The sequence below is a fragment of the Neomesorhizobium albiziae genome, assembly GCF_900114255.1.
Classification (GTDB): domain Bacteria; phylum Pseudomonadota; class Alphaproteobacteria; order Rhizobiales; family Rhizobiaceae; genus Neomesorhizobium; species Neomesorhizobium albiziae.
Window position 1 is genome coordinate 114,266 of the sequence record NZ_FOSL01000007.1, and the last position, 57,061, is coordinate 171,326.

52 protein-coding genes (2 of these 52 cut by a window edge) are annotated in these 57,061 nt (G+C 63.3%); 36 read left to right on the top strand and 16 right to left on the bottom strand.

What is annotated here, in order from left to right; translation table 11 throughout:
- The 13 genes from F3H98_RS13700 to F3H98_RS13760 all read left to right on the top strand — a co-directional run.
- A protein-coding gene (locus F3H98_RS13700; protein WP_149760709.1) for a hypothetical protein crosses the window boundary here: on the top strand, positions 1-139 show its 3' end. It extends 395 nt beyond the left edge of the window; only the last 139 of its 534 coding nucleotides appear in the window; the start codon falls outside the window, past its left edge; its stop codon occupies positions 137-139.
- Between the two features lie 238 nt (positions 140-377).
- Entirely contained in the window at positions 378-3,851 is a 3,474-nt protein-coding gene (locus F3H98_RS13705) for an indolepyruvate ferredoxin oxidoreductase family protein (protein WP_149760710.1), read from the top strand.
- Positions 3,852-3,945: 94 nt separating this feature from the next.
- Positions 3,946-6,255, top strand: coding sequence for a putative bifunctional diguanylate cyclase/phosphodiesterase (locus tag F3H98_RS13710; RefSeq protein ID WP_149760824.1), 2,310 nt, complete (start codon positions 3,946-3,948; stop codon positions 6,253-6,255).
- A gap of 147 nt (positions 6,256-6,402) precedes the next feature.
- Positions 6,403-7,164: an N-acyl amino acid synthase FeeM domain-containing protein gene (locus F3H98_RS13715; RefSeq protein ID WP_244621718.1), complete on the top strand. Its 762-nt coding sequence runs from the start codon at positions 6,403-6,405 to the stop codon at positions 7,162-7,164.
- Between the two features lie 197 nt (positions 7,165-7,361).
- On the top strand, positions 7,362-8,036 hold the full coding sequence (locus F3H98_RS13720) for a Crp/Fnr family transcriptional regulator (RefSeq protein WP_149760712.1): 675 nt from the start codon (positions 7,362-7,364) through the stop codon (positions 8,034-8,036).
- A 375-nt stretch (positions 8,037-8,411) separates the two neighbouring features.
- Positions 8,412-10,400, top strand: a complete 1,989-nt coding sequence (locus tag F3H98_RS13725) for an AMP-dependent synthetase/ligase (protein ID WP_149760825.1) — start codon at positions 8,412-8,414, stop codon at positions 10,398-10,400.
- A complete protein-coding gene (locus tag F3H98_RS13730; protein WP_149760713.1) occupies positions 10,397-11,221 on the top strand; it encodes an ABC transporter ATP-binding protein in 825 nt (274 codons plus the stop codon). Before F3H98_RS13725 ends, F3H98_RS13730 begins: the two co-directional genes overlap by 4 nt.
- An 11-nt stretch (positions 11,222-11,232) precedes the next feature.
- Positions 11,233-11,382: a DUF3096 domain-containing protein gene (locus F3H98_RS13735; protein ID WP_149760714.1), complete on the top strand. Its 150-nt coding sequence runs from the start codon at positions 11,233-11,235 to the stop codon at positions 11,380-11,382.
- Between the two features lie 48 nt (positions 11,383-11,430).
- A complete protein-coding gene (locus F3H98_RS13740; RefSeq protein WP_149760715.1) occupies positions 11,431-12,390 on the top strand; it encodes a branched-chain amino acid ABC transporter permease in 960 nt (319 codons plus the stop codon).
- Between the two features lie 3 nt (positions 12,391-12,393).
- Entirely contained in the window at positions 12,394-12,990 is a 597-nt protein-coding gene (locus tag F3H98_RS13745; RefSeq protein WP_149760716.1) for an endonuclease domain-containing protein, read from the top strand.
- A gap of 3 nt (positions 12,991-12,993) precedes the next feature.
- Entirely contained in the window at positions 12,994-14,070 is a 1,077-nt protein-coding gene (locus F3H98_RS13750) for a branched-chain amino acid ABC transporter permease (RefSeq protein ID WP_149760717.1), read from the top strand.
- A gap of 45 nt (positions 14,071-14,115) precedes the next feature.
- Entirely contained in the window at positions 14,116-15,420 is a 1,305-nt protein-coding gene (locus F3H98_RS13755) for an ABC transporter substrate-binding protein (RefSeq protein WP_149760718.1), read from the top strand.
- Positions 15,421-15,562: 142 nt separating this feature from the next.
- The gene (locus tag F3H98_RS13760) at positions 15,563-16,396 is read left to right on the top strand and encodes an ABC transporter ATP-binding protein (RefSeq protein ID WP_149760719.1); all 834 of its coding nucleotides are present in this window, start codon (positions 15,563-15,565) and stop codon (positions 16,394-16,396) included.
- 6 nt (positions 16,397-16,402) lie between these two features.
- On the opposite strand, the gene F3H98_RS13765 is transcribed toward F3H98_RS13760, so the two are convergent.
- Complete coding sequence (locus tag F3H98_RS13765; protein ID WP_149760720.1) at positions 16,403-17,212, bottom strand: alpha/beta fold hydrolase; 810 nt, start codon at positions 17,210-17,212, stop codon at positions 16,403-16,405.
- Between the two features lie 274 nt (positions 17,213-17,486).
- Here F3H98_RS13765 and F3H98_RS13770 point away from each other — a divergent pair, with 274 nt between their 5' ends.
- The 4 genes from F3H98_RS13770 to F3H98_RS13785 all read left to right on the top strand — a co-directional run bounded on the left by F3H98_RS13770 (position 17,487) and on the right by F3H98_RS13785 (position 20,971).
- Positions 17,487-17,735 carry an aa3-type cytochrome c oxidase subunit IV gene (locus F3H98_RS13770; protein WP_149760721.1) on the top strand — a complete coding sequence of 83 codons (249 nt, stop codon included), beginning with the start codon at positions 17,487-17,489 and terminating at the stop codon, positions 17,733-17,735.
- Positions 17,736-17,803: 68 nt separating this feature from the next.
- Positions 17,804-19,144 carry a Re/Si-specific NAD(P)(+) transhydrogenase subunit alpha gene (locus F3H98_RS13775; protein WP_149760722.1) on the top strand — a complete coding sequence of 447 codons (1,341 nt, stop codon included), beginning with the start codon at positions 17,804-17,806 and terminating at the stop codon, positions 19,142-19,144.
- The gene (locus tag F3H98_RS13780; RefSeq protein ID WP_149760723.1) at positions 19,144-19,572 is read left to right on the top strand and encodes a proton-translocating transhydrogenase family protein; all 429 of its coding nucleotides are present in this window, start codon (positions 19,144-19,146) and stop codon (positions 19,570-19,572) included. The genes F3H98_RS13775 and F3H98_RS13780 overlap by 1 nt, the downstream gene beginning before the upstream one ends.
- A 1-nt stretch (position 19,573) precedes the next feature.
- Entirely contained in the window at positions 19,574-20,971 is a 1,398-nt protein-coding gene (locus tag F3H98_RS13785; RefSeq protein WP_149760724.1) for an NAD(P)(+) transhydrogenase (Re/Si-specific) subunit beta, read from the top strand.
- Positions 20,972-21,008: 37 nt separating this feature from the next.
- Here F3H98_RS13785 and F3H98_RS13790 read toward each other — a convergent pair whose 3' ends face one another.
- A complete protein-coding gene (locus F3H98_RS13790; protein WP_149760826.1) occupies positions 21,009-21,938 on the bottom strand; it encodes a LysR substrate-binding domain-containing protein in 930 nt (309 codons plus the stop codon).
- Between the two features lie 105 nt (positions 21,939-22,043).
- On the opposite strand from F3H98_RS13790, the gene F3H98_RS13795 reads away from it, so the two are divergent.
- A complete protein-coding gene (locus tag F3H98_RS13795) occupies positions 22,044-22,772 on the top strand; it encodes a glutathione S-transferase family protein (protein ID WP_149760725.1) in 729 nt (242 codons plus the stop codon).
- A 175-nt stretch (positions 22,773-22,947) separates the two neighbouring features.
- Here F3H98_RS13795 and F3H98_RS13800 read toward each other — a convergent pair whose 3' ends face one another.
- From F3H98_RS13800 to F3H98_RS13820, 5 genes are all read right to left on the bottom strand, one after another.
- Entirely contained in the window at positions 22,948-23,427 is a 480-nt protein-coding gene (locus F3H98_RS13800) for a DUF992 domain-containing protein (RefSeq protein ID WP_149760726.1), read from the bottom strand.
- A gap of 190 nt (positions 23,428-23,617) precedes the next feature.
- Entirely contained in the window at positions 23,618-24,466 is an 849-nt protein-coding gene (locus tag F3H98_RS13805) for a tetratricopeptide repeat protein (RefSeq protein WP_149760727.1), read from the bottom strand.
- 126 nt (positions 24,467-24,592) lie between these two features.
- Positions 24,593-24,841: a 30S ribosomal protein S21 gene (gene rpsU, locus F3H98_RS13810; RefSeq protein ID WP_149760728.1), complete on the bottom strand. Its 249-nt coding sequence runs from the start codon at positions 24,839-24,841 to the stop codon at positions 24,593-24,595.
- Positions 24,842-25,008: 167 nt separating this feature from the next.
- Entirely contained in the window at positions 25,009-26,367 is a 1,359-nt protein-coding gene (locus tag F3H98_RS13815; RefSeq protein ID WP_149760729.1) for a PepSY-associated TM helix domain-containing protein, read from the bottom strand.
- 78 nt (positions 26,368-26,445) lie between these two features.
- On the bottom strand, positions 26,446-26,862 hold the full coding sequence (locus F3H98_RS13820; protein WP_149760730.1) for a hypothetical protein: 417 nt from the start codon (positions 26,860-26,862) through the stop codon (positions 26,446-26,448).
- A 126-nt stretch (positions 26,863-26,988) separates the two neighbouring features.
- On the opposite strand from F3H98_RS13820, the gene F3H98_RS13825 reads away from it, so the two are divergent.
- The gene (locus tag F3H98_RS13825; RefSeq protein ID WP_149760731.1) at positions 26,989-28,173 is read left to right on the top strand and encodes a glycoside hydrolase family 5 protein; all 1,185 of its coding nucleotides are present in this window, start codon (positions 26,989-26,991) and stop codon (positions 28,171-28,173) included.
- Positions 28,174-28,203: 30 nt separating this feature from the next.
- On the opposite strand, the gene F3H98_RS13830 is transcribed toward F3H98_RS13825, so the two are convergent.
- Positions 28,204-29,703 (bottom strand): helicase HerA domain-containing protein, encoded by a 1,500-nt coding sequence (locus tag F3H98_RS13830; protein WP_149760732.1) that lies wholly within the window; start codon positions 29,701-29,703, stop codon positions 28,204-28,206.
- Between the two features lie 158 nt (positions 29,704-29,861).
- Positions 29,862-30,620 (bottom strand): SDR family oxidoreductase, encoded by a 759-nt coding sequence (locus tag F3H98_RS13835; RefSeq protein WP_149760827.1) that lies wholly within the window; start codon positions 30,618-30,620, stop codon positions 29,862-29,864.
- Between the two features lie 249 nt (positions 30,621-30,869).
- Here F3H98_RS13835 and F3H98_RS13840 point away from each other — a divergent pair, with 249 nt between their 5' ends.
- The 5 genes from F3H98_RS13840 (at position 30,870) to F3H98_RS13860 (ending at position 36,532) form a co-directional block, all read left to right on the top strand.
- The gene (locus F3H98_RS13840; protein ID WP_149760733.1) at positions 30,870-32,123 is read left to right on the top strand and encodes a sarcosine oxidase subunit beta; all 1,254 of its coding nucleotides are present in this window, start codon (positions 30,870-30,872) and stop codon (positions 32,121-32,123) included.
- Positions 32,124-32,143: 20 nt separating this feature from the next.
- On the top strand, positions 32,144-32,533 hold the full coding sequence (locus F3H98_RS13845) for a sarcosine oxidase subunit delta (protein WP_149760734.1): 390 nt from the start codon (positions 32,144-32,146) through the stop codon (positions 32,531-32,533).
- Positions 32,533-35,526, top strand: a complete 2,994-nt coding sequence (locus F3H98_RS13850) for a sarcosine oxidase subunit alpha (RefSeq protein WP_149760735.1) — start codon at positions 32,533-32,535, stop codon at positions 35,524-35,526. The genes F3H98_RS13845 and F3H98_RS13850 overlap by 1 nt, the downstream gene beginning before the upstream one ends.
- Complete coding sequence (locus F3H98_RS13855) at positions 35,519-36,103, top strand: sarcosine oxidase subunit gamma (protein WP_149760736.1); 585 nt, start codon at positions 35,519-35,521, stop codon at positions 36,101-36,103. Before F3H98_RS13850 ends, F3H98_RS13855 begins: the two co-directional genes overlap by 8 nt.
- 189 nt (positions 36,104-36,292) lie before the next feature.
- Positions 36,293-36,532: a hypothetical protein gene (locus tag F3H98_RS13860; RefSeq protein ID WP_149760737.1), complete on the top strand. Its 240-nt coding sequence runs from the start codon at positions 36,293-36,295 to the stop codon at positions 36,530-36,532.
- 31 nt (positions 36,533-36,563) lie between these two features.
- Here the strand turns inward: F3H98_RS13860 and F3H98_RS13865 are convergent, their stop codons facing one another.
- The 4 genes from F3H98_RS13865 to F3H98_RS13880 are packed head-to-tail and all read right to left on the bottom strand — an operon-like array spanning position 36,564 to position 39,691.
- Complete coding sequence (locus F3H98_RS13865) at positions 36,564-37,340, bottom strand: SDR family NAD(P)-dependent oxidoreductase (protein ID WP_149760738.1); 777 nt, start codon at positions 37,338-37,340, stop codon at positions 36,564-36,566.
- 1 nt (position 37,341) lies between these two features.
- Positions 37,342-38,376, bottom strand: a complete 1,035-nt coding sequence (locus F3H98_RS13870) for a phosphotransferase family protein (protein ID WP_149760739.1) — start codon at positions 38,374-38,376, stop codon at positions 37,342-37,344.
- On the bottom strand, positions 38,373-38,852 hold the full coding sequence (locus F3H98_RS13875) for a MaoC family dehydratase (RefSeq protein ID WP_149760740.1): 480 nt from the start codon (positions 38,850-38,852) through the stop codon (positions 38,373-38,375). The genes F3H98_RS13870 and F3H98_RS13875 overlap by 4 nt, the downstream gene beginning before the upstream one ends.
- A gap of 23 nt (positions 38,853-38,875) precedes the next feature.
- Positions 38,876-39,691: an SDR family oxidoreductase gene (locus F3H98_RS13880; protein WP_149760741.1), complete on the bottom strand. Its 816-nt coding sequence runs from the start codon at positions 39,689-39,691 to the stop codon at positions 38,876-38,878.
- Between the two features lie 147 nt (positions 39,692-39,838).
- Here F3H98_RS13880 and F3H98_RS13885 point away from each other — a divergent pair, with 147 nt between their 5' ends.
- The 10 genes from F3H98_RS13885 (at position 39,839) to F3H98_RS13930 (ending at position 50,654) form a co-directional block, all read left to right on the top strand.
- Entirely contained in the window at positions 39,839-40,477 is a 639-nt protein-coding gene (locus F3H98_RS13885) for a TetR/AcrR family transcriptional regulator (protein ID WP_188130422.1), read from the top strand.
- Positions 40,474-41,712 carry an acyl-CoA dehydrogenase family protein gene (locus F3H98_RS13890; RefSeq protein WP_149760743.1) on the top strand — a complete coding sequence of 413 codons (1,239 nt, stop codon included), beginning with the start codon at positions 40,474-40,476 and terminating at the stop codon, positions 41,710-41,712. Before F3H98_RS13885 ends, F3H98_RS13890 begins: the two co-directional genes overlap by 4 nt.
- 7 nt (positions 41,713-41,719) lie before the next feature.
- Entirely contained in the window at positions 41,720-42,688 is a 969-nt protein-coding gene (locus F3H98_RS13895; protein ID WP_149760744.1) for an NADPH:quinone oxidoreductase family protein, read from the top strand.
- A 15-nt stretch (positions 42,689-42,703) separates the two neighbouring features.
- On the top strand, positions 42,704-43,744 hold the full coding sequence (locus F3H98_RS13900; protein ID WP_149760745.1) for a zinc-binding dehydrogenase: 1,041 nt from the start codon (positions 42,704-42,706) through the stop codon (positions 43,742-43,744).
- Between the two features lie 93 nt (positions 43,745-43,837).
- Positions 43,838-44,707 (top strand): branched-chain amino acid ABC transporter permease, encoded by an 870-nt coding sequence (locus F3H98_RS13905; RefSeq protein WP_244621723.1) that lies wholly within the window; start codon positions 43,838-43,840, stop codon positions 44,705-44,707.
- A 7-nt stretch (positions 44,708-44,714) separates the two neighbouring features.
- Positions 44,715-45,815, top strand: coding sequence for a branched-chain amino acid ABC transporter permease (locus F3H98_RS13910; RefSeq protein ID WP_149760747.1), 1,101 nt, complete (start codon positions 44,715-44,717; stop codon positions 45,813-45,815).
- Complete coding sequence (locus F3H98_RS13915; protein WP_149760748.1) at positions 45,812-46,597, top strand: ABC transporter ATP-binding protein; 786 nt, start codon at positions 45,812-45,814, stop codon at positions 46,595-46,597. The genes F3H98_RS13910 and F3H98_RS13915 overlap by 4 nt, the downstream gene beginning before the upstream one ends.
- Positions 46,594-47,406, top strand: a complete 813-nt coding sequence (locus tag F3H98_RS13920; protein ID WP_149760749.1) for an ABC transporter ATP-binding protein — start codon at positions 46,594-46,596, stop codon at positions 47,404-47,406. Before F3H98_RS13915 ends, F3H98_RS13920 begins: the two co-directional genes overlap by 4 nt.
- Before the next feature lie 154 nt (positions 47,407-47,560).
- On the top strand, positions 47,561-49,456 hold the full coding sequence (locus tag F3H98_RS13925) for an AMP-dependent synthetase/ligase (RefSeq protein WP_149760750.1): 1,896 nt from the start codon (positions 47,561-47,563) through the stop codon (positions 49,454-49,456).
- A gap of 34 nt (positions 49,457-49,490) precedes the next feature.
- Positions 49,491-50,654 carry an ABC transporter substrate-binding protein gene (locus F3H98_RS13930; protein ID WP_149760751.1) on the top strand — a complete coding sequence of 388 codons (1,164 nt, stop codon included), beginning with the start codon at positions 49,491-49,493 and terminating at the stop codon, positions 50,652-50,654.
- Between the two features lie 144 nt (positions 50,655-50,798).
- On the opposite strand, the gene F3H98_RS13935 is transcribed toward F3H98_RS13930, so the two are convergent.
- The 3 genes from F3H98_RS13935 to F3H98_RS13945 form a co-directional block, all read right to left on the bottom strand.
- The gene (locus tag F3H98_RS13935) at positions 50,799-53,930 is read right to left on the bottom strand and encodes an efflux RND transporter permease subunit (RefSeq protein ID WP_149760752.1); all 3,132 of its coding nucleotides are present in this window, start codon (positions 53,928-53,930) and stop codon (positions 50,799-50,801) included.
- A 10-nt stretch (positions 53,931-53,940) separates the two neighbouring features.
- Positions 53,941-55,101, bottom strand: a complete 1,161-nt coding sequence (locus F3H98_RS13940) for an efflux RND transporter periplasmic adaptor subunit (RefSeq protein ID WP_149760753.1) — start codon at positions 55,099-55,101, stop codon at positions 53,941-53,943.
- A 234-nt stretch (positions 55,102-55,335) separates the two neighbouring features.
- Positions 55,336-56,247 (bottom strand): LysR substrate-binding domain-containing protein, encoded by a 912-nt coding sequence (locus F3H98_RS13945; RefSeq protein ID WP_342211611.1) that lies wholly within the window; start codon positions 56,245-56,247, stop codon positions 55,336-55,338.
- An 86-nt stretch (positions 56,248-56,333) separates the two neighbouring features.
- Between F3H98_RS13945 and F3H98_RS31080 the strand changes: the two genes are divergently transcribed.
- Together F3H98_RS31080 and F3H98_RS13950 are read left to right on the top strand one after the other, a co-directional pair.
- On the top strand, positions 56,334-56,498 hold the full coding sequence (locus tag F3H98_RS31080) for a hypothetical protein (RefSeq protein ID WP_188130423.1): 165 nt from the start codon (positions 56,334-56,336) through the stop codon (positions 56,496-56,498).
- Positions 56,499-56,728: 230 nt separating this feature from the next.
- Positions 56,729-57,061 carry the 5' portion of a glutathione S-transferase family protein gene (locus F3H98_RS13950; RefSeq protein ID WP_149760754.1) on the top strand. It continues 321 nt past the right edge of the window, so only the first 333 of its 654 coding nucleotides appear in the window; the start codon lies at positions 56,729-56,731; its stop codon lies off the right edge, out of view.

Below are 57,061 nucleotides of genomic sequence, written 5' to 3' on the forward strand. Positions count from 1 at the left end.
GTCGTCCGAGGACCAGTCGCTGCTGCCGGACAGGCCGCTGGTGGTGGGGCCGCTCTATACGCCGAATCCGGAACTTGCCGGGCGGCCAAGCGGCAAGCTGGACGTCACCAACGAAGCCGGTTGTCCCGACGGCGTTTAGCCCCTTTCAATGAAAAGCACCTAGCGCGGTCATGTCTGGGTAACTAATTTGCGTAAACCAGGCACGTGACGCCACATTCGTTCGTCGTGATGGTAGTTGCTCGATTCGCTGTTGCTCTTTGCCACGGCGGGGCGATTTCGTTTGACGGAACTGGCGAAGGGCGGAAAGACTGTCGTCCGAGACGCCCACGTTGGCCGTACCCCGAATCGGCGCGGCTTTCGCAGGAGGAAATATCCCGATGACGCTGCACAAGGTTGCGCTTGACGACAAGTTCGACCTGTCGAAGGAACGCATCTTCCTTTCCGGCTCTCAGGCAATCATCCGCATGCTGCTGATGCAGCGCGAGCGCGACCGCCGCAATGGGCTGAACACCGCGGGTTTCGTTTCCGGCTATCGCGGCTCGCCGCTCGGCGGCCTGGACCTCCAGCTCTGGAAAGCCAAGGACAAGCTCGCTGAGGCCGACATCGTCTTCCAGCCGGGCCTGAATGAAGAACTGGCGGCGACCGCCTGCTGGGGTTCGCAGCAGACCGAGCTTCTGGGCGAAGGCAAGCACGACGGCGTCTTCGCGCTCTGGTATGGCAAGGGCCCCGGCGTCGACCGCTCCGGCGACGTTTTCCGCCACGCCAACCTTGCCGGCTCGTCCAGGCACGGCGGCGCGCTCGCGCTGATGGGCGACGACCACATGGCGGAATCCTCGACCGTCGCACATGCGACAGAGTTCCTGTTCGTGGACACGATGATCCCCATCCTCAATCCGGCGGGCGTGCAGGAGCTGATCGACTACGGCCTTTACGGTTATGCGCTGTCGCGTTTCGCCGGCACCTGGGCGGCGATCAAATGCGTCAAGGACAACATCGAATCGACGGCATCGGTCGACGTTTCGCTCGAGCGGCTGGGCATCGTGCTTCCCGAATTCGACATGCCGCCGGGCGGCCTCAACATCCGCCACGAGATCGACCAGCTCGGCCAGGAGGCGCGCCTCCACGAATACAAGCGCACGGCCGCGTCCGCTTTCATTGCCGCCAACAGACTGAACAAGATCGTATATTCCGGCGGCCGCAAGCCGAAGATCGGCATCATGACGGTGGGCAAGAGCTATCTCGATGTGCGGCAGGCGCTCGACGATCTCGGCATCGACGAGGCGCAAGCCAACAGGATGGGGCTTCGGCTCTTCAAGGTCGCTTGTCCGTGGCCACTCGATCTCGAACATATCGCCGAGTTCGTGCAAGGGCTCGAGATGATCCTGGTGGTCGAGGAAAAACGCTCGCTGATCGAAGTGCAGGTCCGCGAGAGCCTTTACGGTACGGCCCGGCAGCCGCTGGTGCTGGGCAAGAGGGACGAGCGCGGCGCCTGGCTGTTCCCGGCCAAGGGCGCACTCGACCCCAACGAGATTGCAATTGCCGTCGGCGAGCGGATCCTGAAGGTGATCGGGCCATCGGAAGAGATCGGCGCGCGGGTCCGGCAATTGCGGCAGTACCAGGCGATGCTGGCCGATACCAAGGATGTGGCGAATCGCACGCCCTACTTCTGTTCCGGTTGCCCGCACAATTCGTCGACCAAGGTGCCGGAAGGATCGATCGCCGGCGCCGGAATCGGGTGTCATTTCATGGCGTTGTGGATGGACCGGTCGACCGTCGGCTTCACGGCGATGGGAGGCGAGGGCGCGCAGTGGATCGGTCAGGCGCCGTTTTCAAAGCGCGAGCATCTTTTCCAGAATCTCGGCGACGGTACCTACAATCATTCCGGCACGCTGGCGCTCAGGGCCGCACTCGCCGCCGGCACCAACGTAACCTACAAGATCCTCTACAACGATGCGGTCGCAATGACCGGTGGACAGCCGCACGAGGGCAACCTCAGCGTCGACATGATCGCTCGGCAGGTGCGCGCCGAGGGCGTCGAGAAGATTGCCGTCGTCACCGACGAACCCGGCAAATACGACGCGAAGTTCACGTTTCCACCTGACATCAGCTTCCATCACCGCGACGACCTGGATCTCGTGCAACGTGAATTGCGCGAGGTGAAGGGCGTCTCGGTTCTGCTCTACGACCAGACCTGCGCCGCCGAAAAACGCCGCCGCCGCAAGCGCGGCACGTTTCCCGATCCCGACAAGCGCGTCATCATCAACGAACTGGTCTGCGAAGGGTGCGGCGATTGCGGCGTGCAGTCGAACTGCGTCTCGATCCAGCCGGTGGAGACCGAGTTCGGCCGCAAGCGCAGGATAGACCAGTCGAGCTGCAACAAGGATTTTTCCTGCGTCAACGGGTTTTGCCCGTCCTTCGTCACTGTACATGGCGCCAAGATCCGCAAGGCCGAAGGCATCGCCGGCAAGGCCGATCCGCTCGACGGGGTGCCGGAGCCGAAACAGTTTCCGCTGGACAATGGCTGGGCCTCCATCATAGACGGCGTCGGCGGCACCGGTGTCGTCACGGTCGGCGCCATCCTCGGCATGGCGGCACATCTCGAGGGCAAGGGCTGCGGCATGATCGACATGGCCGGCCTTGCCCAGAAGGGCGGCGCGGTGTTCAGCCATGTCCGCATCGCCAACACGCCGGAGGAAATCCACGCGATCCGGGTTTCGGCCGGCAAGGCCGACCTGATCCTCGGTTGCGATCTCGTCGTTTCGGGCGCCAAGAAGGTGCTGGCGGCGGTGCGGGAGGGGCAGACGATCTTCGTCGCAAACACCGCCGAGATCATGCCTGGCGATTTTGCGCGCTCGGCCGATTTCTCGCTGCCGGCGGAACGCCTTAAAAAGGCGATCCGGGCAGCCGCCGGCGATGACAAGGCGCATTTCTTCGATGCCACCCGCACCGCGGCCGCGCTCTTCGGCAATTCGCTTGGCGCCAACATGTTTATGCTGGGTTTTGCCCATCAGCATGGCGGCCTGCCGCTTTCCGGCGAGGCGGTCGAGAAGGCGATCGAGCTGAATGGCGAGGCGGTGGCGATGAACATCGCCGCTTTCCGCTGGGGCCGCCGGGCCTCACACGAGCCGGAATTCGTACGCGGACTTGTGAACCAGTCGGACGAGCCGTCCGGCAGCGGGCTGGCGCAGACGCTCGACCAAATCATTGCCCGGCGCGTCGAGTTCCTCACCGCCTATCAGAACGCCGCCTATGCCGAGCGCTACCGCAACCGCGTGGCCGCCGTGCGCGCAGCCGAAGCCAAGGCCGTGCCCGGCCAGACTGCGATCACCGAAGCAGCGGCCCGCAATCTGTTCAAGCTGATGGCGATCAAGGACGAATACGAGGTTGCTCGGCTCTACACAGACGGATCGTTCCAGAAGCAACTAGCGGCGCAATTCCAGGCATATGACCGCCTCGAATTCCACCTGGCGCCGCCTATCCTCGGTCGCCGCGGTTCCGACGGGAAGCCGCGCAAATCGAACTTCGGGCCCTGGATGATGACCGGGTTTCGCGTGCTTGCCGGGCTGAAGCGCCTGCGCGGGTCGCCGCTTGACATCCTTGGCTATTCCGCGGAACGGCGCATGGAGCGCCGTCTGCTTGCCGACTATGAAGGCGACCTCGACCTGATCGTGCGCACGCTTTCCGCTGGCAAGGCAGAGGCCGCCGCTGCTCTGGCGTCGGTTCCCACGCTGATCCGCGGCTACGGGCATGTGAAGCGTACCAATGCCGAAAAGGCCGCAGGCGAGCGCGACCGGCTGCTTAAGCGGCTGCAAGACGAACTTCCGGCGCCGATTCTGGCGGCAGCCGAATAAATCGGCACTGCGCGAGCCCGACTCCAGCCTCGCGCAACTAAGCCTTTCTTAATTGCGGTATGCGATGACAGGTCGTCGCGCGGTCCCGCAGGAAATGTCGAAGAACAAACCGGACGAGATACCAAGAGACATTTACGTCGGTTTCGTCAGGTCGTTGTTCCGCGACCCCGGAATCCTGCTGATCGGCGCGCTTTGCCATGGGCTGATCGGCCTGCTCTGCTATTTCCGGTCCGGCGAACTGCCCTATCTCATCCTCGCCGTTCTCATGCTTTGCGCGGGCATGTTCCGCTTCCGGGCGATCAGGAGGGTCGATCCCCACGGGATAGCCGAATTCGAATCGGCGCTCCAATGGGAGCGCTACTACATCGCGGCCGGCACCGTGCAAGGCTCGATCGTCGGCCTTTTTGCGTTGTTTGCGGTCTACTGGGCGCCTGACGAATTCAGCGAGATCGCGGCGGTCGCCGTCGTGATGGGCGGCGCCATCACCATTGCGGGGCGCAACTACGGCTCCAAGAAGATGGTCACCATCCTGACGCTGACGGCGGTGGGGCCGATCGCGCTCGGGCTGATGCTGAAGGGCGACGTCTACCATTTCGTGCTCGGCCTCTTCATCGTTCCCTTCATGGTCATCATTCTGAAGATGGCCGAACTTGTCCGTACCGTCCTGTTCACCGCGATCACCGAGGAAAAGAAGGCCAGCGAGCTTGCCCAGCGCTTCAATCGTGCGCTGAACACAATGTCGCACGGCCTCGCCATGCTCGGTCCGGATGGAAGGGTTCTGGTGGCCAACGCCGAAGCGGCAACCCTGTTGTCCATGTCTTCGCCGGACGCGCTTCTGGGCCGCTCGATCCGCTCCCTACTGATGCGCGGCGTCGCCGGCGGCATGCTGGCGGCCAAGGATTGCCGTTACGTCGAGGCGCAGCTCAGCAGGGCCTTGCGCGAAGGACGCGACAGGAAAGTCCTGGTCAGCTTCTCGAACGGCCAGCATTACGAGTTTTCGGCGCGCGGCGGCAGCCAGGATCTCGGCGTCATCACGTTCGAGGACGTCACGCGGCGGGTGCAGACCGAGGAAAAAATCCGCAATATGGCGCGCTATGACAGCCTGACCGGGCTCGCCAACCGCGCCTATTTCCACGAAGTGGTGGCGGAATCCATGGAAACCGGCGATCGCAACCGGCTGTGCGGGCTGGCGGTCTTCGATCTCGACGATTTCAAGAGCGTCAACGACACGCTCGGCCATCCCGTAGGCGACGGGCTGATCTATGCAGTGGCGGAAAGACTGTCAGCACTTGCCGGTGAGCACACGCGCGTCAGCCGCTTCGGTGGCGACGAATTCATGATTTTCTTCGACCGGGTGGAGGGGGAAGGCCATCTTGCCGCGATGCTCGACGACATCTTCGCCAACATGCAGGGCGAGGTGGATGTCGCGGGACATGCATTGCGTATCCAGATGAGTGCCGGTGCGGTTCTTTCGCGCGTCGGCGATACGGATGTCGACGCCATGATCGTGAAAGCCGACCTGGCGCTCTACAAGGCGAAAGAGCTCGGCAAGAACGGCTGGCGACTTTTCGAGGCGGCCATGGATGCCGCCTTTCGCAACCGGCAGGTAATGAAGGCCGATCTGCGCAGTGCCGTGGAGGCAGGCAATTTGCGTGTCGTTTACCAGCCCATCGTGGCGATGGATTCGATGCGGATCGCCAGCTGCGAAGCGCTGTGCCGTTGGGACCACCCCGACCTTGGCCCGATCTCGCCCGCGATCTTCATACCGCTGGCCGAGGAGATGGGCATCATCTCGGAGATCAGCAGCTTCATGTTGCAGGCTGCCTGTTTCGAATGCGCGAAATGGCCGGAGCAGACGGGCGTTTCAATCAACCTGTCCGCAAAGGATTTCCGCAACCGCGAGATCATCGGCAAGGTGCGCAACGCTCTTGCCGCATCGAAGCTGGCTCCCAACCGGCTCGAAATCGAGGTGACCGAAACCGCCTTGCTCGACGACAAGTCGCTGACCCGGCAATCGATCGAGGAACTCAAGGCAATGGGCGTGCGCATCGCGCTCGACGATTTCGGCACCGGTTATTCCAGCTTGAGCTATCTGCACAAACTGCCGCTCGACAAGGTCAAGATCGACCGTAGCTTCCTCAACGACGTCACCCAGAGCCCGCGTTCGCTCGAACTGCTGAGGGGCGTTGTAAACCTGTCGCGCTCACTGGGATTGACAGTCACGGTCGAGGGTGTCGAAACATTCGAGCAGTTGAAAATCCTGGCGCTGGAGGTCAAGCCCGACCTCGTGCAGGGTTTCCTTTTCGGCGCCGCACTCAGCGCTTCGGGCATCGAGACGATGTCGAATACGGTCTGGCCGTTCGCGCAGGACATCAAATCGGCCAGGCGGGCCGTGCGTCGTTGAAGCAGTGATTTCCAGGCATGCACGGGGCGCCTCGATTAACCTTAACGATGAGTAAACGGTCGACGTCGTATTCTCACCTTTACATATGGCGGCCTTGGGCTACGCTTCGGGCGCGGTGGTAGACGGGGGCGTTGTATGAGTGGGCAGTTGACGACGCGCCGCGATGCGGTCGACACGGAAGCGTCTTCAGTCGGGGTATCGAGTTTCGCGAAAAGCGTTAACGCGCTGCTCGAGCGCACGGAGTACCGGCGCTGCGACAGCGGCGAGGACATGGAGGCCGTCTACCGGCTTCGCTACAAGGCTTACCGGGCCCACGGGCTGGTCATCGAAAAGCACGATCAGCTTATCTCCGACAAGCTGGACGAAGCGCCGAACTGCTACCGGTTCGGCATCTATATCGACGGCAGGCTGATCAGCACGGTGCGTTTGCACCACATTACCAAAGCGGAGCCGTTCGGGCCGATCATGGCCGTGTTCGACGATCTGCTGCAGCCGCGTCTCGAGCGCGGGGAAACCTTCATCAACCCCAGCCAGTTCACCGCCGATCCCGACTGGACCACAACCTACCGGGCGCTCCCTTACCTGACGCTGCGGCTGGCGGTGATCGCCAATGCCTACTTCAAGAGCAGCAATTGCGTTTGCATGATCCGCGACGAGCACACCGCTTTCTACCAGCGCATCTTCGGATCGGTCCAGGTCGATACTCCACGTCCTTATCCGCCGTTCACGGTGCCGGTGATGCTCTACGATTCGGATTGTTCGATAAATCTGGAAAGCACGCTCCAGCGGTTCCCGTTCTTCCGCTCGACGCCGGTCGAGCAACGCATGCTGTTTGCCAAGCCCGGCCACGGAGAACTGGCTCCGCTCACCATCCTGCCCAGCCCGAAATACGTTCGCGAAGCCGCCTGATCTCTTACAGCGCGTCGCGCCGAATGGGATTCGGCGGCCGCGCTGTAGCTTCTTGCTTGTGCATGTCGTTTCTCCCGAAACCGAGGACACTTTCGGGCGACATGCACTAGCGCCGGCTTGCTGCTTGTCACGGCGCAATCGCGCCGTCATAACCTTCGGAAGCGTGGCCGTTTCGGTCGTGATTTCCTCGAGGGAGCATGTACGCAAGGAACGAACTCGCCCGAACAGCAATATGGTCTCGCGAATTGAGCGACGACGAGATCGAGCGCGCGAGCCGGGGCTTGTCCGAGCGGCAGTTCGCCAAGGGCAGCTATGTCTGCCATCGCGGCGACAAGCTGGATTACTGGACCGGTGTCGTGACCGGGCTGGTGAAGATCTCGGCCATCTCGCGCAGCGGCAAGGCAATGACCTTCGCCGGCGCCGGCGCAGGGGGCTGGTTCGGCGAAGGCTCGGTGCTCAAGGACGAGCCACGCAAGTATGATCTCGTCGCGCTGCGCGACACGCGGCTGGCGATGATGCAGCGCTCCACCTTCATGTGGCTTTACGAGAACAGCACGGCCTTCAACCGGTTCCTCGTTCGCCAGCTCAACGAACGCATGGGGCAGTTCATCGCCACCATAGAATATGACCGCATCCTCGATCCCAAGGCCCGCGTGGCCCGCAATCTTTCGTGGTTCTTCAATCCCGTCCTCTATCCCGATACCGGATCGGAAATCGAGATATCCCAGGAGGAACTGGGCCTGCTTGCCGGCGTGTCGCGGCAAGTGGCCAACCGCAGTCTGCAGGAGCTCGAGGAAGAAGGGGTGCTGCGCGCCGACCATGGCCGCATCACGGTGATCGACCTCAAGGCCTTGAGCGACTACGAAGGTTAGCCGGGATTTGTGGAGGGAGCAGGCAGGATCCCGCGATCACATAAGACAATTGCCCTTGCTGTCTGTCAATGCCGGTGTTGATCGCACGCCGAATTTGCGGATAGCTTTACCCAACAACAAGGAGCAGCCCGGCTCGGCCGGACAAGCTCCGAAGGTGGCGAACGCTCCGCCGCAAATGTGGGAGGCATTTGATTTGTCGCAGCTTCTGGCGTTGCGCGCCGTTTTGTGCAGGACAGCTTCCGGAGCCGGGTCGGTCGCCGGCGGCCTCCGGGCATCTTTCGATCCTTCATACAATGTCGGGCTTGCGCGCTGGCGTAACGCGGTCAATATGCCTGGACCAACGGCCCAAAGGGCGGAACCGGGAGGGACATGACCATGGTTGCTACGGCTACAGCCGCCGGCATGGTGCTCGACACGTTCCCGAAATATCTGCTTTTGAACGCCGAGCGTTTCGGCCGCCTGCCGGCGATGCGCCACAAGGACTACGGCATCTGGCAGAGCTGGACCTGGGCCGAGCAAAAGGTGCAAGTGCGATCATTGGCGCTCGGCCTTCAGGCGCTTGGGGTCAAGCATGGCGACAAGATCGCCATCGTTGGAACCAACCGCCCGCGCCTTTACTGGGGTTTTGCCGCGGCGCAATCGCTGGGCGCCATCCCGGTGCCGGTCTATGCCGACGCGGTGGCCGAGGAAATGGCCTATGTGCTCGATAATGCCGAAGTGCGCTTTGCCATCGTCCAGGATCAGGAGCAGGTCGACAAGATCCAGTCCTTTGCCGACAAAATCCCGGCGCTGAAGGAGATCATCTACGACGAGCCACGCGGCCTGCGCGACTATGGTCACGAACGTCTGCACGATTTCTCCGCCATACAGGCCAGTGGCGAGACCCTGCTTGAAGCCGATGCCGGCCTGGCGGCGCGTTGGGAGGAAAACATTCGCCAGGCCAGCGGCGACGACATTTCCGTCATGCTCTATACGTCCGGCACGACCGGCCGTTCGAAAGGCGTGATGATCAAGGCGTCGAATGCGGTCAACGCCGCGGCCGACACCGTGGCTTTCGACAGGCTTTCGCAACGTGACAGCGTGCTTGCCTATCTGCCGCTCGCCTGGGTTGGCGATCACTATCTCAACTACGCGCAGGGCTACGTTTCCGGCTTCTGCATGTGTTGTCCGGAAAGCCATGAGACGGTTGCCCATGATCTTCGCGAGATCGGGCCGACCTTCTATTTCGCGCCGCCGCGCATTTTCGAAGGACTGTTGACCAGCGTGACGATCCGCATGGAGGACGCCGGCCGGCTGAAGCGGTGGATGTTCGACTATTACCTCCGCGTGGCCAGGAAATACGGCCAGGCTATCCTCGAAGGCGGGTCGGTGCCGTTGCTCGGCAGGCTCAACTACGCGCTCGGGGAAATGCTGGTTTACGGCCCGCTGAAAAACGTGCTCGGCCTGTCCAACATCCGCGTCGCCTATACCGCCGGCGAGGCGATCGGCGAGGATCTGTTTTCCTTCTTCCGCTCGCTCGGCATCAACCTGAAGCAGCTCTATGGGCAGACTGAAGCATTCCTCTATGTCACCGTACAGAAGGATGGCGCGGTGCGCTCGGATGCGGTCGGCCCGGCGGCGCCCAATGTCGACATCCGCATTTCCAACGACGGCGAGGTCCAGTTCCGTTCACCCGGCATGTTCTCCGGCTATTTCAAGCAGGATGACAAGACGCGCGAGGCGCTGACCAAGGACGGCTATGTCAAAACCGGCGACGCGGGGTTCTTCGACAAGGATGGCCAACTCAAGATCATCGACCGCGCCAAGGATGTCGGAAAGCTGGAGTCCGGCGCACTGTTCGCGCCGAAATACATCGAGAACACGCTGAAGTTCTTTCCCAACGTCAAGGAGGCGGTGGCTTTCGGCGACGGCCGCGGCTTCTGCGCCGCCTTCATCAACATCGACCTGCAGGCGGTCGGCAACTGGGCCGAGCGCAACAACATCGCCTATGCCTCCTATCAGGAACTGGCCGGGCACCCGGAGGTCTACAAGCTCATCGCCAAACATGTCGACGAGACCAACCTCAGGCTGTCGCGCGAGCCGCTGATGGCCGGGGCGCAGATCAGGCGGTTCCTCGTGCTGCACAAGGAACTCGACGCCGACGACGGCGAACTGACGCGCACGCTGAAGGTGCGGCGGTCCTTCGTCGGCGAACGCTACAGCGACCTAATCGAGGCGCTCTATGACGGCTCGACGGAGAAATACACCGAGACCGAAATGACCTTCGAGGACGGCCGAAAGGGCAAGATCCGCGCCACCGTCAGGATCGAGGACGCCAGGGTTTATGACGCGAAGGTCGAAAAATTCCGCGAGGCCGCAGAATGAACGTCAGGCCCGATCCCGCGCAGCTCGGGGCGCCCGACGACGGCATCGCCAAGGGCGACCTGTTGCTGGACGTGAAAAACGTTTCGCTGTCCTTCGGCGGCGTCAAGGCGATAACGGATATCTCCTTCGATGTGCGAAAGGGCGAGATTCGCGCCATCATCGGTCCCAACGGCGCCGGCAAGACCTCGATGCTCAACGTCATCAACGGTTTCTACACGCCGCAGCGGGGCAGCATCGTTTTCCGCGGCGAAGAGCGGCGCGCGATGAAGCCGCACCACGCGGTGCGGCAAGGCATTGCCCGTACCTTCCAGAACGTTGCCCTGTTCAAGGGCATGTCGACGCTCGACAACATCATGGCGGGGCGGTCGGTGAAGATGAAACGCGGTCTCGGCTGGCAGATGCTGTGGCACGGGCCGGCGCTGGCGGAGGAGATCGAACACCGCGAAAAGGTCGAGGAAATCATCGACTTTCTGGAGATACAGCATATCCGCAAGACGCCGGTCGGCAAATTGCCCTACGGCCTGCAGAAGCGGGTCGAACTTGGCCGGGCGCTTGCCATGGAGCCGTCGCTGCTTTTGCTCGACGAACCGATGGCCGGCATGAACCTCGAAGAAAAAGAAGACATGAGCCGGTTCATCATCGATGTGAACCAGCAGCGCGGCACCACGATCGCGCTGATCGAGCACGATATGGGCGTGGTGATGGACCTTTCCGACCGCGTCGTCGTTCTCGACTACGGCAAGAAGATTGCCGATGGCGCGCCCGACGCCGTCAAGACCAACCAGCAGGTGATCGACGCCTATCTCGGCGTGGCGCATTGAAAGGACATGAGATGACCATCTCCACCCTCGCCATCACCCCGTTGATTTCGCTGATCGCCGGCGTCCTGATCCTCGTGATGCCGCGGCTGCTCAACTACATCGTCGCCCTTTACCTGATCGTGGTCGGCCTGCTCGGCCTGTTTCCGCAACTGGCAGGCTGAGGCCGTGATGATATCCGGCGCGCTGACCGCCCATAAGGACTGACATTCATGGATTTTCTGAACTCTATCCTCGTCAAACCTTTCGCCGACATGTTCGGCGCACCGGATTTCCTGCTGCAGGTGCTGTGGGAAGGCCTGGTTTCGGGCGTGCTCTACGCGCTGATCGCGCTGGGTTTCGTGCTGATCTACAAGTCGTCGCGAATCTTCAACTTCGCGCAGGGCATCATGGTGGTGTTCGCGGCGCTGACGCTGGTCGGCCTTCACGAAAAGGGCGTGCCCGCGCTGCTTGCCGTACCGCTGACGCTGGTGGTGATGTTTATCCTCGCCGTCGCCATCGAGCGGGTCGTTTTGCGCCCGCTGGTCAATCAGCCCGACATCATCCTCTTCATGGCCACCATCGGCATCACGCTGTTCCTGGTCGGCTTCGGCGAGATCATCTTCGGCGGCGAAAACAAGGTGATGATCACCGAGCAGCTCTATATTCCGACCGGCAGTTTCGAGTTCGAGCCGTTTGGCGGCTTCGTGTCCATTGAACAGAAGGACCTGACCGCCGTCGTCGGCGCGATTGTGCTGGTTGCCGGGCTGCTCGTCTTCCTCAACAAGTCGAAGATGGGCCGCGCCATCCGGGCACTGGGCGACGACCACCAGGCGGCGCTGTCGGTCGGCATCTCGCTGTCCACCATCTGGGTGCTGGTCTGGTTCATCGCCGGCGTGATCGCGCTCGCCACCGGCATTGTCTGGGGCGCACGCGCCGGCGTGTCGTTTGCGCTCGAAGTGATCGCCTTCAAGGCGCTGCCTGTGCTGATGCTCGGAGGTCTGGAGAGCGTGCTCGGCGCCATCATCGGCGGCCTGGCGATCGGTATCCTGGAGAAGCTGTTCGAAATCTATTGGGGCCAACCGCTGCTCGGCGGCAATACCGAAACCTGGTTCGCCTTCGTCTTCGCGCTGATGGTGCTTCTGTTCCGTCCGCAGGGGCTGTTCGGCGAAAAGATCATCGAGCGGGTGTGAGAAATGTCTCGCGACCAAAATAAAAAAGGCACCCCATCCGGCCGCTTCGCGGCCACCCTCCCCATCGAGGGGAGGGAGGATGCCAAGGCCGCGACGGCTGCCTCACAAAGGTCGGAGGCAGTCAAGAGGCGTGCCAGATCGTTACGGCAAAACCTGACCGGCCCTGAAGCAAAACTCTGGTCGCACCTGAAGCGCATCAAGACCATCGATACTCATTTCCGCAAACAGGTGCCGATCGGCCCCTACATCGCGGACTTCGCTTGCCTGAGGTCACGACTGGTTATCGAGGTAGATGGCGATCAGCATGGCTGGGAAACAGCCAAGCGCAGAGACAACCACCGAACCCGGTTTTTGCAATCTCAAGGTTTCACAGTGGTTCGATTCTGGAACCATGAGGTGCTCAGAGAAATCGAAAGCGTGCTCGAGACTATCTACGCCAGATTGCATGGTGGGGTGAGTGCCGCTCCTCTCCCGGCCTCCAAAAAACGTTACGCCGGAAGGATCGCTCCCTCCTCCCCCTCGATGGGGGAGGTGCCGAGCGCTAGCGAGGCGGAGGGGGTGACAAACCTTTCGCAAACTGTGCCGGGGATTGGGATCTAAGGAATGCTCTATCGTACCGCCGGCCAGTTCAAGACCTCCTACCATGCCGACCACGCGCTGTTTCCGGTCAGGCAGGACGCCATCCTTCTCGGCTTCATCCTGCTCCTGGCCTTCGTGGTGGTCCCGCTGACCGCCAGCGAGTTCACCTTCCGCGCGCTGCTCATCCCCGTGCTGATCTATGCGCTGGCCGCCCTCGGGCTGAACATCCTGACCGGCTATGCCGGCCAGCTCTCGCTCGGCACCGGCGCTTTCATGGGGGTCGGCGCCTACGCCTGCTACAAGCTGGTCACCATCTTTCCCGAAATGAACATCGTGGTCGCCATCGCGCTGTCCGGCTTCTTCTCGGCGGCGGTGGGGGTTGCCTTCGGCCTGCCGTCGCTGAGGATCAAGGGTTTTTACCTGGCGATCGCCACGCTTGCCGCGCAGTTCTTCCTGGTCTGGCTGTTCGAGAAATGGGCGTGGCTCTACAATTACAGCTCGTCCGGCGCCATCCAGGTGCACAACATCGACATGTTCGGCATTACGGTTGCCGGTCCCAACGCGACGGCGGTCACCCAATACTATTTCGTGCTTTGCTTCGTCGCTGTGATCACTTGGTTCGCCATCAACATCACGCGCGGACGGATCGGGCGCATCTGGAAATCGGTGCGCGACATGGACATCGCCGCCGAACTCGTCGGCATCAACCTGATGAAGGCGAAGCTGTCGGCGTTTGCGGTGTCGTCCTACATCGTCGGCATTTCGGGCGCGCTGTTTGTCTTCCTGTGGCGCGGTGCGGCCGAGCCGGTGCTGTTCGACATCCCGCTGTCGTTCCGGGTGCTGTTCATCGCCATCATCGGCGGCCTGGGATCGATCCTCGGCAATTATCTCGGCGCCATCCTCATCGTGGCGCTGCCGGTGATCATCAGCGCGCTGCCGTCGGCGCTTGGCATCCCGATCGCTTCGGCGACGGTCGAACACCTCAACACGATGATCGTCGGCGCTCTGATCATCGTCTTCCTGATCGTCGAGCCGCATGGACTGGCGCGGTTCTGGGCGATCATCCGGGAAAAGCTGATCATGTGGCCTTTCCCGCATTGAAGCTGTGAAAGTTAGAAAAGACCAAACAAAGTGGAGGAAACGGGCATGAAAAATCTGAAAACCAAGCTGCTTGCGGCGCTGCTGCTCGGCACGGCGCTGGCGCCGGCCGCATGGGCGCAGGATGCAATCAACCTGACCAACCTGTCCTACCGCACGGGACCGTTTGCGGCGACCGGAACGCCACTCATGAACGGCCAGCGCGACTATATCCTGATGCTCAACGAGCGCGACGGCGGCGTCAACGGTGTCAAACTCAACTACGACGAATGCGAAACCGGCTACAACACCGAAAAGGGCGCCGAGTGCTACGAGAAGACCAAGGCGACGAGCATCGTCACGCAGCCCTGGTCGACCGGCATCACCTTGCAGGTTCTGCCGAAATCCAATGTCGACAAGATACCGATCCTGGCGCCGGGTTATGGCTTCTCGCCGATGACGGACGGCAAGATCTTCCAGTGGGCATTCAACCCGCCGGCCTCCTATTGGGATGGCGCCTCAATGATTATAAAGGCCATTTCCGACGGCAATCCGGACAATCTCAAGGGCAAGAAGATCGCGCTGCTCCATCTCGATGCGCCTTACGGCAAGGAGCCGATCCCGCTGCTGCAGGCCTATGCCGAGAAGCATGGCTTCACGCTGCTGCCTATCCCCGTCGGCGTGAAGGAAATGCAGAACCAGTCCGCGCAGTGGCTGCAGATACGGCGCGAAAGGCCGGACTTCGTTTTGATGTGGGGCTGGGGCGCCATGAATGCCGGCGCGGTCGCCGAAGCGGTGAAGACCAAGTTCCCGATGGACAAGTTCGTCGGCATCTGGTGGTCGGGCCACGACGGCGACATGAAAACCGCCGGCGAGGCCGCCAAGGGCTATCGCTCGATCTCCTGGAGCCTGCCGGATTCAAACGCCAAGGTCATGCAGGACATCAAGACGCACGTCGTCGACAAGGGCAATTCGCTCATTGGCGAAGGCGAGTTCGACTGGGTCTTCTACCAGCGCGGCGTGCTGATCTCGATGTTCGCCGTCGAAGGCATCAAGGCGGCGCAGGCGCATTTCGACACCAAGGTGGTGAACGCCGAACAGCTGCGCTGGGGCCTGGAGAACCTGAAAATCGACGAAGCAAAGCTCGCCGAGATCGGCATGACGGGCATGGTCGGGACGTTCTCGACCGCCTGCAACAACCATGCCGGCCATGCCGGCGGCTGGATGATGCAGTGGGACGGCGCCAAGTTCGTCAAGGTTTCGGACCGTCTCGAAGCAGACCAGGCGATGATTGCGCCGCTGGTCGAGGCCGAGGCCAAGAAGTATGCCGAGGCCAATGCGCCCTGGCCGACCAACGAAGAGTGCAAGATGTAGGACTAGCGCTCCTCTCCCCGTTCACGGGGAGAGGATGCCGGCAGGCAGGTGAGGGGCTGCGCCGGACAATAAGGTTCAACATGCCCCTCACCCTTACCCTCTCCCGTAAACGGGGAGAGGGAGACGTCTTCGTCGAGGCCAAATGAACAACGCAGACCCTGCTCCTGCCCCAGCAACCCCGATCCTCTCGGTGAACAACATCGAGGTGATCTACGATCATGTCATCCTGGTGCTCAAGGGCGTGTCGCTCACGGTTCCGGCGGGCGGCATCACCGCGCTGCTCGGCGCCAACGGGGCGGGCAAGACCACCACACTCAAGGCCATCTCCAACCTGCTGCACGCCGAGCGCGGCGAGGTCACCAAGGGCAACATCATCTTCGAAGGCAACGAGGTGCAATCGCTGTCACCCAACGAACTGGTGCGGCGCGGCTGCATCCAGGTCATGGAAGGCCGCCACTGCTTCGGCCATCTTTCGGTCGAGGACAACCTGATGACCGGCGCCTTCACGCGGCGCGACGGCAATGCCGCCATCCGCGACGACCTCGAACTCGTCTACCAGTATTTTCCACGCCTCAAGATCAGGCGGGCGAGCCAGGCCGGCTACACCTCCGGCGGCGAGCAGCAGATGACGGCGATCGGCCGGGCGCTGATGTCGAAACCCAAGATGATCCTTCTCGACGAGCCGTCGATGGGGCTGGCGCCGCAGCTGGTCGAGGAAATCTTCGAGATCGTGAAAAAGCTGAACGAGGAGCAGGGCGTTTCCTTCCTGCTGGCCGAACAGAACACCAATGTCGCCCTGCGTTTCGCCAAATACGGCTATATCCTGGAATCCGGGCGCATCGTGCTCGACGGTGAGGCCAAGGCGCTGCGCGAAAACGAGGACGTCAAGGAGTTCTACCTCGGCGTCGGCGGCGAAGGCCGCAAATCCTTCAAGGACGTGAAGCACTACAAGCGGCGGAAGCGCTGGCTGGCCTGATCCCGGTCAGGCGAAAAACCGCAAGGCCGCCGAGACGACCGCTTCAGGCGCATCTTCCTGCATCAGGTGGCCTGAGCCGGGCACCAGCGTGAACTCGCAATCCGGCAGCAGCGCAGCAAGTTCCCTGCCGCGCTCCGGCAGTATCCAGCCGTCTTGCTCGCCCCACAGCAGTTTCACGGGACAGCGCAATTCGTTGTAGCGGGCCTGTACCTCGTCGGTATGGCGCAGATCCATCTGCGCGATCTGCCGGTAGAATGCCGGCTGGCCGACTGCACCTGTCCACTGTTCGATGTAAGGTTCGAACTCGGCATCGGTGAGCGGCCGCGACACCGCTCCGGCTATGTAGGCCTTCAGGATCGCGCGCTGGATGTAATCGGGCACTCCGGCAAAGGCGGCTTCGTTCTTGCGCACATGCTGCACAAAGGGAGAGCCCCACGGCCGGACCGCCACCGGGTCGATCAGCAGCAGGCGTTCGTAATCGCAGCCGTTGATGAGATGGGCGCGCAGAACCGTCGCGCCGCCGAAATCATGCGCAAGCACATTCGGCTGCTTCAGCCCCCAGAACGCCAGCATTGCGCTGAACACCTCGTTCTGGATTCCCAGCGAGACATCCTGGCCTTCGCCCTTGGACGAGGAGCCGTAGCCCAGGAGATCGTAGAAATAGACGGTGTGGCGATGCGCGAGTTCTGGCGCAATGCGATGCCAGACATGCGAGGAAAACGGCGTTCCATGGACCAGGACCAGCGGAGAGCCGATGCCGACCGTGTCCCACGCGATTTCGCTTCCCCGCCAGTCGAAACGCCTGCCCGGCTTCATCGCATGCTCCTGCACCCGGCTGTACGAGGCAGGAGGGTAGTCGTAGGGCCCGGTTTTCCACAACGCCAAAAACTGAAAACTGTTTCAACAACACTGAAGGAGAAGACGCAAAGCTGCGCCGAGGATGCTCTGGAACAGCCCCGCAACACGAGGAAAACGATTACATCGGAACGGCGCGACGCATTGGCCAGCCGGCCTTCCGCGACAATCCTCCCATTGCCCTCAGCCGTACTTTTCGCTATGTGCGCAATGAGCGATCCGAGAGGCGGTTTTTATGGCTGACAATACACCGACAGGCCCGGTCGAACTGGGCGCCGATATGGACCACAGCGAGCACGAGAAGACCTATTCGCTGTTCATATCGTTGACGAAATATACCTCGCTGGTCTGCGTGGCCCTGCTCATCGCCATGGCGTTTGCTTTCTTCACGACGGCCGGCTTCTTCTCGGGTCTCATCCTGTTTCTGGTGATTTGCGCCGTCGGTGCCTTCCTGCTTCGCGACGTGCCCACCCACATCACCTAAGCAACTCATTTCTCCCGCGGACGCGGGTCCCCGCGTCCGGTCAACGTTCCAGACAAGAGGACCACGCGGTGGGACAGATAGTCTTCGTACCGAAGGAAGTTGATGCGAACGAGCCGCGCGTTGCGGCTTCGCCGGATACGGTGAAGCGGCTGACCGGGCTTGGCCTGGACGTGATCGTCGAGGCTGGTGCCGGCACGCTGTCGCGCATTCCCGACGAAGAGTTCGCCAAGGCGGGCGCGACGATCGGCAAGGCCGGCGATGCGGCCAGGGCCGATGTCGTGCTCAAGGTGCGGCGGCCGGGCGATGACGAGCTGAAGGGCTACAAGTCCGGTGCTGCGGTGATCGCCACCATGGACCCCTACGGCAACGAAGTGGCGGTCGCGGCAATGGCGAAGGCCGGCGTCACCGCGTTCGCCATGGAATTCATGCCGCGCATCACCCGCGCGCAGGTCATGGACGTTCTCTCCTCGCAGGCCAACCTCGCCGGCTACCAGGCTGTCGTCGATGCCGCCGCCGAATATGACCGCGCCTTGCCGATGATGATGACGGCCGCCGGCACGGTTCCGGCGGCAAAGGTGTTCATCATGGGCGTCGGCGTTGCCGGCCTGCAGGCGATCGCCACCGCGCGCCGCATGGGTGCGGTGGTGACGGCCACCGACGTTCGCCCGGCAGCCAAGGAGCAGGTCGCTTCGCTCGGCGCGAAATTCCTCGCCGTCGAGGACGAAGAGTTCAAGGCGGCCGAAACCGCCGGCGGCTATGCCAAGGAAATGTCCAAGGAATATCAGGCCAAGCAGGCAGCACTGACGGCCGATCACATCGCCAAGCAGGATATCGTCATCACCACTGCGCTCATTCCGGGACGCCCTGCGCCGCGGCTGGTTTCGGCAGCGATGGTTGCCTCGATGAAACCCGGCTCGGTGATCATCGATCTCGCCGTCGAGCGCGGCGGCAATGTCGAAGGCGCTGTGGCCGGCAAGGTGGTGACGTCAGCCAACGGCGTGAAGATCGTCGGCCACCTCAACGTGCCCGGCCGCGTCGCCGCGTCGGCCTCGCTGCTTTATGCGCGAAACCTCTTCGCCTTTCTGGAAACCATGGTCGACAAGGCGTCGAAGCAGCTTGCGATCAATCGCGACGACGAGCTGGTCAAGGCGACGATGCTGACCGACGCCGGCAAGGTCGTGCATGCGAACTTCGCCAATGCGGCCGCAACGGCGACACCGGCCGCGGCCGCGGTAACGTCGGCTCCCTACAAGCATGTCGAGAAGCCCGAGCCGGCGGCAAAAGCGCCAAAGGCCGCGAAGCCAAAGGCCGCGCCGAAATCGGACGCTAAGGCGCCATACAAACATGTCGAAAAACCCGAGCCGACTGCCGGGAAACCAGCCGCGCCGAAATCCAAGGGGGATGCGTGATGGAAAAGACCGCACTCGACCAGGCACTCGACCAGCTCGATAAGGCCGTTGCCGCCGTCCGCCTCGGGATTGCCGATCTGTCCCAGGCAGAGCGCGCCGCCGACGCTGCGGGGGGTGCTGCGCACGCCGTATCGGGCGGGGCGATCGATCCCTTCGTCTTCCGCTTCGCCATCTTCGTGCTGGCGATCTTCGTCGGCTATTACGTCGTCTGGTCGGTGACGCCGGCGCTGCACACGCCGCTGATGGCGGTCACCAACGCGATCTCTTCGGTCATCGTGGTCGGCGCGCTGCTGGCGGTGGGCATCGCGGCTTCGGGCCTCGCCACCGGCTTCGGCTTCATCGCCCTGGTGCTGGTGTCGGTAAACATCTTCGGCGGCTTCCTCGTCACCCAGCGCATGCTGGCCATGTACAAGAAGAAGGAAAAGTGACGTGAACGCCAACTTCGCTTCCTTCCTCTACCTCGTTTCGGGCATCCTGTTCATCCTGGCGTTGCGCGGCCTGTCGCATCCGACGACCAGCCGCCAGGGCAATACCTACGGCATGATCGGCATGGCGATCGCCATCCTGACGACGCTGGCGCTTGCCACGCCGTCATGGGGCGGCTTCGCGCTGATCGTGCTGGGCCTGGCTATCGGCGGCAGCGTTGGCGCGGTGACGGCGCGGCGCATCGCCATGACCTCGATGCCGCAGCTGGTTGCTGCCTTCCACAGCCTGGTCGGCCTTGCCGCCGTCATGGTGGCCGCGGCTGCCATGTACGCGCCGGAAAGCTTCGGCATCGGCACGGTCAACGATATCCACGGCCAGGCGCTGGTCGAAATGAGCCTTGGCGTGGCCATCGGCGCCATCACCTTCACCGGTTCGGTCATCGCCTTCCTGAAGCTCGACGGGCGCATGTCCGGCAAGCCGATAATGCTGCCGATGCGCCATGCCCTGAACATCGCGCTTGCCGCCTTGCTGGTCGTGCTGATCATTCTGCTGGTAACGAGCGAAAGCACCGTAATCTTCTGGCTGATCGTGGTGGTGTCGCTGGTGCTCGGCGTGCTTCTGATCATCCCGATCGGCGGCGCCGACATGCCGGTCGTGGTGTCGATGCTCAACTCCTATTCGGGATGGGCGGCCGCGGCACTGGGCTTCACGCTGGGCAACCTGGCGCTCATCATCACCGGCGCCCTGGTCGGCTCGTCCGGCGCGATCCTGTCCTACATCATGTGCAAGGGCATGAACCGCTCGTTCATCTCCGTCATCCTCGGCGGCTTCGGCGGCGAAACCGCGGCGGCGGCCGATGACGGCATCGAACGCACCGTCAAGCAGGGCTCGGCTGACGACGCAGCCTATCTCATGATGAACGCGCAGAAGGTCATCATCGTGCCGGGCTACGGTATGGCGGTGGCGCAGGCGCAGCACGCAGTCCGCGAAATGGCCGACAAGCTGAAGGCCGCGGGCGTCGAGGTGAAATACGCCATCCACCCGGTCGCCGGCCGCATGCCCGGCCACATGAACGTGCTGCTCGCCGAGGCCAACGTGCCCTACGACGAGGTGTTCGAACTGGAAGACATCAACTCGGAATTCGCGCAGGCCGACGTCGCCTATGTCATCGGCGCCAACGACGTCACCAACCCGTCGGCGCGCGACGACAAGAGCTCGCCCATCTACGGAATGCCGATCCTCGACGTCGACAAGGCGCGCACCTGCCTGTTCGTCAAGCGTTCGCTGGGCTCCGGCTACGCCGGCATCGACAACACGCTGTTCTACAAGGACGGCACCATGATGCTGCTTGGCGACGCCAAGAAGATGACCGAGGAAATCGTCAAGGCGATGGATCACTAGCCAAGGAAATCGATAGGGCCCGGCCGAAAGCCGGGCCTTAATTCTTGGTGGATGCTGCTTCTTCCGTGCGCCTCGACGCGGATTCCGCAAGCCCCGCAACCAGCGCATCCGCCACGACCTTTACCGAGGGGAGTTGGCCGCGACGATGGGGCTGGAGCAGCGTCGTGGTGACGCCGCCGGCCGTCCAGCCGGGCAATACGCGCACCAGTTCTCCGGCCTCGATCGGCAGCCTGAACAACTCACTCGGCACGCAGGCGATGCCCAGGCCAGCTTTGGCCGCCTGCAGCAGCAATTCGGACTCGTCGGCAAAGTATCGGGGTGAGGGCGCGGCGACGACGCGTGCTCCGTCCCCGTTTTCAAGGGACCAGGTGGATTCGGACGGCGAGATCACAATTCCGTCGTGACCGGAGAGGTCTTCAGGATCCGCGGGTGAACCGGCGCGCTTCAGATAGTCCGGCGACGCCACCAGCCAGTTCGGCTCGAAACCGATGTGGCGCTGCACAAGGTCCGAATCGGGCAACTGGGCGCGGTGCGCCCGCACGGCGATGTCGAAGCCTTCCTGCACGATATCGACGAAGCGGTCGGTGGCGTGAACGACAATGCGGATTTTGGGATAGTCGATCGCCAGCCTCGGCAGCAGCGGCGCGAGCTTGTGCTGCGCGATCGGCACGGCCGCGGTGATGCGCACCATTCCATTGGGTTCGGCCAGCCGGCCCGAGATCACATTCTGCACCGATTCCGCTTCGATCAGCATCGCGGCTGCGTGGCGGTAAATGTCCGCGCCTATCTCGGTCATCACGAAGTTGCGCGAATTGCGCTGGATCAGCCGCGTGCCGGTATCCTTCTCCAATTCCAGCAGACGCTTGCTCAATGTCGATTTCGGTATGCCGAGCGCGCGGCCCGCCGCCGCCAGCCCTCCATGCTCGACCATCTGCACGAAATAATAGAGGTCATTCAGGTTCAGCATCATCGTTCCGATTTGTGGACGTTATGTATATGTTCAGCCTCCTACACACGCAACGTCCAAGATGACATCTGATGGTGGTCAACACGTCCAACATTGGAGCACATCATGGAACCGGTTCTCTTCTACGGAAATCACGCCGCCAGTTCGTTCGGATCGATCGTCGCCCTGGAGTGGCTCGGCCAGCCCTACCGGCTGACGCGACTCAACCTGCCTTTCGACGCGCGAGGCGAAATCTTCACCCAGGTGAACCCTGTGCAGAAGGTGCCGGCTTTGCTGACGGCAAGCGGCACGCCGCTCAGCGAGAGCTCCGCCATCCTCCAGCACCTCGCGGCCCGCGACCCCAACCGGTCACTGACTTTCGAGCCGGGTTCGCGGGAGCAGGATCACCTGAACCAGGTGCTGGGCTTCCTGCATTCCGATTTCTCGTCGTCGTTCCTTGCAGGCTTCGAAGCCTTCGATATGGATCTGACCGGCGAGAAAAACCCGCCGATGCAGGCGCTGCTGCGGAAAATGGGCAAGAAGCACGTCGCCAAGGCGCATGCCGATCTGGAAAAGATGATGGGCGACAATGAATGGCTTGCCGGCAGCAAGCGTACTCTCGCCGACGCCTATTTCATGGGCTTGGCGCGCTGGGCGCCGTTCCTCGCGGAAATGGGCGCTGAGATGGTCGACCAGCGCGACTATCCGAAACTCCACCGGCACTACAACAAGCTGAAAGCCGACCCGGCGGTGATCTTCGCCCATGCCATCGAAGACGAGAAACCGGCAACGAGCAACGGCGCGTTCAAGGGCCATGTGTCTCTCGAAGAGATCAAGGCGCGGCTTGGCCTCTAGAGCGGTTCCGGTTCTTTCAGAACCGATAACTCGCTCTAAGTATTTGTTTTGCCATTTGTGCGGACGCCAAATGATTCCATTTGGCTGCAAAATGCTCCAGACTGGAAAGAAGAAAGCCCGGCCAACGCCGGGCTTTTCTCACTGTGGCAGCGCGGCTTCGCTTAGCGTTGCTGTTCTAGTTGTCGGCGGAACGCAATTGGAACTGGCTCACGCCGAGCGCCAGGTTGAGGCCGGTCTGCGACTGGATGCTGATCGGCTGCAGGGTGAAGCTCCTGCTCGATCCGCCAACCAGCACATTGGCGCCGCCGCCGACAGCGGCGGTTATCTCGGCGCTGGCGCCGACATAGTCGCCGGACAGCGCACCCGGTGCGTAGATGTTGGCCGCAGGCGCCAGCACCAGCCACTGCATGAACGCCTTGTCGGTGGTGCCGATATCCAGTCCATACTTGTTGACCACGCCGAAATAGGCTTCCGGAGCGAAGCTCTTTTCGGTCGGCTTGAACATGCAGCTCAGATCCTTCTTCGAGCCGATGATGAAGCCGGTGCCGCCATCGATGGTGCATTCCAGCACGCCGAGTTCAACGCCTTCCTTGGCGACGGCAGGTGTGGCAAGCACGGGCAACAGAGCCAGCCCGGCCAGAATGAAATTTTTCATGGCAATATCTCCGAATGATGACGACAGCAGATAACTGGCGGCCAAGGGCAAAGTTCCTGCGACATCTTATGCTTGCGCCACATTTGCGCAATCCGGAGCCATCAATGCAGGTCGGAGGTCGAACCGTCGGAGTGCAGCGGGAGGATTTCCCGCGCAAGGAGGCTGAAATTGTTCCGGTATTTGCCGGGTTTCAGACGCCGCGTGTGCGCGCCAGGCCGTCGACCGCCGGCTTGTAGTTCGGATCGAGCCGGACCGCCTGCGCGTATGATTTCGCGGCCTTGTCCTTTTCGCCGCGCCGCTCGTAGATCAACGCCTGGTTGGCCCAGCCTTCGGCGTTCCTGCCGTCGAGCTTGATCGCCGTATTGAAGTCGGCGAAGGCGTTATCCTCGTCGTTCTGCGCGAGATAGGAAAGACCACGGCCATTGTATGGTTCGGCCGAATCCGGCGCGAGCGAGATGGCGGTCGAAAAATCCTCGATGGCGAAACCCTGCTGGCCTTGCTGCTGATAGATCAGGCCGCGGTTGTGATAGGCGCGCGGATCGGTCGTATCGAGCTGGATCGCCTTCTGGAAATCGTTGAAGGCATCCTGGGTGCGCCCGGCTTTGCGGTAGAGGTTGCCGCGGCCGATATAGGCGGCATCGTAGCTGGCGTTCAGCTGGATCGAGCGGTTGTAGTCGTTGAGGGCGGCCGCCTGGTCGCCGAGATAGCGATGGATCAGCGCGCGATTGGCGTAGGCCTGATAGAAATTCGGCCTCAGCTCAAGCGCCTTGTCGAAATCCCTGAGTGCTTCGCGGTATTTGCCGGCGCGGCCATAGGCCGAACCGCGGACATTGTAGCCCTCGGGATCACCTGGATTGCGCTGGATGACCGAGGTCAGCGACGCAATGTTTTCCTCGGATCCCTGCGCCGTGTCGATGGAGGTGATTTCGCCGCCGGGGCCTCCGCTCTGGCAGGCGGCAAGCGGCAAGCCTGCGAGAATGACAAATGCAAATGCGCCACGGCGCCAGTCGAGCTTCGGGCCGTTCGTGATGTCGCGCATGCCTGTCATACCTCTCAACTCTCGTTCCTGTCCGTCAGCAACGCGGGTGAAACAAAAAGGTGGCGGCGATTCTTAATCGCCCCACCTCAGCATTAACGCCGGAAAAAAGGACAAAAAGGGGCGGTATCAGCGCGCCGGACGGGCCGTTACCGCAGCAGGCTTGGCGCCTGGCAGGAGACCTTCGCGCTGTGCACGCTTGCGTGCCAGCTTGCGGGCGCGGCGAACGGCTTCCGCCTTTTCGCGTGCACGCTTCTCGGAAGGCTTCTCATAGTGTCCGCGCATCTTCATTTCGCGGAAAATGCCTTCGCGCTGCATCTTTTTCTTCAGCGCGCGAAGCGCCTGGTCAACATTGTTATCGCGGACGAGTACCTGCACGTGGGATCCTGCCTACCGTTCTTTCCGTTGTGAAACCATGAGGCAAGCGGCAATACCGTATGCCTCCGCAGTGGCTTTCCACCGCGAATTGCGGCGGCTGATAGCAGAATCAGCCGCCGATGTCCACACCAACCTTGCTTTTCATGTTCAGCATGGCTTCGCTGGGCTCAGGCTGCCTTTGTCCGCCACATCCGCGTCGCTGCCAAGTCCAGGCAGAGCATGGCAACCAGCGAGGCGCCGACAAGCGGGTAGATTACTCCGCCAACAGCCAGGATCACGATGACGCCCGCCAGTTTGCTGCGGTCGTTGGGCAGCGCCGGAACGCCAAGGCTGCCGGAAGGGCGGCGCTTCCACCACATCACCGCCGCGCTGACGGCCAGCGCCATGATCGCCATGCAGGCGGCAAGCAGGAACAGCTGGTTTGCCAGACCGAACTGCTGGCCGAGATGCACACTGATGCCCCATTCCAGAGCCTTGGCGGCGGCCCCGAAATCGGCGTAGCTCAGGTCGATCAGCGGCTTGCCGGTGTATTGGTCGAGGTGGACAATACGCTGCCTTTCGACGTCGTCGGGGAACACCGACGCCGTGTAGACGTCCGTGGGCGCGTTGGGGATGGCGACCGCATAGCCGTTCGCCACCTCAAGCCCGTCGAAGATCGCAACCGCGCGGTCGATGCCGATGGCGGAAGCCGCGTGGCCCGACGAATTCGGCACCATGGCGTGCTGGGTCGACCAGCTCGTTTCACCCTGGTGGTTCATGTGTTCATCCGACATCGGGATGTTGGTCCAGAACCCGGACGGATAGCCGAAATTGGAACTGTTTGCCCATGCGTTCACCTTGTCGCCCCAGAACACCGACCACGGCATGCCGGTGGCGGCCAGAAACAGGATGACACCGCCGACGAAGATGCCGGTCACCGCGTGCAGGTCGCGCCAGAAAATACGCTGCCGCGGCCTTCCCCGTACGCTCAATGCTCCGCCCCGGCCCTTTCGCGGCCACCAGAGATAGACGCCGGTGCCGACAAGCAGGATGGCCCAGCCGGCGGCGATTTCGATTGCGCCGCGGCCGATGGTGCCGAAGAACTTGAGGCTGTGAAGGTCGCGGATCAGATACATGATCGTTCCCTTGTCGGGCAGCGAGCCGAGGATCGCGCCGGTGTAGGGATTTGCGTAGACCGCGAGCTTCTCGCCGTTCGCTTGTTTGACGGTAATTTCGGCGGAAGCGGTGGGTGTTGCCGGCGTCGTGAACTTCATCGCCTCGCCGGGATATTGCGCCGTCGCAGCGGCGATCATTGCGGAGGGGGCGGCAAGGGCGGTTCCCACCTCGACGCGTTTCAAGTCAGAGTGAACCACAGCGTCGATCTCGTCGCGAAAGAGATAGAGCGCGCCGGTCAGGGCGAGCGTTATCAGGAAGGGCAGGACAAGAAGCCCGGCATAGAAATGCCAGCGCCACACGGCGCGGTAGAGATCTGAGGCGTTGTTGTTGCCGGCCACGGTTGTGGTCCGGCCGATGATGATGTCGGTCATGGTGGTTCCAAACAGAAGGAGGGATGTCGGCCTGCATCGCAGCGCACGCAAGGTACGCGCGCCGGCCGATGGATTCGGTCAGAGAATTCTGTTCGGCGGACCGCGCGGGGCGTCCCAGCTTTGTTCGGAGGAAGGCGGAAGTCTCGTGTCGTCAGGCCAGCCGGGACGGGCCAGTTCGGCGGAAGGCCGCGGCAGCGGTATCGCGCCGGCATCGACATCTGGGGCGAAGGCCATTTCCTTGCCGACGCCGCACAATGATGCGCAAGGGCAAAGGTTCTTTTCGTGCTGTTTCGCCGGCTTGCCGGAGCCGGTCCATCCCGGCGGCACGTCGCCCGAGGGCGCGCAGATGACAAAGCTGGTATTGCCGGCGGTCGCCGCCATGGCGCCGGCCGAAAAGCCGCCGACAAAAACCTGGAGGACCAGAAGATAGGCTGCGAGCGCGGCGAAACCGCCACGCAACAGCTTGTCCTCAAGTAGATGCCTCATTGCCTTCATGCAGCCTCATAACCAGCGCCGGGGATTTTGTCACCGGGCAGGATCGCCATGCTTCGATCCGAACCGCAATTCCGCCGCATTGGGACCGAAGGTGCGTGGTTCGTTTTCTCTTTACAGGGTTGCCTCATGCGGCTGCTTCGCGGCGCGTTGCTTTTTCTTTTGCTCGGCTTCGCCACCAGTGCGGGCGCCGCCGACCTCATGCGGTTCTGGGATACGCCGCAGAGAGGCGGCAACAGTTTCAACCGGCTGCCGCCCGATCAGGCCTATTTCGATGCGCTGGCCGGATACGGCGCGACCTGGGTGCGGCTTTCCTACGACAAGTGGAAGCCGCAAGGCCGGGATTTTCTGGTCGGCGACGCGGACCGATACGCCGGCCTGAGCGAGGGCGATCTCGCCACCCTCAAGGCGACGCTTGACCGCGCCAACAAGGCCAGATTGAAGGTGGTGATCGCGCCACTGTCGTTGCCTGGCATGCGCTGGGCGCAGAACAACAGCAACCAGTTCGACGACCGGCTGTGGCAGGACAAGGCCTACTGGGATCAGTCGGCGGCGTTCTGGCGCGATCTTGCGGCCGCGCTGAAGGATCATCCGGCTGTCGCGGCCTACAACATCGTCAACGAGCCGGCGCCGGAAAAGCAGGGCGGACTTGCCGAACATGCGAAGCCATCGGCCATGCAGGCCTGGTACGGCAAGCACAAAGGCACGGCGCGTGACCTGCCGGCTTTCTACGAGGCCGTGATCAAGGCAATCCGCGAGGTCGATCCGGTGACGCCGGTGATGACCGATGCGGGCTGGTATGCCGCCGCCGACGCGTTTGCCTATTGGCCGGGGCCGCTGACGGACCAACGCGTGCTCTATGCCTTCCACATGTATGAACCCTATGCCGCCACCAGCGCGCCCAACCTCAAACGCGAGAAGCCCTATGCCTATCCGGGCATGGTGCCGTTCGGCGAGCAGCAGGAAGAGTGGAATGGCGGCCGGGTCGGCACCTATCTGCAGCTGCCGCTCGACTGGGCCGACAAGGCCGGCATTCCCAGAAATCGCATGGTGGCGGGGGAGTTCGGCTGCATGCGGCGGCTGCTGGGCTGCAGGCAATATCTGGAAGATGTCTTGACCAAGCTCGACGAGGCAAAGGTGCACTGGGCCTTCTACAGCTTCCGCGAGGATAGCTGGGACGGCATGGATTACGAACTCGGCAGCGACAAGGTGAACTGGAAATACTGGGAAGCCATCGACGCCAATCAGCCGGACCCGGTGAAACGCAAGCCGACGCCGGAATTCGAACCGATCAGGAAACGCCTGGCCAAGTAAGCGAGCCGCTGCTCATCGCGGCTCGGACGGCTACTCCGCCGCGTCGCGGGCCTGCTCGTCCGGCGCATCGGGATCGCCAGGTGCGGTTTCGCAGCCGAGATCGGGAAAGGCGAGGATGCGCCGGCTGTGGAAATCGGTGCGCACGACCAGCAGGCCGCGTTCCTCGAAATAGGCGAGCAGACGGCGGGCGCGGCGCGGCGAATGGCTGCCATAGGCGCGCGCCAGCATCGCATCCGAAGGGCAGGGCGCATTGGCGATGGCCGCCTGGGCAACCACCAGAAACACCCCTTGCAGATCGTCCGGCAAATCCTCCGATAACTTGAGGGCCGTGGCCCAGACCTCGCCCTCGGCGGTGCGCGCATCGACGCCGGCGCGGGCTACCGCGAACTGGCGGCGAAAGGCCGGCAGGTTCAGCGGTTCGCCGGGTACGCGGCGAATGCGGCAGCGCACCAGGAAATCCTGGTAAAGGACCGCGTCCGAACGGAAGGCGGCATCGGGGTCTTCGAGAATCTCGCGCATCACGGCATCGATGCCGGCGTTGCGTTCGGCTTCGTCGATGATGGCGAAGACGGGCTCGGCGGGCGGCGCCGGCGCAAGTTTCGGCTTTGAAAGCTGCGCCAGGAGGTCCGCCGTTGGCATTGGCGGCGGCGGGGCGCGGCGCACCGGCAGTCTCGCCTCGTCCGGCCCGGGGGTGAAGATCAGGTCGCGCGCGTCTTCGGGCGCGTCGGGCAGCGGCGTCAGCTTGGGGCTGGTCGAGCGGGCCGAGGTTTCCACCGGGCCGATGGTGATCGGCAGCGGCCGCCGCGACAGCGCTGGCCCGAGCGCCACGAAATGGCCGCGCGCCAGGTCGCGAAACATCTCGGCCTGCCGCCTGTCCATGCCGAGCAGGTCGGCGGCGCGCGCCATGTCGATGTCGAGGAAGGTGCGGCCCATCAGGAAGTTGGACGCCTCGGCGGCGACGTTCTTGGCGAGCTTGGCCAGCCGCTGCGTGGCGATGACGCCGGCCAATCCGCGCTTGCGGCCGCGGCACATCAGGTTGGTCATCGCGCCAAGCGAGACTTTTCGGGCTTCGTCCGAGACTTCGCCGGCTGCGGCCGGCGCAAACAACTGCGCCTCGTCGACCACCACCAGCACGGGGTACCAATGGTCGCGTTCGGCATCGAACATGCCGCCGAGGAAGGCGGCGGCGGCGCGCATCTGCTGTTCGACATCGAGGCCCTCGAGATTGACCACGACGGAAACGCGATGCTGGCGGATACGCCCGGCAATGCGGGTCAGTTCGGCCTCGGTGCGTTGCGCGTCGACCACGACATGGCCGAACTTGTCGGCAAGCGTGACGAAATCGCCCTCCGGATCGATGACGCACTGCTGCACCCACGGCGCGCTCTGCTCGAGCAGGCGGCGCAGCAGGTGCGATTTGCCTGAGCCTGAATTCCCCTGCACCAGAAGGCGCGTCGCCAGCAATTCTTCCAGGTCGAGCGCGGCTGGCTTTCCGGCGGAAGCCACGCCCATGTCCACGTCCACTTTCATGCGGTCCCTCGCGGTCGAGGGCGCGTTCTAGCATCCCGGCGTGGCAACGGCGATGCGGTTGCGAGCGATTCCCACAGTCAAGGCGTTCCGGCCTATGCGGCGCCCAACAGATTCTCAAATTGAAGAAAGGCGCCCTCGGAAGGGCGCCCTCCTTTTCTTCATGTCCGGTTGATCGATATGCCGCCGTCGGCCAGAAGTGCTGATCCCGTCGTGAAGCTCGAGGCGTCGGATGCGAGGTAAAGCGCCGACCGCGCGATCTCCTCGGGGCTGGCGACACGCTTCAGCGCATGAAGGCCCTCGACGAAAACCCGTTCCTGTGGCGTCTTGAAGGTGGCGGCCGGCGTATCGGTGCCGCCCGGCAGCAGCGCGTTCACGCGCACGCCCCTGGCGCCGTATTCCGCCGCCAGAACCTGCGTGAGTCCGATCAATCCCGCCTTGCTCGCCGCATAGGCGGTCATGCCGGGCATGCCGACAGTGTGGCCGACAAAGGTGCAGGTGAATATCAGCGAACCGCCGCCGCGCTCGACCATCGCCGGCACCTGGTACTTGGCGCCGAGAAAAGCGCTGGTGAGGTTGGTGTCGAGCGCGTCGCGCCAATCGTCCTGCGCCAGTTCCGAAACGGGTCCCATCGCGCCGATGCTGCCGGCGTTGTTGAAGGCGATGTCCAGTCCGCCGTATTTTCCGATGGCGAGTTCGACCAGCGCCTTTGCGTAGGCCTCGTCCTTGACGTTGCCGGCCAAGGCGGCCGCTTCGCCGCCATCTCCGGCGATTTCGGCAACGAGCGATTCGAGTTCGGCCTGGCGCCGCGCCGCGACGACGACCCTGGCGCCTTCGGCGGCAAACAGTTTTGCCGTCGCGCGGCCGATGCCGGAACTTGCGCCGGTGACGATGGCGACCTTGTTGGTGAGTGCGAACATCTTTGCATCCTCTTGTTTCGCGCCGATCCAGCGTCGGCATTTGAGGATGAGGTTTGACAGCGTTGCGCCGGTCACGACACCCGAAAGCTGCGGCGTGCCGGCCGGCGTGGCTTGCATGTGTGCCGTGACGGCGCAAAACGGCACCCTTGGTCGCAAACAGCGCAAAGCTGGCACAGGCTTTTCGCTAGTGATACACCTCGCCATTCGACGGAAAGCGCGTCCGATCCGGCACTGCGAGGCTTCGAAAACATGCGGAAATATTCGGTTTTTGCCATCGCCCGCGAGGCCATGCGCGGCCACAAAGGCTGGGAGGAGCAGTGGTCCTCGCCCGAGCCGAAGTCTGAATACGAGGTCGTCATCGTCGGCGCCGGCGGGCATGGGCTGGCGACCGCCTATTATCTCGCCAAGGTGCATGGCATCACCAATGTCGCGGTGCTGGAAAAGGGCTGGCTCGGCGGCGGCAATACCGGCCGCAACACCACGATCATCCGCTCCAACTATCTCTACGACGAGAGCGCCGGCATCTACGATCACGCGGTGAAATTGTGGGACGGCCTCAGCCAGGACCTGAACTACAACGTCATGTATTCGGCGCGCGGCGTCATGATGCTGGCGCACAATGTGCACGACGTTCAGGTACTGAAGCGTCACGTCCACGCCAACCGGCTGAACGGCATCGACAATGAATGGCTGACGCCTGAACAGGCTAAGGAATTCTGCCCGCCGCTCAACATCTCGAAAGCGGCGCGCTACCCGGTGGTGGGTGCGGCCTTGCAGCGGCGCGGCGGCACGGCGCGCCATGACGCGGTCGCCTGGGGTTATGCGCGGGCGGCGTCGGCGCGGGGCGTCGACATCATCCAGAATTGCGAGGTGACCGGCGTCAAGCGCTCGGCCAACGGCCATGTCACCGGCGTCGAGACGACGCGCGGCTTCATCGGCGCCAGGAAAATCGGCGTCGTGGCCGCCGGCCATTCATCGGTGATCATGCAGATGGCTGATGTGCGCATGCCGCTGGAGAGCTATCCGCTGCAGGCGCTGGTGTCGGAGCCGGTGAAACCGGTTTTCCCCTGCGTGGTCATGTCCAACACCGTGCACGCCTATATCTCGCAGTCGGACAAGGGCGAACTGGTCATTGGCGCCGGCACCGACCAGTACATCTCCTATTCGCAGACCGGCGGCCTCCACATCCTCAACCACACGCTCGACGCGATCTGCGAGATGTTCCCGATGTTCACGCGCATGAAGATGCTGCGCTCGTGGGGCGGCATCGTCGACGTGACGCCGGACCGCTCGCCGATCCTGGCCAAGACGCCAGTCCCGGGGCTCTACGTCAACTGCGGCTGGGGTACTGGCGGCTTCAAGGCGACGCCTGGTTCGGGCCACGTTTTCGCGCACACCATCGCCAACGACAATCCGCATCCGATCAACGCGCCCTTCACCATCGAGCGCTTCCGCACCGGCCGGCTGATCGACGAGGCGGCAGCTGCCGCCGTGGCGCACTAAGAAAATCGCTGGGGAAAACCATGCTTCTCATCCGCTGCCCCTATTGCGAGGAAGAGCGCCCGGAACTCGAATTCCGCAACGCCGGCGAAGCCCACATCGCGCGCTCGACCGATATCGCTAGCCAGAGCGACGAGGACTTCGAAAAGTTCTTCTTCATCCGTTCCAATCCCAAAGGCCTGATCTACGAGCGCTGGCGCCACATCCATGGCTGCGGGCGCTTCTTCAATGCCGCGCGCGATACGGTCAGCGACAAGTTCGTCCTCACCTACAAGGCGGGCGAGCCAAAGCCCGACATTTCGCGCGCCGCCAATGACAGCGGACCGGCGGCATGGGCCAACCGTCCGCCGGATCAGCTCAACGTGAAGAAGCCGGCCGCCAGACGCGCGCCGTCGAAGAAGGGGAAAGCCTGATGGCCGGCACCTATCGCATCGCCGGCAAGGGCCGGCTGACGCCGGCGAGAACCGCGCGGTTCAGCTTCGACGATCAGAGCTTCACCGGTATCGAGGGCGACACGCTCGCCTCGGCGCTGCTTGCCAACGGTGTCCACCTGGTCGGCCGTTCGTTCAAGTACCACCGGCCGCGCGGCATCCTTTCGGCCGGCGCCGAGGAGCCGAACGCGCTGGTTTCGATCGAGCGCGATGCGGCGCGCAAGACCCCGAATGTCAGGGCGACCGTGCAGGAGCTCTATGACGGGCTGACCGCGAAATCGCAGAACCGCTGGCCGTCGCTGTCGTTCGACGTCGGCGCGCTCAATGATCTGGCCTCGCCGATGTTCTCGGCCGGCTTTTACTACAAGACCTTCATGTGGCCGAAGGCCGCCTGGAAGAGTTTCTACGAACCAAACATCCGCGCCGCCGCCGGCCTTGGCGTCGCCCCGGACCAGCCGGACCCGGATCATTATGCGTCGCGCTTCGCCCATTGCGAGGTGCTGGTGCTGGGTGGCGGCGCGGCAGGCCTTGCCGCAGCCCTTGCCGCGGCCGAAAGCGGCGTTCGCGTCATCATCTGCGATGAACAGGCCGAATTCGGCGGCGCGCTGCGCTTCGAGACCGGCACGAAGATCGACGGCCAGGAGGGCTGGGCCTGGGCGCAGGCAACCGCAGCCAGGCTCGCCGCCATGGACAATGTGCGTGTTTTGCCGCGCACCACGGCGTTCGGCTACTACGCGCAGAATTTCGTCGGCCTGGTCGAGCGGGTCACCGAGCATCTCGCCAATCCCGGCCAGGATCTGCCGCGCGAGCGGCTGTGGCAGGTGCGCGCCAAACGGGTGATCCTCGCCACCGGCGCCATCGAGCGGCACATGGTGTTTGCCGACAACGACCGGCCGGGCGTCATGCTGGCGTCCGCCGCGCGTACCTATCTCAACCACTACGGCGTCACGGTCGGTAAGAACGTCGGCGTCTACACCGCCAACGATTCCGCCTACGCCGCGGCGATCGACCTGAAAAAGGCGGGCGTCGAGGTCGCGGCGATTGTCGATCTGCGCGACAACCCGACCGGTCCGGTGGTCGACGAAGCAAGGGCGCTCGGCATCGAGATCAACCATGGCCGCGCCGTGGTGAAGGCGCGCGGCAAGCTGCGCGTGTCGTCGATGGTGGTCCAGCCGAAGAATGGCGGGGCCGAACGCACGATACCGGTCGACGCGATCCTGATGTCGTCCGGCTGGACGCCGTCGGTCCACCTCTTCTCGCAGTCGCGCGGCAAGGTCGCGTTCGACGACGCGACGAAGCGGTTCCTGCCCGGCAAATACGCGCAGGATTGTGTTTCCGTCGGCGCCTCCAACGGCACGGACACGCTGGAGGCGAGCATTGCCGAAGCACTCTCGGCCGGCGAAAAAGCGGCGAAGGACGCCGGCGCGAAAGCCGCCAAGGCAGTGAAGTTGAATGCCGAGACTTCGGAAGGCTGGACCGGCGGCATGCTGGGTGCTGGCCCCGGAGCCGGCGCCGACACCACGGTGAAGGCGTTTGTCGATTTCCAGAACGACGTCACCGCCAAGGATATCCGCCTTGCGGTGCGCGAGGGCATGCGCTCGATCGAGCACGTCAAGCGTTTCACCACCAACGGCATGGCGACCGACCAGGGGAAGACCTCCAACATGCACGGTCTGGCCATCGCGGCCGAGACGCTGGGCAAGGAGATTCCCGAAGTCGGCCTCACCACCTTCCGTGCGCCCTACACGCCGGTAACCTTCGGCTCCATCGTCAACCATGCGCGCGGGCCGCTGTTCGACCCGACGCGCAAGACGCCGACGCATCCGTGGGCGGAAGCGCATGGCGCGGTGTTCGAGGATGTCGGCCAGTGGAAACGCGCCTGGTACTTCCCGAAAGCCGGCGAAGACATGCATGCCGCCGTCAACCGCGAATGCGCCACCGTGCGCGACACGGCCGGCCTTTTCGACGCCTCGACTCTCGGCAAGATCGAGGTGGTCGGGCCCGACGCGGCGAAATTCATGGAACTCCTCTACACCAATCCGTGGGAGAAGCTGGAGCCCGGCCGCTGCCGCTATGGCATCATGCTGCGCGAGGATGGCTTCATCTATGATGACGGTGTCGTTGGCCGGCTTGCAGCCGACCGGTTCCATGTTACGACCACCACCGGCGGTGCTGCCCGCGTGATGAACCACATGGAGGATTACCTCCAGACGGAATTCCCTGAGCTCAAGGTGTGGCTCACCTCGATCTCCGAGCAATGGGCGGTCATCGCCGTGCAAGGCCCCAATTCGCGCAAGATCATCGAGCCACTGCTCGAAGGGATCGACATTTCGGACGCGGCAATGCCGCATATGTCGGTGCGCGAAGGAAAGATTTGCGGCGTCCCGACACGGCTGTTCCGCATGTCCTTCACCGGCGACCGCGGTTTCGAGGTCAACGTACCGGCCGACTACGGCCAGGCGGTGTGGGAAGCGCTGTGGGCCGAGGGACAGAAGCACGGCGCCTGCGCCTACGGCACGGAGGCCATGCACGTGCTGCGCGCCGAAAAGGGCTACATCATCGTCGGCCAGGATACGGATGGCACCGTCACCACCAACGATGCCGGCCTCGACTGGGCGGTGGGCAAGAAGAAGGCCGATTTCGTCGGCATTCGCGGCATGACGCGGCCGGACCTGGTGGCGAAGGGCCGCAAGCAACTGGTAGGCCTCAAGACCAGGGATCCGAAGGTCGTGCTGGAGGAAGGCGCGCAGGTCGTCGCCGATCCCAACCAGCCTGTGCCGGTGAAGATGATCGGCCACGTCACATCCAGCTACTGGTCGGAAAATTGCGGGCGTTCGATCGCTTTCGGGCTGGTGGCCGGCGGTCGCGACCTGATGGGGACGACGCTCTATGTGCCGATGCCGGACAGCGTCATCGAGGTCGAGGTGACGAACATGGTGTTCTTCGACGAGAAGGGGGAGCGCCTCAATGGCTAAGGCAGCTCAACGCGCCGTCGCATCGGCGGCAGGAAACACGGCAAAGCGGGTCGGCCCGCTGGACGGCCGCGCCAAGCGCACGGCCATGGTGAGCGTCGAGCCGGCCCCGCCGGCAACCCGCATTTCGCTGCGAGCCGGCAAGGATGCGGTGCCCGCCCTGTCGAAGGCCCTGGGGCTGGCGCTTCCGGACCGGCCCAAGACCTCCGCGTCGAAGGGCAGCCGCACGGCGCTCTGGCTCGGCCCGGACGAATGGCTGGTGATAGACCAGGCCGGCCACGACATGCTCGCCGACTGCGCCAAGGTGAAGGCGCTGCATTCGGCGGTCGACATTTCCCACCGCAACATCGGCATCGTCGTCAGCGGCGCGGCCGCGGCCGACACGATCAATGCCGGATGCCCGCAGGACCTCTCACTGGCGGCGTTTCCCGTCGGCGCTTCGACGCGCACTGTGTTCGGCAAGATCGAGATTGTACTTCTGCGCACCGCCGAGGAGACCTTCAGGGTCGAATGCTGGCGCTCGTTTTCCTGTTATGCGTTCACCTTCCTGGCGGAAGCCGCGCGCGATGCGGCCGCATAGATCATGACCCCGGAAAGTGGAAACCGCTTTTCGGAAAAGATCATGCTCCCACAAAGAGATAGAGCCCCATTCCAGCTCCATCGGAGTGGAACAGGCTCCGGAGCACTCGACTGAATGCATCTGCTCCATCAGGGGAGGCAGGAACTTTCGGGGTAAGGTCGCGTTTGTGTGAGCCACAGGAGAGCATTCATGACCGATCACATCGCAACGGACGGGGAACGCGACGAGGCGGGCTCGCATCGGCCTCAGGATCGGCCAACCGAGCGCAAGCCCGAACAAGGCAAGATCGGCCGGCGCGGCCTTTCCAAGGAGACGCTGGAAGAAGAGCTCGAGATCGGGCTTGAAGACAGTTTTCCGGCCAGCGATCCGGTATCGATCACCATCACGTCCATCCCGGGCGAACCGAAACGGCGTCGCAAGGGCGACTGACCGCCGTCTTCCTTCGGACCCCTGCCAGGTTTCAGATAGCCGCGATGCCCCCGTCGACCGACAGCGTGTGGCCCGTCATAAACGAATTCTTCGGATCGGCGGCGAAAAGGATCACCTCGATCACCTCGTCGATCTCGGCGACGCGCTTCATCGGAACGCCGCGTGTCAATTCCGCGATTGCTTCGGGTTCGCGGCCGCCCGCCAGTTTGACGAAATCGCCCACCATGTTGGTGCGCGCATAGGACGGGCACACTGCATTCACGCGGATGCCCTTGGCGGCGTATTCCAGCGCGGCGGAGCGCGTAAGGCCGACCACACCGTGCTTGGCCGCCGAATAGACCGACAGGCGGGCGGCGCCGCTGAGCCCCGCGACGGAGGAGACGTTGACGATGATGCCGCCGCGTCCGCTGGCGCGGTTCTGCTTTTCCATCACCGGCAACTGGTACTTCATGGCGTAGAAGACGCCGAGAAGATCGATTTCGATGATCCTGCGCGCTTCGTCCGAGGGCACCTGCGGCAGCCTGACGAAACTTTGCGCGATGCCGGCATTGTTGATTGCGATGTCCAGCCTGCCGAAGCGCTTCACCGCCAGCTTGACGAGTGATTCGGAAAGCTCCTCGTCGGCGATGTCGCCGGCAAGCGTCGCGGTCTCGGCGTCCAGCGAAGCGGCTAACTCTTCCAGCGGCCCGGCGTCGAGATCGGACAGCACGAGCCTTGCCCCTTCGGCGGCAAACCTTTCGGCGGAACGGCGGCCAAATCCGCCGGTTGCTCCGGTAATGAGAACCGTCAGGTCCTGAAAACGGCTCATCTCATTCCTTTCCGTCGATAAGCCGCACTGCAAGGCCAGCCAACAACTTCACCGCGTCGCCATATTGCCTCGCCTTTTCGGGATTGGAGGCGTTGCCGTCAAGTGCGCGTTTGTACACACCCTGGCAGATCGCGGCGAGGCGGAAGAACGAGAAGGCCAGGCAGAAAGTCCAGTTGCCGATTCCGTTGATTTTCCGCCGCCCGCAATATTTCGCAACATATTCTTTTTCCGTAGGCAGGCCGATCGCCGCGCGGTCTATGCCGCCCAGCCCCCGAAAACCCGAGGAATGCGGCAGCCGCCACTGCATGCACTGATAGGCGAGATCGGCATAGGGGTGGCCAAGCGTCGACAATTCCCAGTCGAGCACCGCAACGACCGAAGGCCGGTCGGCCGCGAAGATCATGTTGTCCAGCCGGTAGTCGCCATGCACCAGCGACACCAGACCGTCGTCGGCCGGCAGATTGCTTTCCAGCCAGCTTATCAGCCTGTCCATATCTGCAACGGCGCCGGTCTCGGAGGCCCGGTACTGGCTCGTCCAGCGGCCGAGCTGACGTTCGAAATAGCTGCCGGGCTTGCCGAAGTCGCCAAGACCGGCTGCCCCGACATCGACGTCGTGCAGCGCCGCCAGCGTGGCGTTCATGGAATCGTAGATTGCCCCGCGTTCGCCATTGTCGGCAATTTCCGACAGCTCCGGGTCCCACAGGATACGGCCCTCGACATAGTCCATGACGTAGAACATGCGGCCTATCGGCGAATCCTCCGTCGACAGGTGCAGCACGCGCGGCACCGGAAAGGCGGTGGTGGCCAACGCCTTCATGACACGGAATTCGCGGTCGACCTGATGCGCGGACTTCAAGAGGGCGCCGGGCGGCTTGGCGCGCAGCACATAGCGGCCGCTCGCGGCGGTCAGCAGATAGGTCGGATTGGACTGGCCTGATTTGAATTTTTCGATCGACCGGAGATCGGAAAATCCTGGAATGTTGGCTTCGAGATAGGGAGCGAGCGCGACGATATCGAGCGCATTCGGATCGCTCATGCAGTCTCATCCTTGCGTTCGATGACGGCAATCGTCAGCCATCTCGCGGTGATCGCGGGCTTCACCGAGTTCTCGATCTCGATGGTCAAATTGTAGTTGATCTGCACCCAGCCCGAAGGGCGGGCATTGACGTCGGCCAGGAAGAACCGGGCGCGAATGCGGGCGCCCGTCTTGACCGGCGCGATGAAGCGCAGCTTGTCGAAGCCGTAATTGATACCCATGCCGGTGCCCTCGAGCGTCGGCAGGGTTTCGTAGGTCATCGCCGAGAGCAGGGAAAGCGTCAGGAAACCGTGCGCGATTGTGCCGCCGAACGGTGCTTCCCTGGCTGCGCGCTCGGGATCGACATGGATCCACTGGTGATCGTCGGTCGCCTGGGCAAACTGGTCGATCATGGTCTGCGTCACCACGCGCCAGGGCGAAAGTCCAACCTCCTTGCCGGCGAGCGTCAGCAATTCATCAAGCTTGATGGATTTCAAAAAAGCACTCCGTTACCCGCACATCACTCCTTGAAGAGCGTCATGCCGTGCTGCACCGATTGGCCACCGTCGATGGGAAGAATGGCTCCCGTGACGTAGCTCCCAGCCCGGCTGCACAGATACAATGTTGCGCCGGCGATGTCACCCGGCGCGCCAATCCGGCCGATCGGAACATGGCTGGCGACCCGTTCCGCCTTTTCCTCCGTGCCGGTGGCAAACGCAGTCATGCGGCTCTGGAACGGGCCGGGTGCGAAGGCATTGACGGTGATGCCCCGCTTGGCGAATTCGCCGGCCAGCGTGCGTGTCAGATGGTGAACGGCGGCCTTAGAAGCGGTGTAGGAATAGGCATCGTCGGCCAGCGGCTGCGTGCCCATCACCGAGCCGAGATTGATCACCCGCGCCGGGTCCGCGTCGCTGGCAGCCTTCTCCAGCAATGGCAGAAGCTCACGTGTGAGATGGAAAACCGCAGTGACGTTGACGTTCATCACCTTGGACCAGGCGTGGTAGGGAAAGCTTTCGAGCGGCTCGCCCCAGGAAACGCCGGCGTTGTTGATCAGTATGTTCAGCCGGTCGGTGCGGTTCTTCACCTCGCCGACGAGTGCCGCGATGCCCGCTTCCGAACTGACGTCGCCGGCGAAACCTTCGGCCTTGCCCGGCGCGCCGAGCGCGTTCAACTCGGCCGCGACCCTCTCGCAATCGGCGCCCTTGCGAGAGGCGATCATGACATCGGCGCCAGCCTGGACCAGAGCCGTCGCTGCCATCCGGCCGATGCCGGTAGCGGCCCCAGTGACCAGCGCCCTTTTGCCGGCGACGGAAAACAATTCGTCCAGATAGGTCATCGATCCTCCCTGCTGCGGACTTTTGGATTGGAGCCGCATTGACAACATACCCGGTAGTATGTTCACCATTTGACGGTCCGTAAAGGCCTGATCGCGGCAGCCATGAAGCAGATCGGGAAGGAAGCTGGACAGGGAGGTCGCAGTGGCATGACGCTGAGCGTCAGGGAGCACGTTGCCGACGATTCACGCTCCGACATTCTGTTCGTGGCGGCGGAATGCTTTATGGAGCGTGGCTACAATGCCACCTCGATAGACGATGTGGCGCGCCGCCTCGGCGCCACCAAAGGCCGCATCTACCACTATTTCCCGTCCAAGGCCGATCTGTTCGCAGGCGTCTTCCGGTTCGGCATGGACCGCATCTTCGCGGCGGTCGAGCCGTACAGGAATATGCCGGGGCCGGCGGCTGAGCGCTGGAAGAAACTGGCGTTCATCCATACTGTCCGGATGATGAAATCGAAGACGCTCGCCAAGGTGGTCTGGGAGGGCGTCGAAATGCACCTGCGCGGGGCGACGACGCCGCAGCAGCGCATCGAACTCGATGGCCTGATACGCTATCGCAATGGCTATTCGGACATCTTCCGGGAAACGATCGCCCAGGCGCGCGAAGAAGGCGACTTCCATTTCGCCGACCTCGGCATCACCGTGCAGGCCATGTTCATGGCGCTGAACTCGCCGATGTTCTGGTATGTGCCGCGCCCCGGCGAAACCGACGAGGACATCCATAACATCGCCAACCAGATCGTTGCCTTCGCCCATCGCGGCCTCGGCGGCAAGGAGGAAACGTGACCGAGATGGACCTGGGCATGACCGAACGGCTTAAGCCGATCCATGAACGGGTCAGCCGGATGGTCAGCGAGGAGATCCTGCCGCTCGACGAGGAGTTCCTGGCGGAGGTCGGCGCCGGCGATGATCGTTGGACCTACACTCCGCGGCAGACCGAAATCCTCGAAGGGCTGAAGGCAAAGGCGCGCGAGCGGGGCCTTTGGAATTTCTGGCTGACCGGTTCGGAACGCGGCTACGGCCTTTCGACCGTCGAATACGCCTACCTCGCCGAGGAGATGGGCAAGGCGCATCTGGGTGCGGAAACCTTCAACTGCTCGGCGCCGGACACCGGCAACATGGAAGTGCTCGAGCGATACGGTTCGCAGGATCACAAGAAACGCTGGCTGGAGCCTCTGCTCGAAGGAAAGATCCGCTCGGCCTATCTGATGACCGAGCCTGATGTCGCCTCCTCCGATGCAACCAACATCTCCCTGCGTTGCGAGCGCGACGGCGACGACTATGTGCTGAACGGCGAGAAATGGTGGGCGTCGGGTGCGGGCGATCCGCGCTGCGCCATCTATATCGTCATGGTGAAAACCGGCACCGGCGAGGCCAAGCACAAGCAGCACTCCATGATCCTGGTGCCGGCTGACGCAAAGGGTGTGAAGAAGCTTCGCGCCATGAAGGTCTATGGCGACGACGACGCGCCGCACGGCCATCTGCATATCCGCTTCGAAAACGTCCGCGTGCCGGCCTCGAATCTCATTCTCGGCGAGGGCAGGGGCTTCGAGATCGCGCAGGGCAGGCTTGGGCCCGGACGCATCCATCATTGCATGCGCGCCATCGGCCAGGCCGAAAAGGCGCTGGAGATGATGTGCACGCGCTCGATGCGCCGCGAGGCGTTCGGCAAGCCGCTGGCGCAGCTCGGCGCCAATTTCGACATCATCGCCGAGTGCCGCATGGAAATCGAGATGGCGAGGCTGCTCTGCCTGAAGGCGGCCTGGATGATCGACCAGGGCGATGCGCGGGCGGCCGCTCCCTGGATCAGCCAGATCAAGGTGGTGGCGCCGCGCGTCGCGCTCAAGGTCACCGACGAGGCGGTGCAGATGTTCGGCGCGCAAGGCATCAGCCAGGACACGCCGCTGGCGCGCGCGTGGACGCATCTGAGGACGCTGCGGCTCGCCGACGGGCCGGATGCCGTGCACCGCCGCCAGATCGCCCGCGCGGAACTGAAGAAATACACGCAGGAACAGGTATGATCCCCGCATGAAGGCCATCGTCGCCCGCGACTTCGCCCCCATCGATCGGCTCGACTATGCCGACTGGCCGGAACCCGAGGCGACGGGCGATACAGTGGTGATCCAGGCCGAGGCGATCGGGGTGAACTTTCCCGACGGATTGCTTGTCCAGGGCCTTTACCAGATGAAACCGCCGGTGCCCTTCGTGCCCGGCATGGAAGTCGCCGGCAGGGTGACGGCGATCGGTCCGGGCGTGAAAGCCATCAGGGTTGGCGATCGTGTCGCCGCGCTCTCCACCTACGGCAGCTACGCCGAGAAGGTCGGCGCTCCCGAGGCGACGGTGATGAAGCTGCCGGACGCAATCGGCGCCGCCGACGCCTGCGCGCTGATCTGCGGCTACGGTACCTCGCATCATGCCCTGAAACAGCGGGCGCAATTGCAGCCCGGCGAGACGCTCTGCGTGCTCGGCGCTTCAGGCGCCACCGGCATTGCCGCCGTGCAGATCGGCAAGGCGATGGGCGCAACCGTCATCGCGGTCGCCTCGACAGAAGAAAAGCGCACCGTTGCCAGGGGCGCGGGCGCCGATACGGTGCTTGGCTACGACAACCTCAAGGAAGAACTGAAGACCGTCACCGCAGGCAAGGGTGTCGACGTGGCGTTCGACCCGGTCGGCGGCGACGCCTTCGATGCGCTGTCGCGGTCGATGGCCTGGAACGGCCGCCTGCTGGTGGTTGGTTTCGCTTCCGGAACGATCCCGAAATTCCCGGTCAATCTGTCGCTGGTCAAGGGGTTCAGCGTCGTCGGCGTGTTCTGGGGAGCCTTCACCCAGAAGGAACCGCAGGTCTACGCCGCGAACATGAAAGAACTGATCGGATGGTACAGCGCCGGCAAGGTCAGGCCTGTCATCGAGGGGACCTATCCGCTGGCCGATGCCGCGAGCGTGCTTGCCCGTGTGATCGGGCGCGGCGCTTCAGGTAAGCTGATCCTGAAACCCTGACCCGGAGACGTGACGATGGCAATCCCGGCCGAAATGAAGGCGCTTCTCCAGACCAACGACGGCTATGCGGCCAAACCTTCCGGCAGCGTACTGGAGGCGATGGAACCCTATGTCGAGCCGGGCGTCGTGGCGGTTCCGAAACCCAAGCCGACGCAACTCCTCATCAAGGTCAGCCTCGCCTCGATCAACCCGTCCGACGTGATGTTCGTCAAGGGCATGTACGGCCAGCCACGCCAGAAAGGCCAGCCGGCCGGTTTCGAGGGCGTCGGCACCGTGGTGGCGACCGGCGACGAGCCGCTGGCCAGGAGCTTCGCCGACAAGCGGGTCGCCTTCGCCACCGGCGTCACCGGCTGGGGCTCGTGGGCTGAATACGCCGTAGCCGAAGCCCCCGCCTGCATCGCCCTCATCGACACGGTCCGCGACGAGGACGGCGCGGCCATGATCGTCAATCCGTTGACCGCGCTCGCCATGTTCGGCATCGTCAAGGACGAGGGCGAGAAGGCCTTCATCGTGACGGCCGGCGCCAGCCAGCTCTGCAAGCTGATCATCGCGCTTGCCAAGGAGGAGGGGTTCCGGCCGATCGCCATCGTGCGGCGCGACGACCAGATTCCGCTGCTCAAGGAACTCGGCGCAGCACATGTGCTGAATTCCGAGGCCGCCGATTTCAGGACCAGCCTCAAGGAAACCGTCAAGGCCGAGCAGCCGCGCATCTTCCTCGATGCGATGACCGGGCCGCTGGCCGCGGGAATCTTCCACGTCATGCCGAAACGTTCGCGCTGGATCATCTATGGCCGGCTCGATCCGTCGACAACGCCGATCCTGGAGCCCGGGCAACTCATCTTCCAGCAGAAGGTCATCGAAGGCTTCTGGCTGCCGGTCTGGATGCGCCAATCGCCGGAGCGTCGCGAGTGGGCGGAGATGGAAGCGCAGAAGCGGTTTTCGGACGGGCGCTGGACAACCGATGTGACGGCGGTGGTGCCGCTGTCGAAAGCAATGAGCGAAACCCCAGCAGCGCTCGCAAAACCAAACGGAAAGGTTTTCATCAAGCCGGATTGAAGTCGGCGTTGATTTGAATGAGGTTCACAATCATTAGTCGGCAAAGAAACGACAGAAGATTGTGATGAAAATAGGAGGAGGACACCTTTGGATGTGTTGCAGCTGGTCGTCAGCGGCCTGGCCAATGGTTGCGTTTACGGGCTTATCGCGCTCGGCTTCGTGCTGATCTACAAGGCGACCGAAGCGGTGAATTTCGCCCAGGGCGACTTCATGATGCTCGGCGCCTTCATCACCGTCGGGCTGACCAACCAGGCCTGGCTCGGCCTGCCGTTCTGGCTTTCGGTGCCGCTTGCCGTGTTCATCATGGGCGTGTTCGGTTACCTGCTCGATCTCATCGTGTTGCGCCGCATGTTCGGCCAGTCGCAGATCGCCGTCGTCATCCTCACCATCGCGCTGGGTTTCGTGCTGCGTTTCGTCGCCGGCGCCATCTGGGGTCATGAGACGGTGTCACTGGAATCGCCGATCGCCGGCAAGGAGCTGCGTTTCGGCGGCGTTGTGCTCGGCCTCGACGAGGTGGCGGTCATCGTCGTCACCGTGCTTTTGACCATCATCCTCTATTTTTACTTCAACCGGACCAAACTCGGCATCGCCATGCAGGCCGCGTCGCAGAACCAGCTGGCGGCCTACTACATGGGCATTCCGGTGAAGCGCGTGCATTCGCTGATCTGGGCGCTGGCGGGCGCGGTCGCGGCGATCGCGGGCGTGCTGTTCGCCTCGAAAGGCACCATCGATCCCTCGGCCGGGCTGCTCGGCATCAAGGCGTTCGCCGCGGCGGTGATCGGCGGTTTCGGCAGCCTGCCCGGTGCGCTGCTCGGCGGCGTCATCGTCGGGCTGATCGAGCCGTTTGCGTCGCGTTACATCGCCGCCGGCTATTCGCAGATCATGCCCTACCTGTTGCTGTTCCTAATCCTTGTGTTCCGGCCACACGGCATCCTCGCCCAGGTCCATCGGAAGAAGGTGTGAGGCGGCGATGCGGACAGTTTTCAAGACTTCCTACGACGCCGACATCAACCTCTTTCGCGACAGTGTGCAGGCCGCATGGTATCTGGCGCTGCTGGCGCTGGCGCTCGTCCTGCCGCTGCTGCTCGATGTCTTCATGCTTGGCGAAGTCACCAACATGCTGATCTGGGCCGTTGCCGGCATGGGGCTGATGATCCTCGTCGGCCAGAGCGGCCAGGCAAGCCTCGGCCACGCCGCCTTCCTGGCGATCGGCTGCTACGCCAACGTGCTTCTGCAGGAACGGCTCGGCCTGCCGTTCATCGTGTCGTTTCCGCTGGCCGGCCTGATCGCCGGCTTCGCCGGCGTCCTGCTGGCCATCCCGACGGCGCGGCTGCACGGCATCTATCTCGCCATTGCGACGCTGGCCATCGCCATCCTGACCGACGATGTCATCGTGCTTGCCGAGCCGTTGACCGGCGGCGTCACCGGGCTTGTCACGCCGACAATCAACATCTTCGGGCTGGAGATCGACCGTTACGTGACGCCGGACCGCTTCTACTGGCTCGTGCTTGCCGTCGTGGTGCTGACAGTGCTCGCCTACCGCAACCTGCTGCGGGCGCCGCTCGGCAGGGCGTTCGCGGCGGTTCGCGACTCGGAGGTTTCGGCGCAGGCGATGGGCGTCAACGTTCCCCGCACCAAGGCCACCGCCTTCGGCATTTCCACCGCTATTACCGGCCTTGCCGGTGCGCTGATGGGGCATTTCGCAGGCGTCTTCAACAACGAGACATTCTCGATCATCATTTCGATCCAGCTTCTGCTGATGATCGTCATCGGCGGTCTCGGCTCGATCCACGGCGCCTTTTTCGGGGCCATCGTGGTGGCGCTGCTGCCGCAGGCGATCGCACTTTCCCGCGATTTCGTCGGCGGCCTGTTCGGCACCGGCTCGATGGCCATGCCGGGCCTAGACAGCGCTGTGTTCGGCGCCATCCTGATCCTGTTCATCCTGTTCGAGCCGATGGGCATCTACGGCCGCTGGGTGAAGATACGCACCTATTTCGAGCTGTTCCCGTTCTATCGCCGCGACATGTTCCGTCGCCAGAAGAGCTACCTGAAGACGGAGCGGCTGAGATGAGCCTTCTCGAGATCGACAACGTCACCTTGCGTTTCGGCGGCGTCGTTGCCGTCAACAAGGTGTCTTTCTCGGTCGAGGAGGGCGAGGTGTTCGCGCTGGTCGGGCCCAATGGCGCCGGTAAGTCGACCCTCTTCAACCTGGTCTCGCGCATCTACGATCCGGTCGAGGGCGACATCCGTTTCGACGGCAAGAGCATCCTCGACAAGGCGCCGCACGAGATGGCCCGCCTCGGCATTGCCCGCACCTTCCAGAACATCGAACTGTTCGAACAGGCGACGGTTCTGCAGAACCTGCTTGTCGGCCGCCACCGGCACCGCAAGAGCAACTTCGTCAACGAGCTTCTGTTTTCGCCGTTCGTGCGCGGCGAAGAACGCCGCCACCGCGATGCGGTGGAGAAGGTGATCGATTTCCTCGACCTCCAGGCCTACCGCGACAAATACATCGCCGGACTGCCATACGGCGTGCGCAAGGTGGTCGAGATGGGCCGTGCGCTGGCCATCGAGCCGCGCCTGCTGCTGCTCGACGAGCCCGCATCCGGCCTCTCGGTTGAGGAAACCCAGGACGTCGCCTTCTGGGTGGAGGACATCAAGACCCAGATGGGCATCACCGTCCTGATGGTCGAGCACGACATGCATCTCGTCTCGGCGGTTTCCGACCGGGTGTTGGCGCTGGCCGACGGCAAGGCGCTGGCCCTCGGCACCGCGCAGGAGGTGCAGAACCATCCGAAAGTCATCGAGGCTTATATCGGCGTTTCCGATCCGCATCAGAAGGTGGTGACATGACGGCGCTGGAAGACATCCTGGCGCTGCCGGAGCCGGTTCCCGCGCCGGTGCTGGCGGTGAAGAATCTCGAAAGTTACTACGGTCCGATCATGGCGATCCGCGGCGTCAGCCTGGAGGTCCGCGAAGGCCAGATCGTCACCGTGCTCGGCGCCAACGGCGCCGGCAAGACAACGCTGATGAAGACGATCTCCGGCGTCATGAACCCGCAGAAGGGCAATATCTTCTACGGCAACGACGACATCGCCGGCGCCGATCCGGACAAGGTGGTGCGGGCCGGGATCGTGCATGTGCCGGAGGGCCGCGAGGTGTTTCCGCTGCTCACCGTCGAGGAAAATTTGGGGATGGGCGCCTTCGTGCGGTCGGATGCCGATGGCATCCGCGCCGACCAGGAGATGGTCTATTCCTATTTTCCGATCCTTGCCGAACGCCGTCGCCAGGCGGCAGGCACGTTGTCGGGCGGGCAGCAGCAGATGCTGGCAATCGGCCGCGGGCTGATGGCGCGGCCGAAGCTGATGCTGCTCGACGAGCCTAGCCTCGGCCTGTCGCCGCTGCTGGTGAAGGAGATATTCGCAATCATCCGCAGGTTGAACCGCGAGCAGGGCGTCACCATGATGCTGGTCGAGCAGAATGCACGCGTCGCGCTGGAGGTCGCCGATTACGGTTACGTGATGGAACTTGGCCGCATCGTCATGGCCGACGACGCCCAACGGCTGCTGCAATCGAAGGACGTCCAGGAATTCTATCTCGGGGTGCAGGAACAGTCGCAGCGCGGCCAGAAGCGCTGGAAGCAGAGGAAGACCTGGCGATGAAACAGTTTCGTGAAGTTGCCCCTCACCCCAGCCCTCTCCCCGTGAAGAAGGAGAGGGGGGCGTCGACGTTGCGGCCAGCCTCCTTCTCTCCGCAGGCGGGGAGAAGGTCCCGGCAGGGGGATGAGGGGCAAGCAAAAGCCGCAGGGAGGATCGCATGAACACAGCCGCCATGCCCGCCCAGAGAGTTGTCGACGGCTACAGCATCAACGCCAATCTGTCCGAGGGGCCGTTCTTCTTCGACGGTTGCGATACGCTGGTGAAGCTGTTTCGCCAGCGCTGCCAGGAACTCGGCCCCAGGATTGCGCATCGCGAGAAGGATTACGGCATCTGGCTGGCTTACTCGTGGAGCGATTTCTACGAACACGCGCGGCTGATCGGCCTCGGCCTCGCCGCGCTCGGGCTGAAGCGCGGCGAGGTTGTCTCGATCCTTTCGGAAGACAACAAGGAATGGATCTACACCGACCTCGGCGTACAGTCGGTCGGCGGCATCGCATCGGGTGTCTACACCACGGATTCGGCCAGCCAGCTCCGCTATCTCGTCAACGATTCCGATAGCCGTTTCCTGTTCGTCGAGAACGACGAGCAGCTCGACAAATACCTCTCGGTCAAGGCCGACATGCCTGGACTTGCCAGGGTCATCGTCTACGACCGCGACGGCCTGCATGGGTTTTCCGACGACAAGGTGATCTTCCTCGACGATCTCTACAGGATCGGGCGTGATTTCCTGAAAGCGAACCCCAACCGGTTCGAGGAGGAAATCGCGAAATCGCGGCCCGAAGACACCGCCATCCTCGTCTATACCTCCGGCACTACCGGGCCGCCGAAAGGCGCCATGATCAGCCATGCAAACATCATGTGTTCGATCACCGGTGCGCTGTTGACGCTGCCGGTCAAGGAAAACGAGGAACAGGTCTGCTTCCTGCCGCTCTGCCATATCCTGGAACGGCTGATCACCGTGTTCGAGCCGATCGGGCTGAAGTCGACGGTCAATTTCGCCGAAAGCCCGGAAACGGTCTTCGACAACGTGCGGGAAGTCAGCCCGCATGTCTTCACGGCGGTGCCGCGCGTCTGGGAGAAGATCTATTCGCGGGTCACCATCATGGCTGGAGATTCCACGCGGTTCGGCCGCTGGGCCTACCGCCAGGCCGTCGCCGCCGGAAAGAAACGCGCCGGCCACCTGGAGAATGGCGAAAAGGTGCCGCTGGCGACGGCCGCAGCCTATGCCTTCTGGGATTTCGCGGTGTTGAAGAATTTGCGCCGGATGCTCGGTCTCGATCGCCTGCGGCGCGGCACCACCGGTGCAGCACCCATCTCTCCGGATCTTCTGCGCTGGTACCGGGCGATCGGCGTCACCGTGCTCGAAGGCTACGGCATGACCGAAAGCTCCGGCGTGATCTCGCTGAACCTGATGGACGACTACAAGACCGGCAGCATCGGCAAGCCGGTGCCCGGCGGCGAGGTGCGGATCGCCCCAGACGGCGAAATCCAGTACCGCGGCGGCAACGTCTTCAAGGGCTACTGGAACAAGCCCGAAAAGACCGGGGAGACGATCGTCGACGGGTGGCTCAGGACCGGCGATCTCGGCCGTATCGACAACCAGGGGTTCCTTACGATCACCGGGCGCGCCAAGGACATCATCATCTGCTCCGGCGGCAAGAACGTCAGCCCGAGCGAGATCGAGAACCGGCTCAAATTCTCGCCCTATATCTCCGACGCCGTCATCATCGGCGACAGGCGCAAATACCTCACCTGCCTGGTCATGATCGACCAGGAGAATGTCGAGAAATTCGCGCAGGACCGGCGCGTGCCGTTCTCCAACTTCAAGTCGCTGTGCGCGGCGCGCGAAGTGCGCGAACTGATCGGCGGCGTGGTAGAAGAGGCCAATCGCGAATTCGCACGGGTAGAGCAGATCAAGGATTTCCGGCTGATCGACGTGCTGCTTACCGCCGAGGACGACGAACTGACCGCGACCATGAAGCTGAAGCGCAGCTTCGTCGAGCAGAAGCACAAGGGACTTATCGAGGAAATGTACGGCCAGCCGGCGCGCTGACGTACCGGGAGCGAAAATCAGGGAGGAATGTGAAATGGCATCAATGATTGCGAAATCGATCCTTGCATTGGGGCTGGCGGCAGGTCTGGCCTCGACCGCCCTTGCACAAACGCAAGGGGTCACCGACACCGAAGTGGTGATCGGCTCGAATGCCGACCTGTCCGGTCCGTTCGCCGGCTTCAGCGTGCCGGCCATGAAGGCCGCGCAACAGGTGTTCGACGAGGTCAACGCCAAGGGCGGCGTGCACGGACGCAAGATCAAGCTGATCGTCGAGGACCACGGCTATCAGGTGCCGAAGGCGATGCAGGCTTTCAACAAGCTGATCAACTCGGACAAGATCTTTGTCTCGTTCATGACGCTCGGCACGCCGATCAACATCGCCGGTTTCAAGCTTCAGGAGCCGAAGGGCATCGTGAACTTCCTGCCGCTCACGGCGGCCCGTCAGATGGTGGAGGAGCCGATCGCGCTGCGCTTCACCGGCTTCTCTTCCTATTATGACCAGACCCGCGCCGCGGTTAAGTACCTCGCCAAGGAAAAGGGCGCCAAGGAAGTCTGCGCCATGTACCTGCCAACCGATTTCGGCAAGGAAATGGAAGAGGGCGCCAAGAAAGGGGCCGAGGAGGCCGGCATCGCCTTCAAGGCGGAGACCACGCACAAGGTCGACGAAGCCGATTTCATCGGTTCGCTGACCAAGCTCAAGGAAGAGGGCTGCGACGTCATCGGCGTGGCGCTCGGCGTCCGGCAGGTCATCACCGTGATCGGCACGGCCAAGAAGATGGGCTGGAACGACGTGACGATCTTCGGCACGTCCGCGTCTTTCCACACGGCGATCGCCAAGGTTCCTGGCGGCGTCACCGACGGCTTCTACGCGGCCGCAGGCTGGTCCGACCTCGAAGCGCGCATGGGCAATCCGGCGGTGAAGGGTTTCGTCGAGAGCTATAAGGCGGAATTCAAGGAAGATCCCTCCACCGGCGCCTTGCTCGGCCGCTCCGCCGCCGAAACCTTCGTGAAGGCGCTGGACGCCGCCGGCAAGGATTTGACGTCGGAATCCTTCGTCAAAGGACTGGAATCACTGAAATTCCGTGACGAGATCGCGGATGTCGATGTCGATTTCAGCGCCACCGACCATCAGGGCGGCAATGCCATCCTGATTTCGAAGATCGAAGGCGGCTCCTGGAAGGAAGTGGCGCGCGAATAGCCGCTACAGCTGATCCTCCCTCGTGAAGCGGGGAGGGGGACAACGCGAAGCGTGGTGGAGGGGCAGTTGCGATCGCTCCGCGCGGCTCACTCCACCAGCATCGCTTCGCTCGGCGCCCCGTCAACGGATAGTGGCCCGAGTGCTTTATTCGGCCGGCTCCACCTTGGTATAGGCGGCCTCTTCCAGTTCGCGCTTCAGCCGCGCCTGCTCCTCGATCTTCGGCGTGATGAAGCGGCCGAGCAGCAGGTAGGCGACCGGCGTCAGGAAAAGCGTCGAGACGGTGGCGAGGCCGAGACCGCCGACGATCACCCAGCCGAGCGCGATGCGGGCTTCCGCGCCGGCGCCCGAGGCCAGCACCAGCGGCAGGCCACCCAGCACCGTGCAGATCATCGTCATCATCACCGGACGCAGGCGTATGTTGGAGGCTTCCTCGATGGCCTGCCGGACTCCGAAACCGCGGTCGCGCAACTGGTTGGCGAACTCGACGATCAGGATGCCGTTCTTGGCCATGACGCCGACAAGAAGCACCAGGCCGATCTGGCTGTAGGCGTTCAGGCTGGTGCCGGTCAGGATCAGGGCGAAGATCGCGCAGGCCAGGCCGAGCGGCACGGTCGCCATGATGATGATCGCGCTGACGAAGCTCTCGAACTGCGCGGCGAGCACCAGGAGGATGATGACCAGCGCGAAGCCGAAGATGGCGATCATGCCGCTGTTGGTTTCGCCCAGCGTCGCCGCTTCGGCGAGCGGCACGATTCGGGCGCCGGGTGGCAGGAGCGGCGTGGCGATCGTTTCGGCGGCCGACATCGCGTCGCCAAGCGCGAAATCTTCCCGCAGGGTCGAGGTGATGGCCACCGACGGCTGCTGCTGCTCGCGTGTCAGCGAGGGCGGCACCGCGCGCTCGGTCAGTTTGGCGATCGTCGACATCGGCACGTAGCGGCCGTCGCCCGTCTTGATGAAGACGTTTTCGAGGTCGGTCGGATCGTTGATCGGGTTGCTGGTGGAAACCAGCTTCACGCCGTAGGCGCGGTCGGCGATATAGACATCGCCGATGTCGTTGCCGTCCAGCATGGCCTGCATGGTGGCGGCAAGCCCGGTGATGTCGATGCCGAGGTCGGAGGCGCGGGCCCTGTCGATCTCCACGGCAAGCTGCGGCTGCGTCGGATCGACCGACAGGCGTGGCTGAAGGAAGCGCGGATCGTCCTGCATCTGGTCGATGATCTTCAGCGCCGCGTCGCTCAGCGCCTTGCGGTCGTTGCCGACCAGCGCAAACTGCAGGCCGTTGCCGGCGCCGCGGATGCCCAGGCTGTTGGGCTGGATCGGGAAGACGCGCACGCTCGGCACCTGCCGGACGAGCCGGGTTATCTCGGCGGTGATCTCCTGCTGGCTGCGCTCGCGCTTGTCCCATGGCGCCAGCGTCACCACCATGAAGCCGGAATTGTAGGAGCCGTTGTTGCCGGCGTTTTCGAACGTGCTTTCGATCTCGCCGGAATCGCGCAGCGGCCGGATCAGTTCCTCGATGCGGCGCATCTGCTGCGTGGTGTAGTCTAGGCTGACGCCCTGCGGCGCGTTGATGCGCAAAAGCACGACGGAGCGGTCTTCCGTTGGCGTCAGTTCCTGCCTGATCGTACCGAAGAGCGCGAAGGCGGTGCCTGCAAACAGTACGGCGACCAAAACGACGATCACCGGCGCGTCGAGGCAGGCATGCAGGCAGCGCCGGTACAGGCGGCCGAGCGCGCCGCCGATCCTTGAGCCGATGCCGCCCTGGCCCTCATGGTGGAGCGAGGCGTCCGTCAGCATGCGGGATGCGAGCATTGGGCACAAGGTCAGCGCCACCACGCAGGACAAAAGCACCGCCATGGCGAGCACGAAGCCGAATTCGCGAAACAGCCCGCCGGTCTGTCCGGGCAGGAAGGAAATCGGCACGAACACTGCGACCAGCGTCGCTGTCGTGGCAACGACGGCGAAAAAGACTTCCTCCGCACCGAGCACGGCCGCGGCGCGGGGGCCCATGCCCTCGTTGCGCCGCCGCACGATGTTTTCCAGCACCACGATGGCGTCGTCGACCACCAGGCCCGTGGCCAGCACCAGCGCCAGCAGCGTGAGGATGTTGACGGAAAAGCCCACCAGGTAGATCGCCGCGACAGTGCCGATCATCGCCACCGGCATGGCAAGCGCCGGGATGAGGGTGGCGCGCCAGTCGAGCAGGAAGACGTAGATGACGATCAGCACGATGGTGACCGAGAGGCCGATTGCGATCTCCACCTCGTGGACGGCGCCCTCGACGAACACCGCATCGTCGCTGGTCACCTTGATGGTCATGCCTTCCGGCATGCCTTGCTGGATCTTGGTGACCGCTGCCCTGACGCCTTCGGAAATGTCGAGCGTGTTGGACTCGGCGGCCCGCACGATGCCGATGCCGATGCCGATCTTTCCGTCGGAGCGCAGCGAGGTCTGGCCGATGTCGGGGCCGAGCGTCACCGTGGCCACATCGCGAATGTAGGTGGTGCCGGAAATGATGATGTTTTCGAATTCTTCCGGCGTCGTCACATCGGCGGTGGTGCGCACGATGAGATCCTGATCGCTGGTGGTGATCGATCCGGCCGGGCTGTCGAAGGCCACCGAGGCCAGCGCCCGGCGCAAGTCAGCGACGGTGAGGCCATGGCTGGCCAGCTTGCCCTGGTTGACGTCGATCCGGAATATCTTCTCGCGGTTGCCGTAGATCTGGACGTCTGCCACCCCCGGCACCGCTGCCAGCGTGTCGTCGACCTGGTCTTCCACGAATACGGTCAGATCCTCGATCGGCATGGTTGTCGAGGTCACGGCAAGCCGCATCACGGGATCGGAATTGGCGTCAGCCTTGACGATGCGCGGCGGGTCTGCCTCCTCGGGAAGCTGTGCGGTGACGCGGCCGACCGCGTCGCGCACATCGGAAGCGGCAACATTCAGGTCGACGCCGTCGTTGAACTCGATGGTGACGCGGCTGCGCCCGAAGGACGAACTGGAGGAGATCGACTTGACGCCGGACACGCGGGCGACCGCGCCCTCGATGGTGTCGGTCAGTTCGCGGTCGACGGTTTCGGCCGCGGCGCCTTGAAAGTCGGTATTGACGGTGATGACGGCGCGGTCGACATCGGGCAGTTCGCGGATCTCGACACCGTAGAAGGCGGCAAGGCCGGCGACCGCGATCAGAACGTTGAGCACGAAGGCCAGCACCGGCCGGCGTATGAACAGCGCCGTCAGGCCGGTCTCGCTGCTTTTGCCGTTGAATTCGGTCATGGGAGGCCCGTCACGATCCGCCGGTTTCGGGGCCTTGCGGCGCCTCGCTGCCGGCGATGCGGACATCGCTGCCCTCGCGCACGCTCTGCACGCCCTCGGTCACCACGATGTCGCCGCTGGTGATCGGTGCGTCCACCAGCACGTCTTCGGTGTTGCGCTGGACGATGCGCACGGGAACGCGCTTGGCCTTGCCGTCTTCGACCGCCCAGATGAAGGCGCCGTCGGCGCCCCACTGGATCGCCAGCGGGCTGACGGCGGGGTAGGTGTCGCCGGGAAACCGCATTGTCACCTGAAACGACATGCCGGCGCGCAGCGAATCGGCTGGATTGGCGATCTTCGCCTGCACCCAGAGCGTGCGGCTCTTGGCGTCGATGCGGTTGTCGACCGCCGAAATCGAGCCGGTGAAGGCTTCGTTCGGGTTGGCCAGCGAGCGTGCCTGCAACTCCGTGCCGATCTTGACCGCCGAAGCGAAACGTTCGGGCGCCCAGAAATCGACAAGGATCGAGGAACGGTCGTCGATGGTGGCGACCGCCGACTGGCTGGTGACATAGTTGCCGGCCTCGATGGGCAGGATGCCGACGACCCCGGCGATCGGCGCGATGATCGAACGGCGTTCCAGCGCGACCTGCGCGTCGTGGATCGACAGGTCGGCGTTGCGCAGCGCAAGTTCCGCTTCTGTCAGCTGCACGGCTGTTGCGGTGGAGGATGCCCGCAGCGCGCGGAAGCGCTCGACCTTGGCCGCGGCATCGTCGCGGGCAATCTTGGCGCGTTCCAGCGCGATTTCTTCCGTATCCGAATCGAGCCTGGCAAGAACCTGGCCTTTTTCGACGCGCGCGCCGGACTGCACCAGAAATTCCGTGAGGCGGCCTGATGTGTAGGGATTGACCGTAACGGTGGCGTTGGCGCGGCCGGTGCCGATCGCCTGCAGGCGGTCGTTGATCGTGGCGGAGCCGACCGGGGCGGTCACCACGATGGTGGGCTGGATGCCGCGGCCCTGGCCTTGCCGGGTGCTCTGCGTCGTGTTGCCGTCGGCCGCCGGCGTCGCCGCATAGGCCCAATCGATGCCCCAGCGGGCGAGAATTTCCTGAGCGCCCGGAAAGAACGATGCCCATCCGACGAATGCGGCCAGCACAATGGCAATCGAAAGAGCGATCTGTTTCCAGGCAGACATTCAGTACTCCGGGTCAAAGAAACGTTTCGGTCCGGTTTGCGGACGAGGCAAAACGCAAACCCGGTGTCAAGCACCGGCAGTCCCTATACGGCCTTTATGACAATTCTCCCGGCCGTGCGCACTTACTTTAACATTAAATCTCCGTAACGTGATCAGCCCGCTTAAAGGGGGTGGCGGGCGGCCTGGTGGTCCGATCCAGCACCGCATGCCCATGGCAGCGAAATGACAAGCTTGTCAGCTACGCTGCTCCGTTGCGCTCGCCAACTCCTGCACGATCCAATCCGCAAAAGCCTTTGCCGGTCGGCTGAGGCGTCGGAAATCCGGCGCCACCAGCCAATAGGCCCCATCGGGCACTTCAATCTCGAAGGGGCGTACCAGGGTTCCAAGCCGAATATCCTCGCCGTCCAGGACAAGATCGCAAAGCGCGACACCGTGGCCGAGCTTCGCGGCGTGAATGGCTTGCGCCGCGACAGGATAAACGGGGCCCTTCTGCGACGCGAAGTCCGGCAGTCCGGCCGCCTGGAACCACGTTGCCCAGTATTTCCGGTCATACTCGTGCAGCAGCGTGTAGTGGCGCAGGTCCACGGGTGAGCCAAGCGGCGGACCGGATGCGAGCAAGCCCGGGGCGAGGACAGGTGTTGTCCGGCAGTCGAAGAGGTGCCGTGCCTCGGTCCGCCGCCAGGTTCGCGCTACCGCTCCAAAGCGAATTGCCAGTTCTGCCTCGTGGGTTCGGAATTCCACCAGCCGCACGTCCGCCTCGACCGCTATATCGACGTCAGGGTGCTGCTCACGGAACCGGTGGAGGCGCGGAACCAGCCATCCGGCTGCAAATGATGGTTCGACGCTGATCCGAAGCTCGGCCTGGGCCGGCTCGGCGATGATCTGCGATAGCCGCCGATCGAGATCGTCGAAGCTGGCGGTCAACGGTTCCAAGAGAAACCGGCCTGCTTCGGTCAGAACGACCCCCCGATGCAGGCGTTCGAACAGCGGCTTGCCGATGAAGGCTTCCAATTCGCGGATCTGCCTGCTGATCGCGGCCTGCGACACGAACAGTTCTTCCGCGGCGCGGCTGAAGCTCAGCAGGCGGCCAGCGACCTCAAAGCTTCGCATCGCCGTCAACGGCAGACGTCCGCGCTTCATGGACATAACCCTGCGTTATCCGAACTGGACGCTAAACTCGTTTGAAGCGCGTGACCAGTGGAGGCCTAATCTCTCCAGCAAGGAGACGAGCCATGTCGGACTTCGAGGACATCTTCGCGGACGTAGTTCGCATCGTGACCTTTCAACCGCGCGAGGCCCGTATGCGCTATCGGCCCCCAGAGTGGGACGAGAGGTTGCAGGCGCCCGAAAGAAAGAACGCTCACGATCGACGCCGCACCGATCGTTCGCTGGACTAGTCTGGAAGCACGACTGAAGGATTTCTGGTCCTTCGCCGGTAACGGCCGCGCGGAAGGCCGGATCGCGAAATCCCATGTCCAGAGAAAACGACGTAAGTTGTCGGGAGCAGCGCTGGTCGTTCGTCCTTCTGGATGAAAAGCGCAACAACCGGACACCTAGCCATGAGAAAGTTCGTCGCAATCACGCACCTCATCCCAGGCAGCGTCATGCAATCACGCGGGGCCTTCCGATGACCCCCACCATCACAGCCTTCGAACGGTCGCCCGACCGCGGCAAGGGGCAGGCGCGCGACATGCGTGTTCGCTGGGCGCTCGAGGAAGTGGGCCAGCCTTACGAGGTTCGGCTTGTTTCGTTCCGCGAGATGAAGAAACCTGCGCATCGTGCGCTTCAACCTTTCGGACAGATTCCGACCTATGAAGAAGGCGATCTCGCGCTGTTCGAGTCGGGGGCGATCGTGTTCCACATCGCTGAGCGCCATGCGGGCCTGTTGCCAGACGATGCGAATGCCCGGGCGCGCGCCATCGCATGGATGTTTGCCGCGCTTAACACGGTGGAGCCGCCA

What these genes read in the sequence shown, in the direction of transcription:
- F3H98_RS13705 (WP_149760710.1), top strand. Translation starts at nt 378, where the DNA reads ATGACGCTGCACAAGGTTGCGCTTGACGACAAGTTCGACCTGTCGAAG.
- F3H98_RS13710 (WP_149760824.1), top strand. Translation starts at nt 3,946, where the DNA reads ATGTCGAAGAACAAACCGGACGAGATACCAAGAGACATTTACGTCGGT.
- F3H98_RS13720 (WP_149760712.1), top strand. Translation starts at nt 7,362, where the DNA reads ATGTACGCAAGGAACGAACTCGCCCGAACAGCAATATGGTCTCGCGAA.
- F3H98_RS13725 (WP_149760825.1), top strand. Translation starts at nt 8,412, where the DNA reads ATGGTTGCTACGGCTACAGCCGCCGGCATGGTGCTCGACACGTTCCCG.
- F3H98_RS13730 (WP_149760713.1), top strand. Translation starts at nt 10,397, where the DNA reads ATGAACGTCAGGCCCGATCCCGCGCAGCTCGGGGCGCCCGACGACGGC.
- F3H98_RS13735 (WP_149760714.1), top strand. Translation starts at nt 11,233, where the DNA reads ATGACCATCTCCACCCTCGCCATCACCCCGTTGATTTCGCTGATCGCC.
- F3H98_RS13740 (WP_149760715.1), top strand. Translation starts at nt 11,431, where the DNA reads ATGGATTTTCTGAACTCTATCCTCGTCAAACCTTTCGCCGACATGTTC.
- F3H98_RS13745 (WP_149760716.1), top strand. Translation starts at nt 12,394, where the DNA reads ATGTCTCGCGACCAAAATAAAAAAGGCACCCCATCCGGCCGCTTCGCG.
- F3H98_RS13750 (WP_149760717.1), top strand. Translation starts at nt 12,994, where the DNA reads ATGCTCTATCGTACCGCCGGCCAGTTCAAGACCTCCTACCATGCCGAC.
- F3H98_RS13755 (WP_149760718.1), top strand. Translation starts at nt 14,116, where the DNA reads ATGAAAAATCTGAAAACCAAGCTGCTTGCGGCGCTGCTGCTCGGCACG.
- F3H98_RS13760 (WP_149760719.1), top strand. Translation starts at nt 15,563, where the DNA reads ATGAACAACGCAGACCCTGCTCCTGCCCCAGCAACCCCGATCCTCTCG.
- F3H98_RS13765 (WP_149760720.1), bottom strand. Translation starts at nt 17,212, where the DNA reads ATGAAGCCGGGCAGGCGTTTCGACTGGCGGGGAAGCGAAATCGCGTGG.
- F3H98_RS13770 (WP_149760721.1), top strand. Translation starts at nt 17,487, where the DNA reads ATGGCTGACAATACACCGACAGGCCCGGTCGAACTGGGCGCCGATATG.
- F3H98_RS13780 (WP_149760723.1), top strand. Translation starts at nt 19,144, where the DNA reads ATGGAAAAGACCGCACTCGACCAGGCACTCGACCAGCTCGATAAGGCC.
- F3H98_RS13790 (WP_149760826.1), bottom strand. Translation starts at nt 21,938, where the DNA reads ATGCTGAACCTGAATGACCTCTATTATTTCGTGCAGATGGTCGAGCAT.
- F3H98_RS13795 (WP_149760725.1), top strand. Translation starts at nt 22,044, where the DNA reads ATGGAACCGGTTCTCTTCTACGGAAATCACGCCGCCAGTTCGTTCGGA.
- F3H98_RS13800 (WP_149760726.1), bottom strand. Translation starts at nt 23,427, where the DNA reads ATGAAAAATTTCATTCTGGCCGGGCTGGCTCTGTTGCCCGTGCTTGCC.
- F3H98_RS13805 (WP_149760727.1), bottom strand. Translation starts at nt 24,466, where the DNA reads ATGCGCGACATCACGAACGGCCCGAAGCTCGACTGGCGCCGTGGCGCA.
- F3H98_RS13815 (WP_149760729.1), bottom strand. Translation starts at nt 26,367, where the DNA reads ATGACCGACATCATCATCGGCCGGACCACAACCGTGGCCGGCAACAAC.
- F3H98_RS13820 (WP_149760730.1), bottom strand. Translation starts at nt 26,862, where the DNA reads ATGAAGGCAATGAGGCATCTACTTGAGGACAAGCTGTTGCGTGGCGGT.
- F3H98_RS13825 (WP_149760731.1), top strand. Translation starts at nt 26,989, where the DNA reads ATGCGGCTGCTTCGCGGCGCGTTGCTTTTTCTTTTGCTCGGCTTCGCC.
- F3H98_RS13830 (WP_149760732.1), bottom strand. Translation starts at nt 29,703, where the DNA reads ATGAAAGTGGACGTGGACATGGGCGTGGCTTCCGCCGGAAAGCCAGCC.
- F3H98_RS13835 (WP_149760827.1), bottom strand. Translation starts at nt 30,620, where the DNA reads ATGTTCGCACTCACCAACAAGGTCGCCATCGTCACCGGCGCAAGTTCC.
- F3H98_RS13840 (WP_149760733.1), top strand. Translation starts at nt 30,870, where the DNA reads ATGCGGAAATATTCGGTTTTTGCCATCGCCCGCGAGGCCATGCGCGGC.
- F3H98_RS13845 (WP_149760734.1), top strand. Translation starts at nt 32,144, where the DNA reads ATGCTTCTCATCCGCTGCCCCTATTGCGAGGAAGAGCGCCCGGAACTC.
- F3H98_RS13850 (WP_149760735.1), top strand. Translation starts at nt 32,533, where the DNA reads ATGGCCGGCACCTATCGCATCGCCGGCAAGGGCCGGCTGACGCCGGCG.
- F3H98_RS13855 (WP_149760736.1), top strand. Translation starts at nt 35,519, where the DNA reads ATGGCTAAGGCAGCTCAACGCGCCGTCGCATCGGCGGCAGGAAACACG.
- F3H98_RS13860 (WP_149760737.1), top strand. Translation starts at nt 36,293, where the DNA reads ATGACCGATCACATCGCAACGGACGGGGAACGCGACGAGGCGGGCTCG.
- F3H98_RS13865 (WP_149760738.1), bottom strand. Translation starts at nt 37,340, where the DNA reads ATGAGCCGTTTTCAGGACCTGACGGTTCTCATTACCGGAGCAACCGGC.
- F3H98_RS13870 (WP_149760739.1), bottom strand. Translation starts at nt 38,376, where the DNA reads ATGAGCGATCCGAATGCGCTCGATATCGTCGCGCTCGCTCCCTATCTC.
- F3H98_RS13880 (WP_149760741.1), bottom strand. Translation starts at nt 39,691, where the DNA reads ATGACCTATCTGGACGAATTGTTTTCCGTCGCCGGCAAAAGGGCGCTG.
- F3H98_RS13885 (WP_188130422.1), top strand. Translation starts at nt 39,839, where the DNA reads ATGACGCTGAGCGTCAGGGAGCACGTTGCCGACGATTCACGCTCCGAC.
- F3H98_RS13895 (WP_149760744.1), top strand. Translation starts at nt 41,720, where the DNA reads ATGAAGGCCATCGTCGCCCGCGACTTCGCCCCCATCGATCGGCTCGAC.
- F3H98_RS13900 (WP_149760745.1), top strand. Translation starts at nt 42,704, where the DNA reads ATGGCAATCCCGGCCGAAATGAAGGCGCTTCTCCAGACCAACGACGGC.
- F3H98_RS13910 (WP_149760747.1), top strand. Translation starts at nt 44,715, where the DNA reads ATGCGGACAGTTTTCAAGACTTCCTACGACGCCGACATCAACCTCTTT.
- F3H98_RS13915 (WP_149760748.1), top strand. Translation starts at nt 45,812, where the DNA reads ATGAGCCTTCTCGAGATCGACAACGTCACCTTGCGTTTCGGCGGCGTC.
- F3H98_RS13920 (WP_149760749.1), top strand. Translation starts at nt 46,594, where the DNA reads ATGACGGCGCTGGAAGACATCCTGGCGCTGCCGGAGCCGGTTCCCGCG.
- F3H98_RS13925 (WP_149760750.1), top strand. Translation starts at nt 47,561, where the DNA reads ATGAACACAGCCGCCATGCCCGCCCAGAGAGTTGTCGACGGCTACAGC.
- F3H98_RS13930 (WP_149760751.1), top strand. Translation starts at nt 49,491, where the DNA reads ATGGCATCAATGATTGCGAAATCGATCCTTGCATTGGGGCTGGCGGCA.
- F3H98_RS13935 (WP_149760752.1), bottom strand. Translation starts at nt 53,930, where the DNA reads ATGACCGAATTCAACGGCAAAAGCAGCGAGACCGGCCTGACGGCGCTG.
- F3H98_RS13940 (WP_149760753.1), bottom strand. Translation starts at nt 55,101, where the DNA reads ATGTCTGCCTGGAAACAGATCGCTCTTTCGATTGCCATTGTGCTGGCC.
- F3H98_RS13945 (WP_342211611.1), bottom strand. Translation starts at nt 56,247, where the DNA reads ATGTCCATGAAGCGCGGACGTCTGCCGTTGACGGCGATGCGAAGCTTT.
- F3H98_RS31080 (WP_188130423.1), top strand. Translation starts at nt 56,334, where the DNA reads ATGTCGGACTTCGAGGACATCTTCGCGGACGTAGTTCGCATCGTGACC.